At 72.0% G+C, this 56,837-nt stretch carries 52 protein-coding genes (1 of these 52 running past the window's edge); 35 read left to right on the top strand and 17 right to left on the bottom strand.

Going from position 1 to position 56,837, the window contains the following annotated elements; translation table 11 throughout:
- Positions 1–872, bottom strand: the 5' portion of a protein-coding gene (locus ACFYS8_RS04695) for a GlxA family transcriptional regulator (RefSeq protein ID WP_387635702.1). The gene continues 100 nt to the left of window position 1, outside the view; the window shows 872 of its 972 coding nt (coding positions 1–872); its start codon is at positions 870–872; its stop codon lies beyond the left edge, outside the window.
- A 179-nt stretch (positions 873–1,051) separates the two neighbouring features.
- Between ACFYS8_RS04695 and ACFYS8_RS04690 the strand changes: the two genes are divergently transcribed.
- A complete protein-coding gene (locus ACFYS8_RS04690) occupies positions 1,052–2,140 on the top strand; it encodes a serine hydrolase domain-containing protein (RefSeq protein WP_387635700.1) in 1,089 nt (362 codons plus the stop codon).
- On the top strand, positions 2,137–2,913 hold the full coding sequence (locus ACFYS8_RS04685) for a MerR family transcriptional regulator (protein ID WP_387635697.1): 777 nt from the start codon (positions 2,137–2,139) through the stop codon (positions 2,911–2,913). Before ACFYS8_RS04690 ends, ACFYS8_RS04685 begins: the two co-directional genes overlap by 4 nt.
- Before the next feature lie 67 nt (positions 2,914–2,980).
- Here the strand turns inward: ACFYS8_RS04685 and ACFYS8_RS04680 are convergent, their stop codons facing one another.
- Positions 2,981–4,021, bottom strand: coding sequence for a hypothetical protein (locus ACFYS8_RS04680; RefSeq protein WP_387635694.1), 1,041 nt, complete (start codon positions 4,019–4,021; stop codon positions 2,981–2,983).
- 136 nt (positions 4,022–4,157) lie between these two features.
- Here ACFYS8_RS04680 and ACFYS8_RS04675 point away from each other — a divergent pair, with 136 nt between their 5' ends.
- Both ACFYS8_RS04675 and ACFYS8_RS04670 read left to right on the top strand, forming a co-directional pair.
- A complete protein-coding gene (locus tag ACFYS8_RS04675) occupies positions 4,158–4,742 on the top strand; it encodes a TetR/AcrR family transcriptional regulator (RefSeq protein WP_387635691.1) in 585 nt (194 codons plus the stop codon).
- A 233-nt stretch (positions 4,743–4,975) separates the two neighbouring features.
- A complete protein-coding gene (locus ACFYS8_RS04670) occupies positions 4,976–6,217 on the top strand; it encodes a hypothetical protein (protein ID WP_387635688.1) in 1,242 nt (413 codons plus the stop codon).
- Positions 6,218–6,308: 91 nt separating this feature from the next.
- Here the strand turns inward: ACFYS8_RS04670 and ACFYS8_RS04665 are convergent, their stop codons facing one another.
- On the bottom strand, positions 6,309–8,927 hold the full coding sequence (locus ACFYS8_RS04665; protein ID WP_387635686.1) for a collagenase: 2,619 nt from the start codon (positions 8,925–8,927) through the stop codon (positions 6,309–6,311).
- A 111-nt stretch (positions 8,928–9,038) separates the two neighbouring features.
- Positions 9,039–9,968, bottom strand: coding sequence for a LysR family transcriptional regulator (locus tag ACFYS8_RS04660; protein WP_387635683.1), 930 nt, complete (start codon positions 9,966–9,968; stop codon positions 9,039–9,041).
- Between the two features lie 341 nt (positions 9,969–10,309).
- Here ACFYS8_RS04660 and ACFYS8_RS04655 point away from each other — a divergent pair, with 341 nt between their 5' ends.
- The 3 genes from ACFYS8_RS04655 to ACFYS8_RS04645 all read left to right on the top strand — a co-directional run bounded on the left by ACFYS8_RS04655 (position 10,310) and on the right by ACFYS8_RS04645 (position 13,935).
- Positions 10,310–10,603 carry a WXG100 family type VII secretion target gene (locus ACFYS8_RS04655; RefSeq protein ID WP_387635681.1) on the top strand — a complete coding sequence of 98 codons (294 nt, stop codon included), beginning with the start codon at positions 10,310–10,312 and terminating at the stop codon, positions 10,601–10,603.
- 3 nt (positions 10,604–10,606) lie between these two features.
- A complete protein-coding gene (locus ACFYS8_RS04650; protein WP_387635679.1) occupies positions 10,607–12,787 on the top strand; it encodes a hypothetical protein in 2,181 nt (726 codons plus the stop codon).
- 254 nt (positions 12,788–13,041) lie between these two features.
- Positions 13,042–13,935, top strand: coding sequence for a hypothetical protein (locus tag ACFYS8_RS04645; protein ID WP_387635677.1), 894 nt, complete (start codon positions 13,042–13,044; stop codon positions 13,933–13,935).
- Positions 13,936–14,017: 82 nt separating this feature from the next.
- Here the strand turns inward: ACFYS8_RS04645 and ACFYS8_RS04640 are convergent, their stop codons facing one another.
- From ACFYS8_RS04640 to ACFYS8_RS04625, 4 genes are all read right to left on the bottom strand, one after another.
- On the bottom strand, positions 14,018–14,530 hold the full coding sequence (locus ACFYS8_RS04640) for a GNAT family N-acetyltransferase (RefSeq protein WP_387635675.1): 513 nt from the start codon (positions 14,528–14,530) through the stop codon (positions 14,018–14,020).
- Positions 14,531–14,585: 55 nt separating this feature from the next.
- On the bottom strand, positions 14,586–15,335 hold the full coding sequence (locus ACFYS8_RS04635; protein WP_387635673.1) for a PIG-L deacetylase family protein: 750 nt from the start codon (positions 15,333–15,335) through the stop codon (positions 14,586–14,588).
- A gap of 97 nt (positions 15,336–15,432) precedes the next feature.
- Entirely contained in the window at positions 15,433–15,600 is a 168-nt protein-coding gene (locus tag ACFYS8_RS04630; RefSeq protein ID WP_387635670.1) for a hypothetical protein, read from the bottom strand.
- On the bottom strand, positions 15,597–16,193 hold the full coding sequence (locus ACFYS8_RS04625) for a TetR/AcrR family transcriptional regulator (RefSeq protein WP_387635668.1): 597 nt from the start codon (positions 16,191–16,193) through the stop codon (positions 15,597–15,599). The genes ACFYS8_RS04630 and ACFYS8_RS04625 overlap by 4 nt, the downstream gene beginning before the upstream one ends.
- Before the next feature lie 62 nt (positions 16,194–16,255).
- Between ACFYS8_RS04625 and ACFYS8_RS04620 the strand changes: the two genes are divergently transcribed.
- The 6 genes from ACFYS8_RS04620 to ACFYS8_RS04595 all read left to right on the top strand — a co-directional run bounded on the left by ACFYS8_RS04620 (position 16,256) and on the right by ACFYS8_RS04595 (position 23,157).
- Complete coding sequence (locus ACFYS8_RS04620) at positions 16,256–17,245, top strand: hypothetical protein (protein WP_387635666.1); 990 nt, start codon at positions 16,256–16,258, stop codon at positions 17,243–17,245.
- Positions 17,246–17,860: 615 nt separating this feature from the next.
- A complete protein-coding gene (locus ACFYS8_RS04615; protein WP_387635663.1) occupies positions 17,861–20,560 on the top strand; it encodes a nitrate- and nitrite sensing domain-containing protein in 2,700 nt (899 codons plus the stop codon).
- Entirely contained in the window at positions 20,557–20,994 is a 438-nt protein-coding gene (locus ACFYS8_RS04610; protein WP_387635661.1) for a roadblock/LC7 domain-containing protein, read from the top strand. Before ACFYS8_RS04615 ends, ACFYS8_RS04610 begins: the two co-directional genes overlap by 4 nt.
- Before the next feature lie 44 nt (positions 20,995–21,038).
- On the top strand, positions 21,039–21,395 hold the full coding sequence (locus tag ACFYS8_RS04605) for a DUF742 domain-containing protein (RefSeq protein ID WP_387636844.1): 357 nt from the start codon (positions 21,039–21,041) through the stop codon (positions 21,393–21,395).
- 1 nt (position 21,396) lies between these two features.
- On the top strand, positions 21,397–21,960 hold the full coding sequence (locus ACFYS8_RS04600; RefSeq protein WP_387635658.1) for an ATP/GTP-binding protein: 564 nt from the start codon (positions 21,397–21,399) through the stop codon (positions 21,958–21,960).
- A 63-nt stretch (positions 21,961–22,023) separates the two neighbouring features.
- Complete coding sequence (locus tag ACFYS8_RS04595) at positions 22,024–23,157, top strand: FAD-dependent monooxygenase (RefSeq protein WP_387635656.1); 1,134 nt, start codon at positions 22,024–22,026, stop codon at positions 23,155–23,157.
- 55 nt (positions 23,158–23,212) lie between these two features.
- Here ACFYS8_RS04595 and ACFYS8_RS04590 read toward each other — a convergent pair whose 3' ends face one another.
- Genes ACFYS8_RS04590 through ACFYS8_RS04575 form a run of 4 tightly spaced genes read right to left on the bottom strand, consistent with a single transcriptional unit; the run spans position 23,213 to position 26,435 of the window.
- A complete protein-coding gene (locus tag ACFYS8_RS04590) occupies positions 23,213–24,100 on the bottom strand; it encodes an SAM-dependent methyltransferase (RefSeq protein ID WP_387635654.1) in 888 nt (295 codons plus the stop codon).
- Between the two features lie 2 nt (positions 24,101–24,102).
- On the bottom strand, positions 24,103–24,750 hold the full coding sequence (locus ACFYS8_RS04585) for a cysteine hydrolase family protein (RefSeq protein WP_387635651.1): 648 nt from the start codon (positions 24,748–24,750) through the stop codon (positions 24,103–24,105).
- Positions 24,747–25,874 carry an isocitrate/isopropylmalate family dehydrogenase gene (locus ACFYS8_RS04580; protein ID WP_387635650.1) on the bottom strand — a complete coding sequence of 376 codons (1,128 nt, stop codon included), beginning with the start codon at positions 25,872–25,874 and terminating at the stop codon, positions 24,747–24,749. Before ACFYS8_RS04580 ends, ACFYS8_RS04585 begins: the two co-directional genes overlap by 4 nt.
- Before the next feature lie 30 nt (positions 25,875–25,904).
- A complete protein-coding gene (locus tag ACFYS8_RS04575) occupies positions 25,905–26,435 on the bottom strand; it encodes an EF-hand domain-containing protein (protein WP_387635648.1) in 531 nt (176 codons plus the stop codon).
- Between the two features lie 396 nt (positions 26,436–26,831).
- On the opposite strand from ACFYS8_RS04575, the gene ACFYS8_RS04570 reads away from it, so the two are divergent.
- A complete protein-coding gene (locus ACFYS8_RS04570) occupies positions 26,832–28,268 on the top strand; it encodes a glyceraldehyde-3-phosphate dehydrogenase (RefSeq protein ID WP_387635645.1) in 1,437 nt (478 codons plus the stop codon).
- A 74-nt stretch (positions 28,269–28,342) separates the two neighbouring features.
- Here the strand turns inward: ACFYS8_RS04570 and ACFYS8_RS04565 are convergent, their stop codons facing one another.
- Positions 28,343–28,942 carry a CGNR zinc finger domain-containing protein gene (locus ACFYS8_RS04565; protein ID WP_387635642.1) on the bottom strand — a complete coding sequence of 200 codons (600 nt, stop codon included), beginning with the start codon at positions 28,940–28,942 and terminating at the stop codon, positions 28,343–28,345.
- Positions 28,943–29,070: 128 nt separating this feature from the next.
- Between ACFYS8_RS04565 and ACFYS8_RS04560 the strand changes: the two genes are divergently transcribed.
- Complete coding sequence (locus ACFYS8_RS04560; protein WP_387635640.1) at positions 29,071–29,826, top strand: MBL fold metallo-hydrolase; 756 nt, start codon at positions 29,071–29,073, stop codon at positions 29,824–29,826.
- 7 nt (positions 29,827–29,833) lie between these two features.
- Complete coding sequence (locus tag ACFYS8_RS04555; protein ID WP_387635637.1) at positions 29,834–30,346, top strand: DinB family protein; 513 nt, start codon at positions 29,834–29,836, stop codon at positions 30,344–30,346.
- A 186-nt stretch (positions 30,347–30,532) separates the two neighbouring features.
- On the opposite strand, the gene ACFYS8_RS04550 is transcribed toward ACFYS8_RS04555, so the two are convergent.
- Genes ACFYS8_RS04550 through ACFYS8_RS04540 form a run of 3 tightly spaced genes read right to left on the bottom strand, consistent with a single transcriptional unit; the run spans position 30,533 to position 33,079 of the window.
- Positions 30,533–31,354, bottom strand: coding sequence for a WbqC family protein (locus ACFYS8_RS04550; protein WP_387635634.1), 822 nt, complete (start codon positions 31,352–31,354; stop codon positions 30,533–30,535).
- Positions 31,299–31,967: a YdcF family protein gene (locus ACFYS8_RS04545; protein WP_387635632.1), complete on the bottom strand. Its 669-nt coding sequence runs from the start codon at positions 31,965–31,967 to the stop codon at positions 31,299–31,301. The genes ACFYS8_RS04550 and ACFYS8_RS04545 overlap by 56 nt, the downstream gene beginning before the upstream one ends.
- Complete coding sequence (locus tag ACFYS8_RS04540; protein WP_387635630.1) at positions 31,964–33,079, bottom strand: hypothetical protein; 1,116 nt, start codon at positions 33,077–33,079, stop codon at positions 31,964–31,966. The genes ACFYS8_RS04545 and ACFYS8_RS04540 overlap by 4 nt, the downstream gene beginning before the upstream one ends.
- 162 nt (positions 33,080–33,241) lie before the next feature.
- Here ACFYS8_RS04540 and ACFYS8_RS04535 point away from each other — a divergent pair, with 162 nt between their 5' ends.
- The 9 genes from ACFYS8_RS04535 to ACFYS8_RS04495 all read left to right on the top strand — a co-directional run bounded on the left by ACFYS8_RS04535 (position 33,242) and on the right by ACFYS8_RS04495 (position 43,362).
- Positions 33,242–33,763, top strand: a complete 522-nt coding sequence (locus ACFYS8_RS04535) for a hypothetical protein (RefSeq protein WP_387635627.1) — start codon at positions 33,242–33,244, stop codon at positions 33,761–33,763.
- Entirely contained in the window at positions 33,760–34,251 is a 492-nt protein-coding gene (locus ACFYS8_RS04530) for an ATP-binding protein (protein WP_387635625.1), read from the top strand. The genes ACFYS8_RS04535 and ACFYS8_RS04530 overlap by 4 nt, the downstream gene beginning before the upstream one ends.
- Positions 34,252–34,478: 227 nt before the next feature.
- Entirely contained in the window at positions 34,479–34,961 is a 483-nt protein-coding gene (locus ACFYS8_RS04525; RefSeq protein ID WP_387635624.1) for an HIT family protein, read from the top strand.
- 2 nt (positions 34,962–34,963) lie between these two features.
- Entirely contained in the window at positions 34,964–35,791 is an 828-nt protein-coding gene (locus ACFYS8_RS04520; protein ID WP_387635621.1) for a phytanoyl-CoA dioxygenase family protein, read from the top strand.
- Positions 35,788–36,735: a hypothetical protein gene (locus tag ACFYS8_RS04515; protein WP_387635619.1), complete on the top strand. Its 948-nt coding sequence runs from the start codon at positions 35,788–35,790 to the stop codon at positions 36,733–36,735. Before ACFYS8_RS04520 ends, ACFYS8_RS04515 begins: the two co-directional genes overlap by 4 nt.
- Before the next feature lie 178 nt (positions 36,736–36,913).
- Positions 36,914–38,311 (top strand): D-arabinono-1,4-lactone oxidase, encoded by a 1,398-nt coding sequence (locus ACFYS8_RS04510; RefSeq protein WP_387635616.1) that lies wholly within the window; start codon positions 36,914–36,916, stop codon positions 38,309–38,311.
- Between the two features lie 53 nt (positions 38,312–38,364).
- The gene (gene ligA, locus ACFYS8_RS04505; RefSeq protein WP_387635613.1) at positions 38,365–40,461 is read left to right on the top strand and encodes an NAD-dependent DNA ligase LigA; all 2,097 of its coding nucleotides are present in this window, start codon (positions 38,365–38,367) and stop codon (positions 40,459–40,461) included.
- Between the two features lie 434 nt (positions 40,462–40,895).
- Positions 40,896–41,117 carry a hypothetical protein gene (locus tag ACFYS8_RS04500; protein WP_387635611.1) on the top strand — a complete coding sequence of 74 codons (222 nt, stop codon included), beginning with the start codon at positions 40,896–40,898 and terminating at the stop codon, positions 41,115–41,117.
- A gap of 94 nt (positions 41,118–41,211) precedes the next feature.
- The gene (locus ACFYS8_RS04495; RefSeq protein ID WP_387636841.1) at positions 41,212–43,362 is read left to right on the top strand and encodes a DEAD/DEAH box helicase; all 2,151 of its coding nucleotides are present in this window, start codon (positions 41,212–41,214) and stop codon (positions 43,360–43,362) included.
- Positions 43,363–43,365: 3 nt separating this feature from the next.
- On the opposite strand, the gene ACFYS8_RS04490 is transcribed toward ACFYS8_RS04495, so the two are convergent.
- Complete coding sequence (locus ACFYS8_RS04490) at positions 43,366–44,373, bottom strand: NADP-dependent oxidoreductase (protein ID WP_387635608.1); 1,008 nt, start codon at positions 44,371–44,373, stop codon at positions 43,366–43,368.
- A gap of 185 nt (positions 44,374–44,558) precedes the next feature.
- Here ACFYS8_RS04490 and ACFYS8_RS04485 point away from each other — a divergent pair, with 185 nt between their 5' ends.
- The 10 genes from ACFYS8_RS04485 to ACFYS8_RS04440 form a co-directional block, all read left to right on the top strand.
- Entirely contained in the window at positions 44,559–45,077 is a 519-nt protein-coding gene (locus ACFYS8_RS04485) for a sigma-70 family RNA polymerase sigma factor (protein ID WP_387635605.1), read from the top strand.
- Positions 45,074–45,799: a hypothetical protein gene (locus tag ACFYS8_RS04480; RefSeq protein WP_387635603.1), complete on the top strand. Its 726-nt coding sequence runs from the start codon at positions 45,074–45,076 to the stop codon at positions 45,797–45,799. The genes ACFYS8_RS04485 and ACFYS8_RS04480 overlap by 4 nt, the downstream gene beginning before the upstream one ends.
- Positions 45,800–45,904: 105 nt before the next feature.
- Positions 45,905–46,597: a hypothetical protein gene (locus tag ACFYS8_RS04475; protein WP_387635600.1), complete on the top strand. Its 693-nt coding sequence runs from the start codon at positions 45,905–45,907 to the stop codon at positions 46,595–46,597.
- Positions 46,598–46,614: 17 nt separating this feature from the next.
- Positions 46,615–47,508 carry a LysR family transcriptional regulator gene (locus ACFYS8_RS04470; RefSeq protein ID WP_387635597.1) on the top strand — a complete coding sequence of 298 codons (894 nt, stop codon included), beginning with the start codon at positions 46,615–46,617 and terminating at the stop codon, positions 47,506–47,508.
- A gap of 246 nt (positions 47,509–47,754) precedes the next feature.
- Positions 47,755–48,318, top strand: a complete 564-nt coding sequence (locus ACFYS8_RS04465; protein WP_387635595.1) for a GNAT family N-acetyltransferase — start codon at positions 47,755–47,757, stop codon at positions 48,316–48,318.
- 52 nt (positions 48,319–48,370) lie between these two features.
- On the top strand, positions 48,371–50,521 hold the full coding sequence (locus tag ACFYS8_RS04460; protein WP_387635592.1) for a PQQ-binding-like beta-propeller repeat protein: 2,151 nt from the start codon (positions 48,371–48,373) through the stop codon (positions 50,519–50,521).
- 95 nt (positions 50,522–50,616) lie between these two features.
- On the top strand, positions 50,617–53,409 hold the full coding sequence (locus tag ACFYS8_RS04455) for a BTAD domain-containing putative transcriptional regulator (protein WP_387635590.1): 2,793 nt from the start codon (positions 50,617–50,619) through the stop codon (positions 53,407–53,409).
- 243 nt (positions 53,410–53,652) lie between these two features.
- Positions 53,653–54,216, top strand: coding sequence for a WXG100 family type VII secretion target (locus ACFYS8_RS04450; RefSeq protein WP_387635587.1), 564 nt, complete (start codon positions 53,653–53,655; stop codon positions 54,214–54,216).
- 80 nt (positions 54,217–54,296) lie between these two features.
- Positions 54,297–56,255 carry a hypothetical protein gene (locus ACFYS8_RS04445; protein ID WP_387635584.1) on the top strand — a complete coding sequence of 653 codons (1,959 nt, stop codon included), beginning with the start codon at positions 54,297–54,299 and terminating at the stop codon, positions 56,253–56,255.
- A 53-nt stretch (positions 56,256–56,308) separates the two neighbouring features.
- Positions 56,309–56,837 (top strand): hypothetical protein (locus ACFYS8_RS04440; RefSeq protein ID WP_387635582.1); only part of this gene is annotated, 529 nt, incomplete at its 3' end.

Genomic DNA, 56,837 nt, shown 5'->3' with positions numbered 1-56,837 from the left:
GCGCGGCGCATGGCCTCCGGGTTGCGGTAGCCGCTGAGGCGGGCGACCTGTTCGATGCCGTCGTCGCTGTCCTCCAGCCGGCGGCGGGCCACCTCCAGCCGCACGCCGTCCACGTAGCGGCCGGGGGTGGTGCCGGTCTCGGCGGCGAACACCCGGGCGAACTGGCGCGGCGACAGCGCGGCGCGGCGGGCCAGGGCCTCGACGGACAGGTCGGCGTCCGGGTGCTCGGTGATCCAGCGCTGCACGTCGCGCAGCGGCTGCCGGACGGCGAGTTGGGCGGCCAGCTGGGTGGAGAACTGCGCCTGGCCGCCCGGCCGTCGCAGGAACATCACCAGGTGCCGGGCGATGCCGAGGGCGAGTTCGCGCCCGACGTCCTCCTCGACCAGGGCGAGCGCCAGATCGATGCCCGCCGTCACCCCGGCGGAGGTGACCACCCGCCCGTCCCGGACGTGGATCGGGTCCGGCTCGACGGTGACGTCCGGGAACCGGCGGGCCAGTTCCGCGCTGTGCGACCAGTGCGTGGTGGCCCGGCGCCCGGACAGCAGCCCCGCCTCGGCGAGCAGGAACGCGCCCGTGCAGACCGACGCGATCCGCTCCGCCCCGTCGGCCAACTCCGCGATCCGGGCGACGAGTTCGGGCGCGGGCCGACGGGTGCCCGGGCCGCCCGGGACGATCAGGGTGTGCGGGGCGGCCGCATGCGCGAGGTCCTCGTCGGGCAGCAGACACAGCCCGCTGCCCGTCCGCACCGGAAGCCCGCCGGGCGAGGCGGTGCGGATCCGGTAGCCGGCCGCCGAGAGTACTTCCAGCGGGCCGGTGACATCGAGGCTCTGCACCCCGTCGAAGAGCACGAAGAGCACGCTGCGATCGGCCATGTCCCCACCCTCGCAAGTGCTTGCGGCGACAGCAATGACGGATACCCCACCTTTTCTGCCATGCCCGTTGTGGCTGTGAGCCGGGTCACGGTTGAGGTTGACCTCGGGTCAGGGTGGAGGCTCGTCGCATCGGCAGGGGGCGCCGACCTGGGTGCCACGAAGCGAAGGAGTCAACCAGTATGTCCAGCAACGGTTTTGTCGATCGTCCGGAGTTTCGGCGGACGATCGAGGAGCTGGTCGAGGCCGGCTTCCTCGGGATCCAGCTCCGGGTGAACGACGAGCGGGGCGAGTGGGTCGGCAGCGCCGGCGTCCGCGAGTTGGGGCGGAGTGCCGCGCCGCTGGTCGACGGGCACTTCCGGATCGGCAGCAGCACCAAGAGCTTCGTCGCGACGCTGGCGCTGATGCTGGTGGCCGAGGGCCGGCTCGGCCTGGACGACCCGGCCGCCCGCCACCTGTCCGGGTTCGGACTCGACCGGCGGATCACGGTGCGGATGCTGCTGCAGCACACCAGCGGGATCTTCAACCACACCGGCGAGCGCTACGAGGACGGGACGATCGTGCTCGGCGTCCCCTGGCAGGGCAAGGAGTGGGTGGACGGCCGCTTCCGGACGTACCCGCCGGAGGAGTTGGTGCGGCTGTCGCTGTCAAAGCCGTTGCGGTTCACGCCCGGTGAGGGGTGGAGTTACTCCAACACCAACTACGTGCTGGCCCGCCTGGTGATCGAGAAGGTCACCGGCCGCACCTTCGCGGAGGAGTTGCGGCGGCTGATCCTGGGTCCGCTGGGCATGACCGGCACCATCGCGCCGGGCAGTTCGCCGGAGCTCCCCGAGCCGCGCAACCACAGCTACTACCGCTACGCGGACGCAGGGCAGGAGCGGACCGTCGACGTCACCCGGCAGAACCCGTCCTGGGTCGGCGCCGGTGGCGACATGATCTCGACCACCCGGGACCTGCACGCGTACTTCTCCGCGCTGATGGGCGGCCGGCTCCTGCCGGCCGGGCTGCTGGCCGAGATGCGCGCGCCGGAGGCGACCGTCGGCTACGGGCTGGGGGTGTTCGCGCAGCAGACGGAGAGCGGCACCGTCTTCCACCACAACGGCGCCACCATGGGCTCGGCGGCGCTGATGTACGGCACGGCCGACGGCAGCACCACCCTCACCGCCGGACTGACCTGGGTGGACGACGCCGACCTCACGATCGCGCCGGCCTTCCAGGCCGCCCAACAGCGGCTCGTGGAACGGGTGTTCTGCGGCACACTGGGCCGATGACGAGCGGAGTGACGATCGGGCAGGCGGCGGCGTTCGTCGGCATCACGGTCAAGACGGTGCGGCACTATCACAAGCTCGGCCTGGTCGCGGAGCCGGAACGGGACAGCTCCGGCTACCGACGGTACGGGTCAGGGGAGTTGCTGCAATTGGTGCAGGTGCGGACGCTGGCCGCCGCAGGCGTGCCGCTGGCCGAGATCGGGCCGATGCTGACCGCCGAGGCCGCGCAGTTCGGCGCCACGCTCGCCGACGTCGGGAGGCAACTCGCCGCGCGCATCGACGAGTTGGTCACCCGCCGTGACATGCTGCACCGGCTCGCCGACGGTGATCGCGCCCTGCTGCCCGACCGCGCCTGTTTCGTCCTGGAGTCGATGCGCGAACTCGGCCTCGACCCCGACTACGTGGCCGCGCAACGCGAAGCCCTGGTGCTGGCCCGGGCGTTGGTGCCGGAGGGCTTCGAGGGATTCCTCGCCCAGCTCGAACGCGGCCTGGACGACCCCGAGTTCGTCCGCCTCACCAAGCTCGGCTGGGAGGCCGAGGCCTGGGACGCGGACGATCCGAGGATCGAGGAACTCGCCACCGCCCTGGCCGCCCGCTACCTCGCCAACCCCGCACTGCTGGGCGACCCGGCCAGCCTGCGGGCCTGGGCGAAGGCCTCGGCCCAGTACCGGCTGATCAACCACCACCGCGAGGACCGGGCGCCGGTCGCGGCCCGGCTGACCGCACTCACCGAGGCCAAACTCCGCGCGGCGGGCGTGCCCATGCCGCAGCGGTGAACCGCGAAGCGGTGGCGCGTCAGGACGGGTCGAGGCAGAACGGGTGGCCTCGGGATTGGTGGGTCCGTCAGGAGCGTTCGCGTTGGCGGTTGCGGCCGTAGGCGGCGAGGGCGTGGAAGGCGGCCTTCGGCTCCCAGGGCAGGCCGGGGTGGGTGGTGGACGGGCGGCCGGGCGGGAGCGGGCGGACGATGCCGAACGAGGCGCGGTCGAAGTCCCGGTCGGGGTCGTCGGAGCCGGGCAGGTGGTAGTGGGCGAAGGTCTGCACGAAGGCGGCGTCCAGGCCGGAGTCCGCGAAGACGGCGAGCAGGTCGAGCAGGTAGTCGGCCTGCTCCTGTTCGTCGCGGGCGAGGGGCTCGGCGAAGCGGTCGGCGCGGCCGTCCGCGTCGAAGAGCACGGCGCGGTCGCCGCGGGCGCCGAGCGCGGCGGCGCCGGTGAAGCTGCCGCAGCCGAACTCGGTGACGGCGGCGGGCCGGCCCTGGCCGGTGAGGGCGCGCAGGCCGGGGGCGAGCAACTCGGCGTTGGTGGCGTCGCGGTAGCCCGCATCGGTGGCGACCACGTCGAACGGGGCCCAGTCGATGCCCTCGAACGGCAGCGAGGCGTAGCCGATCCGCCCGCCGAAGCGCGACCGGGCTGCTGCCAGGACGCGGGCCAGGAAGGCGTTCAGCGCGCGGTGCAGTTCGGGCAGCAGGGCGCGGAACCGGGCCTGGTCGGCGAGCACGCCGGCGCGGGAGAGGAAGTCGTCGCCGGGCAGGAAGCCGTCCGTGAACAGGGAGATCTCGGAGCCGGTGAGCAGCACCACCTCGGCGCCGGCGGCCCGCAGCTTCTCGGCGCGGCCGGCGCAGTCGACCAGCAGGTCGAACAGTTGCGGCTGGGTGAGCCCGTTGGTGAACGGCGAGAACCAGACCTCCAGTCCGGCGTCGGCGGCGAACCGGGCGGCAAGCTCCAGCCGGTCCGGTTCGGCGCCGGTGATGCGCACCGCGTCGCAGCGCAACTCCTCACGGATCACCAGCATTTCGCGGCGCACGGTGTCGGGGTCGAAGGGCTCCCGGGTGGTGGTTCCGGTGGTGCTGCGGAAGCCGGTGTCGTAGGTGATGCCGAAAACGCGCACGGCGAAGCCGTCCTCTCCTCGCGAGGTAGGGTACGGCTCGTACCTTACGGGGAATTGGGTACGGCCGGTCCCTTGTTTCGGCAAGGACATAGCATTCGGACGGAGACCCGAAGCAGGCACTGAGTGGAGGTGGCAGGTGACAGCGACCAGGCGACGCGGCGCCGAACTCGAGGACGCCATCCTCACCGCCGCCGGCGAACTCCTGCTCGAACAGGGCGTGGCCGGACTCACCATGGACGAAGTCGCCCGCCGGGCCGGCACCAACAAGAACGCCCTGTACCGGCGTTGGCCCCACCGCACCGCACTCGGCATCGCCGCCTACCGCCGCCTCGCCGCCGCCGAAACCCGCCCGCCCGACACCGGCAGCCTCCGCGACGACGCCCTCGACCTGCTGCGCCGCGCCAACCGCACCTGGTCCTCCCCCTACGGCGAGATCCTGCGCGGCCTGCTCGCCGCCGCCGGCGGCGCACCCGAACTCCTCGCCCAACTCCGCGACCCCGACCGCCCCGACCCGCTCGACGAGGCATGGCTGACCGTCCTCGCCAACGCCACCACCCGCGGCGAGGCCCCCGCCACCGCCGTGCACCCCCGCGTCGCCGCCACCCCCATGGCCCTGCTGCGCACCGAATACCTGCTGCGCGGCGTACCGGCCGTCCCCGACGAGGTCCTGGTGGAGATCGTCGACGAGGTCTTCCTCCCGCTGGTCCGGGGCCGGGCCTGAACGCTCCTGCCGGAAGGTGGGCGGAAGTCCGTTTCGCGGTGGGCGAGTTGGATGGCGCGACAGAGCAGGGCGGCGGCCCCGGCCGGTGCGCGGTGATGGGGCCTGCTCGAACGGGAGCGGGGTGCGGGCCGGTTGTGGATGAGGGGCGGAGGGCAGAGCTGAACGTCTCTGCCTGGCAGGCGAGTGGGAAAACCGTTCGCGGTGGGCGAGTTGGGTGGGCATCCTCGGACGCTGTGACGGATGAGAGCGACGAACCGGCGCAGTACGCGCCGGCCGACACCCTGCTCGGCCTGCTCGAACGCGGGCGGGGCGCGGGGTGGTTGAGAGCGAAGGACGACTGGGAAGCCGGGGCTGCGGCCCTGCTGGATTGCCTGCGGCGGGACACTCGGTACGACTCCAGTGACGACCGGCACGACTACCATGCCCAGCTCGTAGGGGAGTTGGCGCTGCCGATCGACCTGCTGCGACAGCAGGTCGAAGGAGCGGACCAGGGCGCCTGCGAGCGTGCCTACGAGATTCTCGCCGCCCTCGCGCTGACCGGATCGGTCGCGGCGCGGGAGGTGCTGCGCCGGTACGTGCGGCAGGGCGAGTGCTGGCAGGACGTGCTGGACACCCTCGCCGACCGCTGGCCGGTGCCGTGGTGGGACGACCTCGCCGAGGACGCGGTGCGCCGTCTCGGTGGGGACGAGCCCGACTACCCCTCCTCCGAACCCTGGTCGCGATGGCGGGAGTTGCTGCCAGACCGGCCGCGTCGGCGGTCCGTGCGGCATGTGCAGTCGCTCGCCCCGAGCAACGCCCGGCTGCTCGCGCTGCTCGCCGACGGCGGGAGCTTCACGTCCGAGCGAGCGGCGGCCGTCGGCACGCTGGCCGGTCGGCCGCCCGTGCCGGAAATCCTGCCGCTGGTACCGGAGTTGTTCACCGCGGAGCCCGCCTTCTTGGGAGATCGGGCGCTGCCGCGGCTGGGCCGTGTGGTGGATCGCCTCGGCACGGCCGCGGTCGAGGACGCCCGCGCGTGGGCCCGGTCGCCCCGCCCCTGGCTGGCCGGGCTCGGCCTGGGGGTCCTCGCCCGGCACGGCGACGCGCGTGATCTCCCGTTGCTGCTGGCGGAGTTGGAGCGGCAGTGGGCGGCCGGTGAGTGGTGTGGCTCGCACTGGGTTGCCGACGGTCTGGCCCGGTTCGGTCCGGCCGCCGCCGAGGCCGCGCCTGTGCTGCACCGGTTCTGGGCGCACACCCCGCACTCGTACGAACGCCCCTCGTACCTACGGGCGTTGGCGGCCATCCGGCCCGGCGAGGTGGATGCGGAACTGACCGAGTCGCTGTGGGACTGCGAGGAGGGCGCGCGCCTGTTCGCCGTCGAGCACGCGCCCGACGGGCCCGAACTGCGCGGCCGCCTCGCAGAGTTGAGCGCGAGCTCGGTGGAGTCCCCGGACCTGCGGGCGGCTGCGGCGCGAAGGCTGGCGCGCGGATACCACTGACGCGCGGAGACCGCTGGCGGGCGGAAACCGCTGACGGGCAGTCGCGGCGTGGGTGGCCGTGACTGCCCGTCGTTGGGTGGGGGATTTGGGGTCAGAACTGCGTGGCGACGGTGACGTTGGTGAAGTCGGTCGCCGCGTACAGGCTCAGGTAGCGGTAGCCGGCCGAGGGGTTGGTGACGGTGATGGTCTGGCTGGTGCTGTTCGGGGTGGTGGAGGAGGCGGTGTACGCGCTGGGGGAGGCCCAGGTGGCGTCGTTGTAGTACAGGTACGCGGTGCCGGTGCCGCCGGTGGTGGTGATCTTCAGGGTGCTGGTGCCGGCGGGCAGGTAGACGTACAGGTAGTCGACGCTGCCGGCGGTGCGGGTGCGGCCGGTGCGCTGGCAGTTCTGGCCCATCGCGTCGGTGCGCTGGTCGGTGCAGGTCGGCAGGGTGGTGCCGCCGCCGCTGCCGGTGGTGACGGTGACACTGGCCGGGGTCGAGGTGGAGCGGCCGGTGGAGTCGGTGACGGTCAGCGCGACGGTGTAGGTGCCGGCCTTGGCGTAGGTGTGCGAGGGGTTGCGCTCGTCGGAGGAGCTGCCGTCACCGAAGGTCCAGTGCCAGGAGGTCAGCTGCGCGGGCGAGTTGGTGACCACCGAGCGGTCCGTGAGGGTGACCGTCGCGCCGTTCACCGACTGGTTGAACAGCGCGGTCGGGCCGGTGGCGAAGCACGCGCCGGCGGCGCACTGGGTCAGCCAGGCGTCGAAGTCGGCGTCGTAGGAGGTGCCGAGGCCGTTGTAGACCGCGTAGCCGCCCTGGTAGTCACCGGTGCGGAAGTGGCCGAGCATGTTGGTGACGTCCGCCGGGTGCTTCTCCATCATGTAGCGCACGGCGAGGTAGCCCCACGGGTAGACCCGGGTGGAGTCGGAGTTGTAGTAGGTGTTCTGGAAGATCGTGCTGAGCTTGTAGGTGTGCTTGGCGGCCTCGGTCATCGCCTGGGTGTCGGTCACACCCCGGTAGCCGTACGACTCGTACTCGGCGACGCCTTCGATCCACCAGATGTCCGGGACGGACGTCTCGGTGGTGAAGTTGCCCTTCATGTCGTAGATGTTGTCGAGGTAGTGGGTGTACTCGTGGTTGAGGTTCCACACGTTGCCCGCGAAGTCGTCGTTCCACGACTTCTGGTACATGATCGACACCGGCTTGTTGGCCGGGTCGGTGGGATCCATGATGGTGACGCCGCCGTTGTCGGTGGAGTTGTTCCAGATCGCCCACGAGTAGGTCTGGTAGTCGGCCGCGCTGGCGAACACCGGCAGGTCCAGGGTGGAGCCGTACTGGCCCGGGATCGGGCCGTTGTCCTTGACCAGGTTGTGGAAGTACGCGTCCTCGCCGCGCAGGCTCTCGCACACGGGCTGGAGCTGGGCGACCGTCAGCGCCTGGGCGCGCAGCGTCTTGTTGTCGCAGACCAGGACGTTCGGCAGGACGGCGTTGATCAGCTTGTTCGGCAGGTCGCAGATGCCGAAGGTCGAACACTGGGCGGAGTTGAACTTGTTGGACTGGAACGCCGCGTGCACGTACAGCGGGCCGCCCGGGCCGGCGATCGGCGTCGAGTCGAGGATCTGCTTGATCAGCGGCCGGGTCGCGGTCTCGACGGTGGTGCTGTCGCCGGACATCCGGGCCAGGTCGTTGCCCGCGTTGACGTCCAGGAAGGAGTTGCCGGTGCCCAGCAGGTCCTTGTGGTTCAGGGTGAAGTTGCCGAGCGTGGTGACCAGGCTGGTGTCGGCGTTCAGCGCGTTGACGAAGTCGGTGTTCCAGTTGGCGCGCCACAGCGGGGCGAACAGCACCGCGTTCACCGCGTTGACCATCTTCGGGTACGCGTTGTAGCTGTTGTTGTAGCCGTTCAGCACCTGCTTGTACGTGTTCAGGTAGTTCGCCTGCACGTTGGCGCTGTCGGTGAGCACCAGCACGTCGTACAGCACGATGCCGTTGGCGTCCGAGACGTCCTTCCAGTGCTGCCCGGAGAGGAACGCGTCCAGGCCCGCCTTGGTGGCGGCGGTCAGCGTCGAGTCGTAGTTGCCGACCGCGTCCGAGTTGTACGACTGGACGTAGTAGCCGGCCCGCAGGAACTGCACCAGCTGGAGGATGTTGGCGCTGTTGGTGCCGTCGTACGTCGCCGCCAGGTCCTTGAAGGCGTTCGCGACGGTCAGCATGTTGGCCTGCTTGAAGATCGCGCCCGCGTCGCTGCCCGTCACGTTGTACAGCGTGCCGATGCAGCTGGTGGGCGATCCCTTGACGAACGCCACCAGGTCCGCGCCGGAGCGGCTGCCGAAGTCGGCGGGCGCGCAGGTCTGCGCGGCGAGGCCGGCCGGCTGGTTCTGCTTCTCGCCCTTCTTCACCGGGCGGGGCGTGGTCTGTACGGTGGTGCCGGCCGGCTGACCCATCACCACCTGTCCGAGCAGCGCCGGGGGCAGCGGGGCCGAGACCGGGGCGTGGGTCTCCGGGGCCGCCTCGACGATCGGGCCGAGCGGCTTGGGGGCGGCGTTGCGGTCGCTCTTGGCAGCGGATGCGGCAGGGGCGGCGGCCTTCGACTGTCCGCCGGTCGCCGCGAAGGCCGGGGCGGGCAGCAGGGTGGCCGCCGTGGCACAACCGGCCAGCAGGCCGGCCGCCAGTGCGGGAAGGGATATGCGCACTGCTTCTCCTGTGGGGGATGGGGAGCTGAGGTGGGGTGCATGCATCGTGGCATCGGGGCGGGGGCCAGAACAATGTCACAGGTCATATGACATTGCACTGCGGCGGCATAACACCGGAGGGTTGTTCTTGGGTGTTGACCTTCCCCCTGGGAGTCGTCAGGTGCGGGGCGGGCGGAAGGTCCGGCTCGCCCAACTGTGCAAGTGCGGTGCCCCGGCGGCGAGTTCGCGGTACGCGGCGGTGGCCGCCCCGAACAGGGTGTCGACGAGCGCCGGACCGAGGGCGGCCCGGCGCCACAGCAGCACGTACCGCAGCCACAACGGCGCGCCGAGCAGCGGCTTGATCAGAACCCCCGCAGCGGGCGGCGTACTGGCGGGGACCAGGGTCGCACCCAGCCCCGCCGCCACCAGATCCTGTATCTCCCGCTGCCCGTACGCCAGTTGGCTGACCGTCATGGGCTTCGCCGTTGCCGATTCGCAGGCCGCCCGGACGAACACCGGCCACGCGGTGCCGTCGGCGGCGGGCAGCAGCCAGGTCTCGCCGGCCAGATCCGTGAGGGCCGGCTCGGCGTGGTGCCGGAGCGGGTGGGCGGCCGGCAGGGCGACGAACACCGGCTCGGTGGCGAGAACGCGCGCGGCGAGCGTCGGCGTGGGGCGCAGGCCGGAGTCGGGATGGTCGAGGGCCAGCGCGAGATCGAACGGCTCGTCGGGCCCGGCGGTGAGCGAGAACCGTATCTCCGGCCGGAGTTGCCGCGTCCGGGCCAGCGTCCCCGGCAGCAGCGCCGGACAGCCCGCGGCCACCCGCAACTCGCGGTGCGGCCGTTCACCGTTGGCGGCGACGGCGTCCCCCAGCCGGTCCACCCGGGCCAGCACCTCGCGGGCGGCGGCGAGGACCTCCGCCCCGAAAGTGGTCGGCACCACGCCGGCCGCCGTCCGCTCGAACACCACCGCCCCCAAGTGCCGCTCGATCCGCCGCAGTTGCGTACTCGTCGCCGGCTGCGAAGCGCCGATTGCCGCAGCCGCCCGCCCGACACTGCCGGTATCCGCGATCGCGCAAAGCACCCGCAGATGCCGCAGCTCCAGGTCCATGGCCCGGCCTTCCCGTGCGAGTGGATCAGTACTATTTCACACACAACATGTCAGATGGTGCCGCTCACCTTCGCTTCTCGTCCGTGCCACGTCAAGCCCCGGACCGGTTCGCGCCCTGGAGCACTGTGTTCGCCTTTGGTGACTACTTGTCGATCCCTTGACCAAAAATTGGTAAGATGCTGACCGAGTTGTCGCGGGGGAGATCGGAAAGGCGACTCGCAGTAGTGCACAGCAGCAATGCGCATGGGGGAAACATGGGGGAATCCACAGCCGCCGCCCGGACCGGAACCACCGGAACCGGCGGCGCACGCCCTTCGGACCTTCCGGCGGGCATACTCAGGGTGTCCCCGGACGAGATGCGCTCCTGGGCCGCGTCCGTCCAGGAGATAGGGACGTCCTTCCGCGCGGCGGGCTCGACCGTGGACGGGGAGACCGCTGACGCGTACGTGACGCTGTCGGGCTGGCTCAGCGGCCCGGCTCTGCGGGAGCGCTCGATCCGCTGGGACGACCAGGAGAGCACCCTCGGCAACGTGCTCGCCGACGTCGCCGACCGGCTGCGGCGCACCGCCGACAACTACAGCGCCGCCGAGACCGCCGTGCAGAACCACGTCGCCGCCGCGCGCGGGGGGTGGTGACGGATGCTCACCTTCGAGGCCGTGACGGAGGCCAGGCTCGACCGGGTGACCGCGGCGGCCGAGGCGTGGGGCGCGCTGCGCAACCGCTACCTCGGACTGCACGACCAGTTGGTGCAGCAGGTGGTGAACCGGATGGCGGCCGGCTGGGAGGGCAGCGCCGCCACCCAGGCGAAGGCCCGGGTGGGCAAGGCCGCCGACCAGCTGAACGCCGCGGCCGAGGAGGCGGCGGACCTCGCCAAGCTGCTGAACGACGCGGCGGGCGAGTTCCGCGACGCGCAGAACCGGCTGCGGCAGCTGGTCGAGGAGGAGGCCCCCGCCGAGCAGCTGCGGATCACGTCCAGCGGCGAGGTCGTCGACGTGCATCCCGAGCCCGACGGGGCGCAGCAGCCGGGCGGTTTCCTGGGCGGCCTGATGCCGGCCCGTCAGCAGGCCGTCCTGCTGATGACCGCGAAGATCAACGCCGTGCTGGCGCAGGCCACCCAGGCCGACCAGGCCACCGCCTGGGCGCTCGCGCAGGACCCCAACGGGGCGCGGGACCACGGCTTCAACGCCGACGGGTTCAACGACCTCGACCAGGCCCGGGCCGCCGAACGCGACCTCGCGGAGGCACTCGACCTGGCCCGCAAGGGCGGGAGCCTGTCACCGGTCGAACTCGCCAGGCTCAACGCCCTGTTGGAGGCCCGCAAGGGCGACCAGGCGTTCGCGGAGGCGTTCGCCACCGGCCTGGGCGCGCGCGGCACCATGGAGTTCTGGCGGAGCGTCAACGACCCCGCCCAGTACGGCGATCCGTTCGCCGGTGCACTGGGCGTCCAGCCGCCCGGGCGGGCGGAGACGATGGCGAAGCTCCAGGCATCTCTGGGCGAGACCCTAGGCACGGCCAGCCAGAGCCACAGTCAGGCGATGGGCGACTGGAAGAAGGAGATGATCGGACTCGGCCCCGAACCGATGGCGGGCGGCGGCCGCGCCCCGTACGGGTTCCAGCTGATGGGCAGCCTGATGCGCACCGGCGAGTACGACAGCGGTTTCCTCAACGAGTTCGGCAGCGCGCTGGTCGACACCGAGCGGAGCGCGGGCAAGGGCGCCACCCTCGCGTACGGGTGGGATTTCGGCGGCGGTGCGAACTGGGACCACCTCGCCGAGCGCCCCGTCACCGCCGACCCGATGGCGGCATTCGCCGTCGCCCTCGGCAACAACCCGGACGCGGCGACCGCCTTCCTCGACCCCGGCCCGGGCGGCACCAACGACCACCTTAACTACCTCCTCAAGGACCGCCAGTGGCCCCTCGACGGGGACAGGGGGATGTTCCACGCGACCGCCGGCCCGCTCGGGCCCGCCCTCGAAGCGGCCGCCACCGGCGACCCGGCCGGCCAGGCCGACGGCGACCGCCGGCACAACGACGCTCAGGCCCGGGTGGCCCAGGCGACCCTGGTGGCCCTCGATCCCAAGCCCGGCGAGGAGGAGCTGCCCGGCGGCCTCGAAGGCCCGATCGCCAACGTGCTCGCGGACTACGTGGACGACACCCACGCGGCGTTCGGCGGCGTCGACGACAAGCAGCCCGGCGGCGCGACGAACGGGTCCGTGTACACGACGCCGGACGGCTCCTCGCACATCGCGGTCAACCAGGGAACCCTGATCCGGGTGATGCGCGGCGCGGCGGAGGACCCCGACGCGTACGCCGTGATGCACACCGCGGAGACCCGCAAGGTGTCGGAGGTGCTGCAGGACATCCCGCCGGGCGCGAGCGAGACCCAGCAGCGCGACCAGATCCAGCAGAGCGCCGCAGCCCTGTCGGTGTACGACGCGATCCGGGACGACATCCGGTACGACAAGCGCGACGACGACAACGGCGACGTCGAGTGGAACGCCAAGGTGGTGCAGAGCGTCGTGGCGGTGGCCGACATTCCGGCCGGGCCGGCCAAGAACGTCATCGACCCGCTGACGGACACCTGGTTGACCTCGGTCGTGAACGACAGCAAGGAGGCGACCAACAACAAGGCGCTGGCTGACGTGGGCCGACACGACCTGGAAGCGAAGGGCCAGCTCAAGCTCCAGATCGGCGAGTGGGCCAAACAGCGTGGTGACAATGAAGACGGCTCGCACGTCAACGTGCTGCAGCGCGAGGCCGAGAACACCCGTGGCACTTCCTACAACTCGGCCATCGAAGCACTGAGGGGCCACTCGTGACGCCGGATCAGTTCAGCGCTCCGGTCCCGCCGCTGCCCGCTGCCCCGCCGATGCCCGCTGCCCCGCCGGCGCCTGCTGCCCCGCCGATGTCGCCCCGCCGGCCGGTGGTACGGCGGGCGGGGCGGAACCGGCGGCGGTGGGCTTGGCTCGGGGCGGCGCTGCTCGTGGTGGGGGCGCCCACCGGGTGGTACTTCGGCGGCGGGTACGACCGGTGGCAGGACGGGCGTTCGCTTCAGGGGCTGTGCGGGGGAGCGGTGGACACCGCCGAAGTGAAGGACCTGCTCGACGGGGCAGGACGGTTGCGCGGCGTCGAGGTGTCTCCGGCCGGGTCGCTCGCCACCTGCGGGCTGGTGGAACCGGGCCGGTACGGGCTGCTCTCGGTCGGCGTCGCCTGGGACGTGTCGGGGGCAAACAGTGCCCTCTCCAGTCTCGGGCGCACCCGCGTGGTCCGGTCCGAAGGCGTGCCGGTGGTGCCGGTGGGCGCGGGGTGGGACGGGGTGATGTCGGCCCGCGCGGACGGCCGGGCAGACCTGGTGCTGGCCCTGGCCTGCACCGGGAAGCAGGCCGACCGGCAACTGATCGTCAGCCTGACCGCCGACCCGACACGGGATCTTGACGGTCCGGAGGGCGCTTTCACCTCTGCCGAGCAACGTTCCAGGCTGGGCCGGATCGGCGCCCGGACCGCGCAGCGGGCCAACGACATCTGGGGCTGCGGCGCAACGCTCGGCGAGAAGATCGAGCAGGTGCCGGGCCGGTCGGACATCGTGACCGCCCAGCCGGGGAAGGCGAACGGCACCTGCGTCGGAGTCGCCGGACAGGTTCGCGAGAGCCCGGCCGACGGCGCCGCACCGATCGAGGACTGTGCTGTCCTGATGCCCGACGACCCCAAGACCGTGGGCCTGAGGCTGTCCGCCTACTACCCTCCCTTCGCCTACGAGGCCGGGCGCGGAGTCGGTCTGGACCAGGGGGCGATCGAGCCGGGGACCGACGGAAACCTCAGCTGGGCGACCGCGAAGTGCCCCGGCGGCACGGCCGTCTACCTGGCGAACCGCCTCGAACCGATGACCGCCTCGGCACGGGACGCTTTCGCCGCGTTCACCCGGCACTCCGCCGAACGCCACGGCTGCTCGGCACCGGCCCTGCCCTGACGCCCCGCCACCCGGAGGCCCGGCCCCCGCCGCACCACGCGGCGAGCCGGGCCTCCGGCGTGCGGGGCCGGGGGAGGAATGGTCAGGCGGGGGCTTCTGCGGTCGTGCTGAAGGAGATCCAGGTGTCCGGCGGCAGGTCCGGGCGGCCGGGGACGGGGCGGTGCCGTTCGGTCCAGTCGGGGCCGGCGATGTGCGTGGCGACGCGGCGCCAGAAATGGGCGGCGGTGGGGTTGGTGTCCTGGAAGGCGACTTCCCAGAGGCCCGGGTGGTTGGTGATGACTTTTTGGACGGCGCGGAGGCCGATGCCCGATCGCCTGGCGCCGCGGGCCACGAAGAAGGTGTTGAGGACGCGGGTGGGGGCGGTCAGGCCGCGGACGAAGGCGAAAGCGGCTGGGGTGTGGTCGGCGGTCGTGACGAGGTAGGGGGCCCAGTCGGGGTCGGCGAGGGCCTGGTGGAGGCGGTCGTCGCGGAAGGTGCCGTCGGGGTTGGGCAGTTGGCCGTTGAACTCCGACATGTCGTGGCTGAACATCAGCCAGAGGCGTTCCAGGGTGGGGCGGTCGGCGGTGGTGGCGAGGCGGACGGTCAGGTCTGACACGGGACTCCTTCGACGGACGGGTGCCGCATGTCGACTGTCTAGCAGGCGAGGTCGATCAACTTCCAACGGATGCGGCGAGGTTGGGCAGCGGGTGCGGCTGGTACCACTCGGTCTGCATCAGCCGGGCGCGGACGGACGGCGTCGCGGCGGCGAGGCGGCCGGGGAGGGCGCCGCGGGTGACCTCCGACTGGTGGGCGAAGACGGCGGCGAGTTTGCGCGGGAGCCACGCGGTGACGTCGAGGGCCTCGACGGTGGCGTCCGGGACGCTGTACGCGGTGCGGCCGGGACGCAACAACAGGGCGCCCAACTCCCTTGCGGCGCTGTGCGGATGGGTGGCGAGCAGGAGTCGTCGGACCGGCCAGGGGTCGCACAGTCCGGGGTGGAGGCCGGGGAGGGCGGCCGCGTGGACGGCGAGGACGGTGAGGCGGTGGGTGTGCCGGTGGTCCGGGTGGCCCGTCAGGCCGCCGTACCCGTCGTGGGTGACGACCCACTCGGGACGGAACTCCCGCAGTTGGGCCACCAGTTGGGCCACTGCCTGATCGAGTGGGGCGTCGAGCAGTCGGGCCTGCCCGGGCGCGGAGTCCGGGACCTTCGCGTCCGCGTAGCCCAGAAGCCTGGGCGGCCCCGCACCCAACTCGTCCAGCGCACACGCCAGTTCGGGAATCCGGTGGGTCCCCTCCGCCCATGTCGCGGTGACCACCGCCGTCCGGGCCCCGGCCTCCGCGTGGCGGGCGAGCAGGCCGCCGGCGGAGAGGGATTCGTCGTCCGGGTGTGCGAACACGCCGAGCACGCTGGGGAGTTCCAATTCGCCGTACCGCCTTCGCCCGGGAGGGAGTTCCGTTCCCCGCAGGGTGTCCGGCCCGTCTGGCGGCGAAACCGCCCGATCGGGGGAGCGGGTGGGGCTACTGAATGGCCCAGCGGGTCGGATGGGCAGGGTCGTTGGGGCGGGTGAAGACGTTGAGTTCGCCGTCGCGGCCGAGGCGGACTGCGGTGGTGGTGCTGCGGTGGGCGGACAGTTCGGGGAAGAGCGTCTCGGCGCCGAGCGGGTGCGGGGGAGTGGTTCGCGTCACGAGGGGGCCCAGGGGTGCTGCGGGCAGCGGCACAGCGCGTCGAACGCGGTGGTGACGGCTGCCGCGAGGTCGGTGGCGATGGTGTGCGGCGGGTGGCCGGCCAGGAGGCGGTGGCGGAGTTCGCGGTGGGTGGCGCGGTGGGCGCCGATGAGGGCGCCGGCCAGGAGGAAGGCGGTGGGGGACGGGGGGAGGGCGGCCGCGAGGGCGGTTTCGGCGCGGTCGGCGATCTCGCGTTCGCGGGCGCGGAGCGCGGGGCTGGCCTCGATGGTGCGGTGGAAGGTGGCGGAGCCGGGGGTGAGGTCGGCACGGCCGATGGCGGTGCGCAGGTCGTCGCGGAGGGCGGCGACGGGGCAGGTGCCGGGCGGGCGTTCGCGGACGACGGTGGCCAGCTGCTGTTCGACCTCGTGCTGCCGGTCGAAGAACAGGTCTTCCTTGGTGGCGAAGTAGTTGAAGACCGTGTTGGTGGAGACGCCCACGTGCCGGGCGATCTCGGCGACGGTGACCTGGTCGAAGCCGCGTTCGAGGAACAGCGGAAGCGCGGCGTCCGCGATGGCGGTCCGGGTCTGCTGCTTCTTGGTCTCACGAAGGCCCATGCACCCCATGCTAGGGTCACTGAAAAATTGGTGTCACACCAAAAATATCGCCAGGGGGTCAAATGGACGACAGGCGGCGGCAGTTCAGGTTCGGCATCTACCCGGGGGCGCTGCTCGGTGACGGGCAGGGGATCGTGCACCCGGTCAGCCCGGACGACCCGCGGCAGGTGGCCGAGGCGCTCGACGAACTGCAGGGGGAGGAGGGCGAGTTCCTGGTCCGGGTGTACCGGTCCTTCGCGACCACCGTCAGCGCACCGGGCCAGACCCCGGACAGCTGGGAGGCGTACCTGGGCGGGCAGCGGGCGCGGAAGGTCGATCTGGTGCTGCAGTTCCGCGAGCCGACCGGCAGCCGGGACGGGTGGGAACGGTTCGTGCGCGGGCAGGTGCGCGAACTGGGGGCGCGGCTCGGCTCGGTGCAGATCTGCGAGGAGCCGAACGCGGACCTGCCGGTGCTGGACGGCAGCGTTCCGGGGGTGCGGGAGGCGCTGGTGGCGGGCGTGGTCGCGGCGAAGGAGGAGGTGCGCGAGCTCGGCCTGTCCGCCGAGGTCGGCTTCAACGCGGTGCCGTCGTTCGGCCCGGCCGCGCCGTTCTGGGACGCGCTCGGCGAACTCGCCGACCGGCGCTTCCTGGACGCGCTCGACTACGTGGGGCTGGACTTCTTCCCGGACGTGTTCCGCCCCGTCCCGGCGGAGCGGCTGGCGGACGGGGTGGGCTGGGTGCTGAACGGTTTCCGGCACACCGATCTGCCCAAGGCGGGCATCCCGGCCACGGTGCCGATCCGGATCTGCGAGAACGGCTGGCCCACCGGGCCGGGGCGGTCGGAGCAGGCGCAGGCCCGGGCGCTGGAGACGGTGGTGCGGGCGGTGGCCGGGCAGGCGGCGGCGCTGAACATCGACGGGTACACGCTGTTCGCGCTGCGGGACGCCGACAGTCGCGGCGAGAGCCTGTTCCACGGTTTCGGCCTGCTGCGCGACGACCACACCCGCAAGCCCGCGTTCGAGACCTACCGCCGGCTGATCGCCGAACTCGGACCCGCGCTGCGAGCCGGCTGATCGCCGAACTCGGACCGGCGATAGGAGGCGCCGGCACCCGACAAGCCGGTAGGTGAGGCCGTGTCAAGATCCCGACAACGAGTACCGGAATCAATCGTTCTGGGCGATTCTCGGACCCTTCGGGGCGATTCCGACCGTTCAGATGCGGTTTCCGACAACTTCCGACAGAGTCCATGTTTCGAGTGGTCAAGGGAGCGCTAGACTCCGGAACGGCTCGGCCGGCGACCCTGACGGATGGTTCGCCGGGCCGGTCCGGCGCCGGGTGGGGCTTCAGTTCCGGTGCTGGGGCGGGCAGTTCGTGCGAGCCGGAGCGGGCCGATGGTGAATGGCCGCCGTGCGGTGGGGCGTTGGCCCCTGAGCGGTTCATCGTGCCTGGTCGAAGCGGGTGTTGGGACACCATGGGCGGTGCCGCGCGGGCGCGGGACCGCCTCGGCTTTTTGGGTCGTTATACGGTGATACTAAGATCCATCCGTCAGAGTCCTCATCAGATTCGACCAGTTCTGAACGACTGGCCTCGTCTCCTAGGAGAATGTCCTGCGCACGCGCGCGTCTCGGCGGATCAAGGGCCGGCTGTCGCTCCGAGCGACCCTGCTCGTGCTGGCCATCGTCCCTGCAGTGGCACTGGCCGCTCTGTGGGCGGTCACCAGCGGACAGCTCCTGTACTCCTTCCAGCGACTGGCAGCCCAGGGCATGCTCGCGGAGAAGGCCGGCCAGCCGTCCAACATCGTGTACTACAACCTGCAAGAGGAACGGCGCCTGAGCGCCGAGGTCCTCGCCGGGCACACCGGGGTCACCGACGCGCTGCGCACCCAGCGCGGCAAGACCGACGAGGCCGTCAACACCTTCCAGAAGCTGTCCGGCATCGACGCCGGCAGCGCGCCGCAGGAAGTCCGCGACGCCGTCCGGGAGGCCCGCGCCGCGATCAACCAGCTGCCCGCGCAGCGCGCCCTGGTGGACAGCGGCAGCGACCAGCAGCAGGCCACGGTGTACAGCTACTACACCGACCTGATCGCGGTCGACCTGCGACTGTTCGGCGCCCTCAGCCACGTCGACGAAGGCCGGATCACCACCGTCTCCGCGCCGCTCGTCGACCTGTTCTGGGGCAAGGAGATGATCTCCCGCACCGACGCGCTGCTCGCCCGCGGCTGGCCGACCGGCTCGCTGAGCGTCGAGGACTACCAGCAGGTCCGGCAGGCCATCTCCGAGCAGAGCTTCCAGTTCGGCACCAAGGTCGCGCCCAACCTGGAGGCCGACCAGGCCGCCATGTGGCAGCAGATCACCAACAGCCCCGGCTGGCTCGCCAAGGGCCGCGCCGAGCAGGACCTGCTGAAGCCCGTCGGCCCCGACCGCAACGGCCGGATCCCGCTCAACACCGACAAGGACACCTGGCGCCAGTCCATCGACGCCGTCAACCCGGAACTCGTCGGGCTGATGGAGTACCGCACCGCGGCCATCGTCGAGACGGCCAAGGGCATCACCATCAACCTGGCGATCCGTCTGGGCCTCACCACCCTGGCGGGCCTGGTCGCCCTCGTCGCGGTCGCCTTCACCAGCTGGCGCCTCACCCGCACGCTGCGCCGCCGGATCGGCGGACTCCAGAAGCAGGCCGAGGACCTCGAGAACGCCCTGCCCGAGGTGGTGGAGCGGCTCGGCAACGGCGAGCAGATCGACGTCGAGGAACACGCCCGCGCGATCGAACGCGACCCGTGGTCCCGCACCGAGGACGAACTCGCCAAGCTCGGCGAGGCGTTCAACCTGGCCCGCACCAGCGCCCTGCAAGCCGCCGTCGGCCAGGCCGAACAGCACCGCGCCTACGAGCGGCTGCTGCAGCGCATCGCCCGCCGCACCCAGCTGCTGATCGGTCAGCAGCTGAAGAAGCTCGACGAGTTGGAACGCAAGCACGAGGACCCCGAGATCCTCGACGGCCTGTTCGACCTCGACCACCTCACCGCGCGCCTGCGCCGCTACGAGGAGAACCTGGTCATCATGGCCGGCGGCACCCCGCACCGGCGCTGGCGCAAGCCCGTCCCGCTGCTGGACGTGATGCGCGCCGCCCAGGGCGAGGTGCAGGACTACCGACGGGTCGTCATCGACCTCGACGGCAGCCCCTGGGTGTCCGAACGCGCCGTCGGCGCCGTCGCCCACGTGCTCGCCGAACTGATCGAGAACGCGCTCAGCTTCTCCCGCCCGCCGAACCCGGTCGAGGTCCGGGCCGGCCGGGTCAGCCGCGGCGTCGCGATCGAGATCGAGGACCGCGGCCTCGGCATGGACGACGAGCAGATCGACGAAGCCAACCTGCTGATGACCCGTCCGCCCAAGGCCGACGTGCTGGCCCGCGGCGACGACATCCGCCTCGGCTTCTACGTCATCGCCCGGCTCGCCGACCAGAACGGCCTGCGGATCGAGTTCCGCCAGTCCGCGTTCGGCGGCACCCGCGTCGTGGTGCTCGTCCCCGACGAGCTGATCGTCCCCGCGCCGGACGCCCGCCCGAGGCTGGTCGCCGCGCCGCAGCCCGGCGGCCTGCCCACCCGGTCCCGCGGCCAGGCGCTGGCCGCCGCGACCTCGCTCGCGCAGACGCCCGACCAGGAGAACGCGCTGCTGGAGCTGCACGCGGCTCCCGAGGAGTCGTCGTACCCGCCGGCCGGCGACCGGTACACGCCGCCGGCCGCGCCCTACCAGCAGCAGGCCGACGCGCCCTACCCGCCGATCGAGACCGCGTACACGCCGATCACGTCGATCGACGCGCCGTACCCGCCGACCGAGGCGCCGTACGCCGCCGCCGACCCGTTCCCGCAGCACGAGCTGTACGGCGGGCCGGACGAGGACCGCGCCCCGGCCGCCCACGCGCACCCCTTCCCCGCCGAACTGCCGCCCGCGCCGGCCACGCCCGCCCCGTACGGGGTGCCCGCGCAGTACCGGCCCGCCCCGGCGCCGCCGGCCCCGGCCGTACCCGCCCCTGCTGTGCCCACCCCGGCTGCGCCCGCCCCGTACGTGCCGCTCACGCCGGCACTGCCGGGCGCCGAGCCGCCGCTGCCGCGCCGCGTCCGCCAGGCCAGCCTGGTCGACGAGCTGCGGATCGACCCGGCCACCGCGCCGGCCGCCCCCGCTCCGCCGCGCTGGGACGAGAACCCGCTGTTCCGACCGGCCCCCCGACGGGCCGGGGCGGCGGTCGGAGCGTTCCAGCGGCGGTCCAGAGAGGCGCGGGCCGAAGCCGCCAAGTCGAACGCGGACACCACACCGCAGCCCGACGGCCGGCCCGAGCCCGGCGACACCTGGAACACCCCGACCATCCCGATGAGAGAAGACCGGTCATGACGCGCACAACCTCCACCCACCAGGACCTCGACTGGCTGCTGGACGGCCTGGTGGACTCGGTGGCCGGGACGAGGCTCGCCGTCCTGCTCTCCGACGACGGTCTGGTGGTCAGCCACTCCCGCACCATCGAACGCCCTGACGCCGAACGCCTCGCCGCCATCGCCACCGGCCAGCAGAGCCTGGCCCGCGGCGTCGGCCAGCTGTTCACCGGCGGCACCGTCCACCAGGTGATCGTCGAACTCGCCGACCTGTGGCTGTTCGTGATCGCCGCCGGCCAGGGCACCCACCTCGCCGTCGTCGCGTCCCAGGACGTCGACGCCGAGGTCATGTCGCTGGCCATGCACAACCTGGTCCAGCAGGTCGGCCAGAAGCTCAGTACCCCGCAGCGCGGCGACTTCGACGCGTTCGCCGCCCGGGGCGGGCAGCGCGGGTGAGCCCCTACTGGGACGACGACGAGCACGACGACGGCGCGGACAGCATGGTCCGCCCGTACACCATCACCAGCGGCCGCACCGCGCCCGAGCGTGACGACTTCACCCTCATCACCCTGCTCACCGCCGTGACCGAGCCGGTCGACGCCCACGGGGCGCCGGTCCGGCCGGGCCGGCTGCAGCCCGAGCACCGGCTGATCCTCAACCGGTGCCGGACCCCCGCCGCCGTCGCCGAGGTCGCCGCCGACCTCGACCTGCCGGTGTCCGTGACCAAGATCCTGCTCGGCGACCTCGTCGAACAGGGCCTCCTGACCGCCCGGGCCCCGATTTCGGTGGCCCGGGCCTCGGGCGGCGCAGACCGCGGCCTGCTCGCCGCCGTACGTGAGGGACTGAGGAGACTGTGAGATGACGACCACCCAGGCGGGAGCCGCCGCGGTCAAGATCCTGGTCGCCGGCGGCTTCGGCGTCGGCAAGACCACCCTGGTCGGCGCCGTGAGCGAAGTCGCTCCGCTGCGCACCGAGGAGTACCTCACCACCGCCAGCGTCGGCGTGGACGACCTGGCCGGCGTCGACCAGAAGACCACCACCACCGTCGCCCTGGACTTCGGCCGGATCACCGTCAGCCCCGAGCTGGTGGTGTACCTGTTCGGCACGCCCGGCCAGGAACGTTTCTGGTTCATGTGGAACGACCTGGTCAACGGCGCGCTCGGCGGTGTGGTCATCGCCGACACCCGCCGGCTGGAGAGCAGCTTCGCCTCGATCGACTTCTTCGAGAGCCGGGGCATCCCGTTCGTGGTCTCGATCAACTGCTTCCACGGCGTCAACACCCGCTCCGACGAGGAGATCCGGGCCGCGCTCGACCTCGACCCGCACGTCCCGATGCTGGTCGGCGACGTCCGCGAGCGGAACTTCGGCCGGGACGTGCTGCTCTCCCTGGTCGACCACCTGATGGCGCTGCCCGTCGGCTGAGACCTTCCTTTCCGGGCCCCAGCGCCCACTCCCGCCCAACCCCCGAACCCACTGGAGATGACCATGGCTACACCCCTGCGTGTCCTCGTCCACGGCGGCGGCATCGGCGGACTCACACTCGCTGTCGCACTCGCCCGCCGCGGCCACAGCGTCGAGGTCGCCGAGCTCCGCGAGCAGTTCGACGCGCTCGGCGTCGGCATCATCCAGCCCTCCAACGCCCTGCATGTGATGCGCGAGATCGGCATCCTGGACGACTGCCTGGCGGTCGGCTTCGAATGGGAGGTGCTGACCATCTGCGACCCGGCCGGCCGGCCCGTCGCGAAGATCCCGCAGCCGCGGATGGACGAGGCCCCCGCCAACAACGGCATACCCCGCCCCGCGCTCGCCCAGGTGCTCGGCCGGGCCGCCACCGAGGCCGGCGCCCGCGTCCACTTCGGCACCACCATCACCGAACTCGCCGACGACGGCGCGGGCGTGGACGTCACACTGTCCGACGGCAGCACCGGCCGCTACGACCTGGTGGTCGGCTTCGACGGCATCGGCTCCCCGCTGCGCACCCGCCTGTACGGCGACCGCTTCCGCCCCGAGTACACCGGCTTCGCCAACTGGCGGGTCACCCTGCCCCGGCGGGCCGACCTGCAGGGCGTGCTGATGAGCACCGGCAACCTGGCCGCGAAGGCGCTGCTCACCCCGATCACCGACGAGCTGATGTACCTGGGCTCGGTGTTCGCCGAGGCCGAGGACTTCCGCCCCGACCCGGAGCGCGCCCACGAGCAGCTCACCGAGCGGCTGGCCGACTTCTCCGGCCCGGTCGCCGAGGCGCTGGCGCAGATCACCGACCCGTCCACCGTCGTCTACTCGCGGATCTCCCAGGTCACCGTGGACGCGCCCTGGCACGTCGGCCGGGTGGTGCTGGCCGGCGACGCCGCGCACGCCTCCACCCCGCACCTGGCGCAGGGCGCCGCGATGGCCGTCGAGGACGCCCTGGTGCTCGCCCAGGAGCTGGACGCCACCGAGGACGTGGCCGCCGCCCTCCAGGCCTGGGAGGACCGCCGCCGCCCGCGGGCGATGTTCGTCCAGTCGCTGTCCCGGGCCATCCTCAAGCAGGAGACCGGTACGCCCACCACGCCGGAGGAGGACGAGCTCCTCAAGATCGGCATCCCCGGCGCCGCGCACGTGCTGGTCAAGCCGTACTGATATCCCACGGGCACGGGGCGGGGCCGGGCAGCGACTGCCCGGCCCCGTTCGTTCGTCAACGCCCCTTGACGCAGGTGATCCAGCGGTTGGCGGCCAGCGCGTCGTTCTGCTCCCGGCGCGGCGCCCGGGCCAGCCCCGCCGCGTGGTCGAACGGGGTGCGGACGGTGGTCGCCCAGCCGAGCGCGTGCAGGTGCGCCGCGGTGTCCGGGCGGGGCCCGGGTGCGAACAGCGACAGCAGATCGAGGCCGATCCTGGTTCGGGCGGCCTCGTACACCGGGCTGGAGCGCACCTTGGCCGCCTCCAGACCGAGCTTGACCTCGTACGCCAGCGTGGAGCCCGGCGCGCTGAGCTCGTCCAGCGTGCCCGCGACCCGCAGCTCGGCCTCGGCGGGCAGGTACAGGAACAGCCCTTCGGCGAGCCAGGCGACCGGCAGCCGCGGATCCAGCCCCGCGTCCGTCAGCGCCTGCGGCCACGGGCCGCGCAGGTCGACCGGCACGGTGCGGCGGCAGGCCGACGGGACGGCCTCCAGCTCGTCCAGCACCCGCTGCTTGAAGGCCAGCACCTCCGGCCGGTCCAGCTCCCACACGGTGGTGCCGGGCGGCCAGGGCAGGCGGTGCGCGCGCGAGTCCAGGCCCGCGCCGAGCAGCACCACCTGGCGCACCCCGGCCCGGGCGGCCGTCATCAGGTGGGCGTCCAGCACCCGGGTGCGCAGCGCGAAGTAGCTCGCCAGCCGGCCCCACAGCGGGTCGCCCGGGGCGATCTCGTCCGGGTGCCGCGGCCAGTCGGCGCAGCCCGGGTCGGCGCGGACGAAGTGTTCGGCGAACTGGTCGACGGCCAGCGCGTCGGGCCGGCGGGCCTCCAGCGCGCGGGCGTGCGCGACCAGCAGTGCGGTGCGGCCGACGCCGGCGGTGACGCCGGGGTCGTCCAGAACGGTGGCGCTCATGGTCACGACTGCCCTGCCCGGGCGGTAGCGGTGGCCAACTCCGGCAGGACGAAGGGGCGTTCGTCCGCGAGGTCGGTGATCCGGGCGCCGTACACCTTGGCCATGAAATCCAGGATGTCCTGGTCGGCGAGGTGCAGCGAGGCGGTGCAGTCGCGGAGCACGGTGAGGTGGAAGCCGCGCTGGAAGGCGGTGCGGGCCGTGGAGTCGACGCACACGTCGGTGAACACGCCCGCCAGCACCAGGTGCTGGATGCCACGGGAGCGCAGGTACGGCTCGAACGCGGGGTCGAGGAAGGCGTCGAAGCAGGCGAGCTTGGTGAACACCGCCTCGTCGGGCCGGGGCAGGGCGGCGTGGAACTCGGCGCCCCAGCTGCCCTCCAGGCACTTGGGGCGCTTGCCGAGCGCCGCGTCGCGCCGCTGCCAGGCCGGACCCTGGTGGGCTTCGTCGCCGAGGAAGCGGACGAACAGCACCTCGACGCCGAGCGCGCGGGCCCGGTCGACGGCGGTGGCGGTGCGCTCGGCGACCCGGGCCAGGCGGGCCGGATCCCCGGGGAAGCGGGCGGCGGCGACCTCGCCGGCGCAGAAGTCGTTCTGTACGTCGACGACCACCAGGGCCGTCGGTGTGGCGGTGGTTGTGGCGGTGGTACTCACCGGGCGCCCGCCCGATCGGTGCCCGAGGAGGCGGCGACGCGTGCCGAGCCGGACCTGGCGGCGGGCACGAAGGGCTTTAACGCCACCCGGAGCTCGCCCAGCACCGCGTCCACCACCTCGGTGGTGCCGGCGGTGCCGCCGAGGTCGGGCGTGCGGGCCCCGCGGGCCTGGGCGGCGGCCAGCGCCGCCTCGACGGCGGCCTCGGCGCCCGGACAGTCCGCGTGGCGTTCGGCGATTCGGGCGGCGGCCCGGACGGTGGCGACGGGGTTGACCACGTCGAGGCCGGCCAGCGCGTCGGCCGAGCCGTGCACCGTCTGGTACTCGGTGAGGCCGTTCAGCTCCGGGTGGAGGTTCACGTTCTCGGTGCAACGATTCTCCTGCCGCTCCGAGCCGTACCGGTCGAGCAGCACTACGTGCATGATGTCGGCCCATTCGTTGCCCGCGACCAGCACGGTGCGGTCCTCCGGGCCGTTGGTGATCAGATTGCGGTTGACCGTGTCGGGCTGGAACAGCGTGATCTCGATGCCGAGTTCGGCGGACAGGTCGGCCGCCCAGTCGTCCAGCGCGCCGTCCAGCAGGTGGAACTTGTAGGCCATCTGCACCCGCGCGGGCCCCTCCGGCCACAGGTCGTGGGCCCGGCGGACCGCGTAGCGCACCACCTGTTCGGTGACGGCGCGGCTGAACTCCATGGTGCGCACCACCTTGCCGGGGGTGTGCTGGTTCTCGCCGGTGTAGAAGCCCTGGGCCTGGTCGCGGACCAGCAGCAGCCGGGCGCCGGCCGCGTCCAGCGGCTCGACCTTGACGGCGGCGAGGCGCTGGCGCACCAAGTACAGCGACTGGGCGTTGATCGCGGTGCGGAACACGGCCCGGACGCCGGCCGCCGCCTGCTCGCGGCAGAACTGCTCGTAGTGCGCGGCGTCCTGCGCGGTGATCCGGGTGATCTCGGCGGTGTCGGCGTACTCGGCACGCAGCGAGAGGTACGAGTGGTAGAGCCGCGGTGACCGCACCAACTCGGCCTCCACACCGTGCAGTCGGGTGATCCGGCGGAGCACCCGTTCGAAAACGGAGGCGAGGTCCGGGCCGGTGCCGTGGCCGACGGCCAGGGCGATGAGCGGTGCGGTCAAAACGGGCTCCTTCAAAAACGGAGGAAGAGGTCAGAGCGGATTCGGGACCAGGCGGTCGCCGGCGATGCCGACCTTTTCGGGCGAGTAGTAGTCGCGGATGCCCTGGGCCCATACCCGGACCGTGATCCGGTCGGTGGCATCCGGGCCGAAGGCGTCGAACAGGGCCTCGATATTGGGCTTGTCGAAGCCGATCGCGGTCATCAGGGCGAGGAAGCGGGGCCGTTCGATCAGGCCGTCGCCGTTCGGGTCACCGAGCGCGGCCAGCGCGTCGGCGAACACGGCGGCGGTGGCGCCGAACAACTCCGGATTGAGGACGAAGCCGCGGAACTCGGTGGGGGTGATCAGGCCGTTGCCGTCGATGTCCAGCGTCTTGGCCATCACCTCCCAGTAGTTGCTGATGCTGTCGGCCAGCGCCTGCCGGTCGGCCTCCGACGAGTCGCCGGCGACGGCCAGGACGCGCTCGGTCATCAGGTCGAAGTCCTCGGCGTCGAGCACCCCGTTGTCGTTGGCGTCGAACAGGGTGAACACCAGCGCGGCCCGCTGGTAGGCCAGGTGTGGCATGGACGGCCGTCCCTTCCTCACGGCGGCCCGGCCTCGGACGGCCGGACCTGCACCCCCGCATCGGGCGGCCGCCCGGCCGGGGCTCCCACTCTCCTCCATCCACAGGTGCCAAGTGGCCGAAAATGACGAGACATCACCCCCCGGGGTGATGAATTCGACGTGGGTGAGCTTGGTCACGCCCCGTCGGGCCCGAAATGGAGCTGACATGGCGTCAGATTCGGTACCGAGCTGCACCGGAGCGGTCGAAGAGTGTCGCGGGTGTGGTCGCGATCACGTCCGCAGCGGCCCTTCGCGGCGTACCACCGCTGGTCAGCGGGGGGACCGCCCCCCGCCCACGGGCCGGCCGAAGCTAGCATGGGGGCGCCTAGCTCTGGCTCTACCCTCGAAAGTTGAATTGTGACTGTCAACGACGACGTGTTCACGGACTGGAAGAACCGCGAGGAGCTCGCGGAGTCGATGATCCCGATCATCGGGAGGCTGCACCGCGAGCGGGACGTCACCGTCCTGCTGCACAGCCGCTCCCTGGTGAACAAGTCGGTGGTCAGCATCCTGAAGACCCACCGCTTCGCCCGTCAGATAGCGGGCGAGGAGCTCTCGATCACCGAGACCTTCCCGTTCCTTCAGGCGCTCACCGCCCTCGACCTCGGCCCGTCCCAGATCGACCTGGGCCTGCTGGCCGCCGCGTACCGTGCGGACGACCGCGGCCTGAGCGTCGAGGAGTTCACCGCCGAGGCCGTGGCCGGCGCCACCGGCGAGAACAAGCTGGAGCGCCAGGCGCCCCGCGACGTGGTCCTGTACGGCTTCGGCCGGATCGGCCGCCTGCTGGCCCGCCTGCTGGTCGAGAAGGCCGGCGGCCTGCGACTGCGCGCCATCGTGGTCCGCAGCGGCGGTGCCGACGACCTGGTCAAGCGCGCCTCGCTGCTGCGGCGCGACTCGATCCACGGCCAGTTCCAGGGCACCATCACCGTGGACGAGGCGACCAACACCATCGTCGCCAACGGCAACGCGATCCAGGTGATCTACTCGAACGACCCCAGCGAGGTGGACTACACCGCCTACGGGATCGACGACGCGATCCTGATCGACAACACCGGCCGCTGGCGCGACCGCGAGGGCCTGTCCAAGCACCTGCGCCCCGGCATCGCCAAGGTCGTGCTGACCGCCCCCGGCAAGGGCGACGTCCCGAACATCGTGCACGGTGTCAACCACGACACCATCAAGCCGGACGAGCAGATCATCTCCTGCGCGTCCTGCACCACCAACGCGATCGTCCCGCCGCTGAAGGCGATGGAGGACGAGTACGGCGTGCTCCGCGGCCACGTGGAGACCGTCCACTCGTTCACCAACGACCAGAACCTGCTGGACAACTACCACAAGGCCGACCGTCGCGGCCGTTCCGCGCCGCTCAACATGGTCATCACCGAGACCGGTGCCGCCTCCGCCGTCGCGAAGGCCCTGCCGGACCTCAAGGCGAAGATCACCGGCAGCTCGATCCGCGTTCCCGTGCCGGACGTCTCGATCGCCATCCTCAACCTGCAGCTGGCCCGCGAGACCACCCGCGAGGACGTTCTCGACCACCTGCGCGAGGTGTCGCTGACCTCCCCGCTGAAGCGGCAGATCGACTTCATCGACTCGCCCGACGCGGTCTCCAGCGACTTCATCGGCTCCCGCCACGCCTCCATCGTGGACGCGGGCGCGACCAAGGTCGAGGGCGACAACGCGATCCTCTACCTGTGGTACGACAACGAGTTCGGCTACTCCTGCCAGGTCGTCCGGGTCGTCCAGCACGTCTCCGGCGTCGAGTACCCGACCTTCCCCCGGTCGGCCGTCTGACGCACGCGCTCCGGTAGTTCCGCGGACCCCGTTCGGCCTTCGTGGCCGGGCGGGGTTCGTTTTTTGTCCGTCCGTCAACTCTTGCTCGTGGCGCGCTTCTTGGCGTAGGCGCGGGCGGCGCGGACGCGGTCGCCGCAGCGGGTCGAGCACCAGTGCCGGGAGGCGTGGGTGCGGACGTAGAACCTGCTGCACGGGGTGCCGCCGCAGGCCGCCAGCCGGTCGGCGTCCGGGCCGGTGAGCAACTCGGCGGCGTCGGCGGCGAGTTGGGCCATCGCGTGGTCGGCGATCCGGTCGGCCGGGTGCGGGAGGGCACGGTGCAGTCCCCGTTCGGGGTCCCAGTGCAGCAGTGGGGTGGACGGGGTGGTGGTGAGGGCGGCGTTGACTGTGGTGAGTGCTTTTGCCGGCGCCGGCTGCCCCGTGGTGCGGGCTTCGATCAACTCCCTTACCGCTGCGCGTAGTTCATGCAGTCGGTCGGTGCAGAACCGGTATATCCGGCCGCCGGTCGGGGCGAGCTCGTGGTCGATCAGCCAGGCGGTGGCCGCCTCCGGTGAGCCGAGCAGGTCGAGCGGGCCGGCAGGCAGGCTGAGCAGCGAGTTGGCGAAGTCCAGCGCCGGGTACTGCTCGGCGCCCGGGGCGGGGGAGTTGGTGTCGGTGCGCTGGCTCATGACCCTCATCGTAGAGGCCTTCCCCGCAGGTGAGGAGTGCTCTCGCCGTCCATTCTCACGGAAAAGCTTGCGGGTTGCCGTGATGGCCCGTTAGATTCCTCTCACGGTAAACCGCTTTCTCTCCCGTGAGGTGTGTCATGGCTGCTGTCCCCGCCGTCCAGGTCTTCGGAGGCCCCACCGCGCTCATCGAGTACGGCGGCCTGCGCCTGCTCACCGACCCCACCTTCGACGCCCCCGGCGAATACCCGCTCCCGCGCGGCGGCGCCCTGGTCAAGACCCACCCCGGCACCGCCGACCCCGCCACCCTCGGCCCGATCGACGCCGTCCTGCTCTCCCACGACGAACACCCCGACAACCTCGACCACAGCGGTCGCAAGTTCCTCGACGGCGTCCCCCTCACCCTCACCACCCGCGGCGGCGCGGAGCGCCTCGGCGGCACCGCGAAGGGCCTCGCCCCTTGGCAGAGCGTCGAGTTGACCGGCCGTGACAGCCTTCCCGTGACCATCGCCGCCGTCCCCGCCCAGCACGGCCCCGACGGCTGCGAGCCAGTCACCGGCGAGGTCATCGGCTTCGTCCTCACCGGCCCCGGCCTGCCCGTCGTCTACGTCTCCGGCGACAACGCCTCCCTCGACGTCGTCGAACGGATCGCCCAGCGCTACGCCCCCGTCGACACCGCCGTCCTCTTCGCCGGCGCGGCCCGCACCGGCCTGTTCGACAACGCCCTCCTCACCCTCGACAGCACCCACGCCGCCGAAGCCGCCCGCCTCCTGGGCGCCCGCCGCGTCGTCCCCGTCCACTTCGACAGCTGGGCCCACTTCACGGAGGGCCGCGAACCGCTCGTGGCCGCCTTCGCCACCGCGGGACTGGCCGAGGTCCTCGACCTCTCGCGATAGTCGGCCGATGAACACCATCGAACGTCTGCTGCCGCCCCTGAACGCCGACGAGCGCACCACGCTCGAAAGCTGGCTCGAGTTCCACCGCGTGACACTCGTCATGAAATGCGAGGGCCTGAACGACGAGCAGGCGGCCGCCACATCAGTGCCACCGTCCAACTTCACCCTGATCGGACTCGTCCAGCACATGGCAGAGGTGGAACGGAACTGGTTCCGCCGAGTCCTCGCCGGAGAACAGGCCCCGCCCATCTACGACCCGGAGGCCGACCCCGACGGCCCCGACGGCGGCTTCGACCTCGCCGAAGGCGCCACCCTGGCCGACGCCCTCGCCACCTGGCGTGCGGAGATCGCCCGCACCCGCGAGCTCTGCGCCGCCCGCGCTCTCACGGACACCGGCCGCTTCATGGATCAGGACGTCAGCCTCCGCTGGATCTACGTCCACATGATCGAGGAGTACGCCCGCCACAACGGCCACGCCGACCTCCTCCGCGAACGCATCGACGGCACCACCGGCGTGTAACCCGGCCCGGAGGCGCCGCCCAAGTCGCCTACCGCATTGGGTACTTGGACCCGGCAGGCGAACACGGTAGGCCGGCCGCCGACGACAGCGGGCAGGCCGTCCCCGGCGGCCGGGGACCATCCCGGCTGCCGAGCGTCTTGCGAATGAGACCGGGCGAGGTGATGTTGCCCTTCGGGCTCCGGCAGGTCAGGGGCAAGAGGCGGGAACAATCCCACCTCTTCGCTCCTGATCTGCCGGTCGCCGGGCAGCCTCGGCGAGCGCTTCCGCGAAGCCAACCGTTCCTAGCGCAGCGAGCGTGTGCAGTGCTGACATTCGGCGGCTGCCGCTCCAAGGACCTCCGGAAGGTGTGAGGAACGGTTCGACCAGCACGCTGGCAGCGTTGAACGGGCCGTGATCGAGGTACCGGAGTCCGCCTGAGCCGCAGAGGTACGTGGTCGCGCCCGTGACTGTTGCGAGATCAGCGAGCCGCTGCGAACGCTCGCGGCGGGTTGGGAGCTGACTGCTGCGGATGATCCGGCCGTGCCAGCCCAGTAGGTCGAGGAGGACCCTGGTGGAGTTCTCCGCCACGAACGAGGTGCGGTCGGAGCTGGCGAACGCCGTAAGTACGCGCTCCAGGACATCATTGACGTGCCGCCAGTGACGGCTGCGCCGGTAGCAGTGGCGGATCGCCTGTGCGGTCTGGTCACGGCTGCGCTGCTGGTTGATCAGTTGGGCGTCGCGGATCAAGGTGGCGCGGCCGTTGGGGAGATGGGTGGCCAGGCTCAGCCAGTGCTGCTGGCCGGGGCGGTCGAGTGGGGCGATGCGGGCGCGGTGCTGGTAGTCGCGGCGGGCGAACTGGACGTCGTCGAGGACGATCCAGTAGTCCGCCGCGAAGATCTTGGCAAGGGTGCTGAGCCGGGGCAGGAAGTTGGGCTGGTGGATCGCGCAGACCCCGCCCGGCCGAGGGGGAGGGTCAGTTGAGGAGGCGGCTGGTGAAGCCGTCTCGGACAAGAGCTTGGTAGGCGTCATGCACGTCCCCCGGGACTTCCTGCTCGACGGCGAAGCCGAGCTTCGGATACTCGATCACCCGCTGCAGGTCCCCGACGAGCATCTCGGCGACCTTGCGTTCGTCGCCCATGCCCTTGAGGTAGTCGTCGAAGTCGATCGGCTGGGAGGCGCACACGATCTCGATCTCGGGCCAGACCTTGCGGGTGGTGGCGTACGCGCGTCGTTCCATGTACGGCATGGCGATCAGCATCAGCGTGCTCGGGCGGATGCCGGCCTCGGCCATGACCTGGCGGGAGAGGGTGATGTTCTGGCCGGTGTTGGTGGCGTTCGGCTCGATGAGGATCTCGTCGGCCGATACGCCGAGGTCGACGGCGTGCTCGCGGAAGTGGACCGCCTCGCCGCGCGGGAAGCGTTCGGGGGCGGTGGGGTTTGGACCGCCGGAGAAGACCAGAATCGGGAAGAGGCCGGCGCGGAACAACTCGGCGCTGTAGGCGGGCACGCCCAGGTCGTGGCTGCCCAGGGCGATGGCCGCGTCGCAGGGTCGGAGCTGGTGGTGCATCTGGTGGTAGTCCCAGATCAGCTGGGCAGCCTCGCGCTGGTGGTCGGTCAGGCCGGGCTTGTCGTCGTACGTCACGCGCTCTCCCTGGTCACCGTGGCCGGGGGCTGGGCAGCCCACGGAATGAGGGTCTTAATGCCTTCGATAGAGCGGAGTTGGTGGCTGAGGCTGAACTGAGCCGCCACTGCCGCCGCTTGGTCGAGGACATGGAGACCATCATCTACGGTCGCCGGATCGGAGAGCAGGATGTGCCCGTGCGCGGTGTCCAGGCGCACGCGCTGCATCGGGGTGTCGGTCGTACCGGTGGCGCGGGCGGTGTCGATGAACTGCAGGGCGCGGGTCAGGTCGCCGGAGCCGCGGTACGCCAGGGCCAGCTTCTGTTGGGCGACGGACCAGTCGTCGGGCTCGCTGAGATCCTCGAAGTCGCGACTTGCGGCGAGCATGACCCGGGCCGCGAAGTCCTGGTTGCCGTCCTTGCTGAGCGCGGTCCCGACCCAGAGCCGGGCGCGGGCGCGGTCGCGGCGCGAGAGTCGCTCGTCGAGGGCGAGGGCCTCGTAGCGGCGGGCTGCGGCGTCCAGCTTGCCGGACATCTCGGCCACGACCGCCTGCGACAGTTCGATCTGTGCGATTCGGCGCGGAACGTCGAGCTGGGTGAAGATCTGACGGGCCTTGGCGTAGGCGTGCTGCGCGGACATCGGGCCGATGAGCACGCCTTGGTCGCGGTAAAGGTCGGCCTCCAGGACGGTGCTGCGGCCGAGCAGGTACAGCCCGCGGTCGTCCAGTTCATCGACCGGCCAGCGGGTGCTCCAACGGGAGAGCAGGCTGTGGGCGAAGCCGAAGTTCTGCCGGTTGAGCGCCACGACGGAGCGTTCCAGGTCTTCGGCCCAGGTCTCGTACTCCCACAGGCGCGGCCCGGCTGCCGTGATCCGAGGCGGATGGCCCGTGGCCTGGCCGGCCTCGGAGAGAAGCACCTCGAAGCGCATGTGGACAGCTGGCTCGGCCCGAGCGAGCACCGTGTCGAGGATGGCCTGGTTGTCGGGGTAGGGCTCGGTCTTGGCGCGGTGCTTCTCCCACTTGGCGACCGTGCGAGGAGCGACGCCCAGGTGCTCGGCGAAGCCCCGAACGCTCATCCGTAAGGCGGCGCGCAGAGCAGCGGCCTCAAGCCCAGTCCAACGGTGCACCGTCGCCATGTCGTTGCCTCCCTTCGCACACATCGAAGCACCGCAGACGCAGCCGGTGGGCCAGAAGTGCAGCGAAAGTGCAACAGGTGGTCATTCCCGCGAGGACCAGTTCGGCGGCACGCTCAAGGCATCCCTAACAACCCGTTTCCCACGGTGAAGGACGGTCTGCCCATGGAACCGCTGACCGAGCACCGCTCCCTCAACAGCCCCGTCGTCTACGGGTTCCTGCACCTGGTCAAGGCACCCGCCGGACGCGACGGCGCGCTCACGGCGGCGCTCGCCGAGTACTGCGGCCAGCACGAGCTGCTGCTCGGCGCCGTGTTCGTCGAGCGTACGGCACCGGCCCAGGGCGAGCGCTCCGCCGCCTTCACCGGTCTGCTCGATGTCCTGGCCCTCCCCGACACGTACGGCGTGGTCCTGCCCGCCGCCTCGCACCTCGGCCCGCGAACCCTCGCCACCGCCCGCAGCACGGGGCTCACCGAGGCCGGCATCCGCATCCTTCTGCTCCGTCCGCGCAGCCGAGGCCGTGACCCCGTCCCGACCTTCCCACCCTTGCCCAAGCGCAGCCGCGGCGACCGTGTACGAGAGGTCAGAGCCCGGCACGAGCACAGCGACTGGCAGGCATGGCCCGATGCCGACGACCTCGAGCAGCCCACCGGCACCGCCGAGGACCAACAGCTGGAGGAGTCATGACCAACGACGACATCCTGCGAGCGGTTTGGCCGCTCACACCGTTCGACGGTGCGGTGGGCTTCGCTCGTAGGCTCGTGATCGCCACCTTGCGCCTATGGGGCTTCGAACTGGGCGACCGGGCCGATGACGTGGTCCTGCTGGTCAGTGAACTGCTCACCAACGCGTTCACCTACGGTGGTGGCCAGCCCGTCACACTCGGCCTGTACGCCAGCCGCAGCGAGCACGCCCTGACCCTCGACGTGCTCGACGGAAGCAGCAACCACCCCGAACTCCGGACCGTGGCCGACGAAGCCGAGCACGGACGCGGCCTGTTCATCGTCGATCACCTCACGGCCGGCTGCTGGACCTCGCAAGCAACCGACCACGGCAAGCGGGTCGTGGCCACACTGACTCTGGCTGCCCAGCCGAGTGCCGCGCAACCGCAGCAACTTCGCCAGCGGATCCAGGCCGCGCGGCCCCGCCCCCTCGTCTTCCGCTTCTCCACCTGAGCTGGGGTAACCCGGCGAACACCGCAGCCGGGCCGATCGACGGCACTTCTTCGACATGTTCCCCCCACAGAGGATCAGCCGCCGACCAGCCCACCATCCGGGCACCGCCCCGACGCACCGATCGCCCACGGGCCATGTCGCCATGCCCGCCTGGCACTCCGGCTCGCAGGCAGCGCCCCCAGAGAAGGGCTACTTACATCGTGTCCTTGAGCTTCGATCCCCGGTGGTTGTCCCGATACGCGGCACAAGATCTGGTCGGCAACGCGGAGTCCTCCTGCGTCTTCTGCGGCATCGGCCGCGGCGAGGCGGAGGCCCACGTCATAGCCGAGACGCCGGACACCTTGTGCTTCCTGGACCACCTCCCAGCGACCTACGGGCACGTCCTCGTCGTTCCAAAGCAGCACTTCCAGGACCTGTTCGACATCCCCGAAAAGTTGTTTCAGCACGTCATGGCGACCGCGAAGCAGGTGGCGAACGCCCTGCGGGACTCCTGCGGCGCCTCTGGTATCAACCTGGTCCACGCCACCGGCCGGGCCGCTCACCAGACCGTCTTCCACTTCCACGTCCACGTCGTGCCGCGCTACGACGGCGATTCGATCATCGTCTTCCCTCGGCTGGCCGATCCGGCTCGCAAGCACGAGGTCGCACAGCGCCTGCGTACGGCCCTCAACAACCCGCTGCCGCCCAAGGCCGAAACAGAAAGCAGCTAACCGTGACGAGTTCACCGGACGACGCCGTCGCCCAGTTCACCGAACAGGGCTTCGTGCTCCTCAAGCGGGTCGTCCCCGACCGCGTCGTCAGCATGCTGGACACGGCCGTCCGCAGGCTCACCGACGATCGCGGCCCCGACCTGACGCACAGCTCGTTCAACACGAACCCGGCCCTGATCCACGTACGCGACGCCGCGAACACTATCGCCGAGTACCACCTGCTCTTCGAGTGCGGGGCCCTGATGTCCGTCCCCCACCGAATCCTCAACGGGTCGCTCCAGGTCCTAGGCACCGAGGTGCTGCGGCGGGGGATCTACCAGGAGGCCCACGAGCCGTGGCACCGCGACTCCGGGCCCTACCTGGAGCGTCCGTACGACGAGCTCAACGGACCGCTGCACCTCAAGGCCCAGGTGTTCTTCACCGACACGCGCCCCAAGGACAGCGGCAACCTCGTGCTCATTCCCGGCTCCCACCGGTGGCCGGCCGACCACAAGGACGACGCCTACTGGAAGACGGCGAACAACGCCCTCGCCCGGGGCGCGCTTCCCGAGGGCGCCCTGAGCATCCACGCGGCACCCGGCGACGCGGTCGTCTTCGGCAACACCATGTGGCATGCGGTACTGCCCAACCGGACCCAGGAGCGACGCAGCGCCATCATCCGCTTCGGGCAGGCGTGGCTGCGCCCGTACGACCACCCCTGCGACCCCGCCACCGCAGCCGGCCACCTCTCCGCCGAGAGCCGGCGGTTGCTGGGCTACCACTCGAACACGGTCAACCCAGTGGACCTGTACAAGGACCCGACGAGCACCGAGAGCTGGAGCGCGCGATGACCAAGTCGCCGCAGGTCGTCACCGTGCTCGGGGCAACCCGGAACTTCTTCAAGGTCGGCCACTACACGCTGCGCCGACTCGCCGCCGACGCACCGCAGCTGATGCTACGCCTGGCCATTCCGGAAGCCCGGATCGCCGGACGCGCCGTGAGCGACATCGACGTGCAGCTCCGGGACTGGGAACCGGCACAACCCGCCTCGCTGGTCGAGGCGTTGGCCGGGACGGACACCCTGCTGATGGTGCCTCCGATCGACCGGCGCGTCGACATCGGCGGGATGTACCTGCGGGCTGCGCAGAAGGCCGACGTGAAGGAGATCGTCTGTCTGGGCGTCCAGTTCACCCCGGGGCAGTGCACGATGGCCGACGAAGCGGCAGCGCTGGAAGCACTCCTGGAGAAGTCCGGGATCGCGTTCGACGTCGTCCAACTGCCCATGTTCCTGGAGAACATCCTTTACCAGTGCCAGTCGATCGCCGAGGCAGGGTCGTTCACCTTCCCCGTCGACGTCGACCGCCCGTTCTCCTACATCAGCTGCGACGACGCCGCCGAGCTGTTCTGCCGCAAGATCCTCTCTCCCGACTCGGTCAACCTGAGCGGTGCCCTGATGAGCCACCACGTGCAGGCGACCTGCGCTCAGTGGGCGTCGGCCCTCAGCGAGGTCTGCGGGCGGCCGATCACGTTCGCGAGTCAGACGGATGAGCACTTCGTGGCCAGCCTGGCCAAGTACGGGATGCGCCGCGAGGCCGCAGTGCAGGTCCTCGGCCTGTGGGAGCGGATCAGTTCCGACGGGGACGCCCTGGCGACCGGGAGCGCCGAGCAGCTCCTGGGGCGGCCCACGACCGACCTGGAGACGTGGACGAAGGCCCACACCTGCTGCTTCGGCCCCGCCTTCACCTCCTGCCCCCACCCGCACCCGCCCACGCAGCACATGTTCGGCCCCGCCTGAGAAGCGGGCGCGACCGGGAAGCGGCGCGGGCCCGCGCCGCACCACCTTCGCCGCCTCCCTCCTGCGGCCACGGCCGCGGGGGTACGACGGCGAGTTCGAGCAGAGGCATCCCGGCACCGGGACACGGCGGACGCTGTCCGCCCCTCGGTGCCGACCGAGACCACTGAGGACTTCTCCTATGACTCTCACCAACTGGGGCGGCAACGTCACCATCGCCGCCCGCGACGGCTGGACGCGCATCACGTCCCTGGAACAGCTGGAGTCGATGCTGACGCGCGAGGAAGGAACAGTGCGCGTCCTCGGGTCCAGGTTCACCTACCCGGCCCAGCTGCGGTGCCCGGACGGGACTCACGGCATCCTCCTGGACCTCCCCGGTCGCGGGGCCGGTCGGCTGCGGGGCGAGCACCTCTACGTCACCGGAGACACGCTGCTCGAAGACGTGTGGCGGGCGTTCGACAGCCACGGACTGGAACCGGCTGCCTGCCCGCCCGTGATCACGAGGCAGACGGTCGCTGGCGCCCTCGCCACCGGCACCCACGCGCAGGGTCTGTCCGGCGGTACCTTCTCCGACTGCGTGGCAGCCATCGAGCTCATGGACGGCACGGGCACCCTGCACCAGCTCACCCCCAGTGACGCCGACTTCGACGCTGCCATCCTCAACCTCGGGTGCCTCGGTGTGGTCGTCGGCCTGGAACTGCGCGGCCGACCGGCAAACAAGTGGCTCTGCACTCGTTTCACCGCCGCCGAGGACAGCCTGCCCGAGCGCTACGCCGCCTGGAACCGCGAATCCGCAGCTGCCAAGAGCTGGTGGTTCACCGAGCACCAGGTCGTGCATACCTGGCTCACCCACGACGACAGCTGGACGCCCACGGACTCCGCTGCCCAAGGTCCAGCCGACCTGGACCGCATCGTGGCACGCACCCGCCGTCAGTTGATGGCCGACATCGGCGACGGCCAGGGCCCGACACCGGCCGCACAGACGCTGGAGAAGTTCCTCGGCGCGACCGACTCCACGGGGACGTTCCACGAGATCTTCAAGAACGGCATCCCGGCTCCGCAGCTGAACATGGAGATCGCCGTCCCGCTGGACGCCGTGCCCAAGGCGTACGCCGGCCTCAAGGAACTCCTGCACGTCTCCCCGTACAAGCTGCACTACCCCGTCATCCTGCGCACTACCGGCCCTGCCCGCGGCCACCTGAGTCCCGCGCGGGCAGCCCAGGCCACGTACTTCGGCTTCGTGTCCTACATGACCGCCGAGGGGTTGATCGCTGCCGCGCGCCCGCTGTTCGACGACATCCAGCGCCTGCTCTACGGGCTGGGCGGAAGGCCGCACTGGGGCAAGTACTTCACCCCGGAATTGCTGCCCGCCTCCAACGCCGACGGCTTCCCCGAGTTCTGCCGCGCCGTCCGCAGGTTCGACCCGCGCCGACGCTTCGAGAACGACACCTTTTACCGAACGCTCGGGCTCTCCCCGGCACGCCCCCGGACCGATGAACCGGCGCCATCCGGAGGCTCCGGCCTGCCGAGCGAGCGGACGGAACCCTGCCCGGTCGCACCCGCAAGGCGCCAACAGTGAATCGCCCCAGCGCTACCGCCGTACTGTCGGTGCCGGTCCCCAGAATGGGCAGCATGACGAAGCCTTCCGCAGCGGCACCCGCTGTCGACTTTGCCGACGAGGCCGCCTACCTTGAAGCCGTCGCAAAGGCGCGAAAGGCCGCCGATGCCTACTACGGCTCCGGCGAGTCGGGCTTGGACGACGAGACATACGACCGGCTGCTGCGCGGCATCACCGCCTGGGAGGACGCACACCCTGGGCAGATCGCTGCCGACTCCCCGTCCCAGCAGGTCGCGGCAGGGGTGACCACTGGAGATGTCGAGCACAACGTCCCGATGCTCAGCCTGGGTAACGTCTTCTCGGACGAGGAGCTGACGGCATGGGCCGTCTCGCTGGAGCGGCGGCTGGGCGGGGCGGCGGTGGCAGGTTGGGCGGTGGAGCCCAAGCTCGACGGTGTGGCCTTGGCCGCCCGTTACCGCGACGGCCAGTTGGTTCAACTGGTCACCCGGGGCGACGGGACGACCGGGGAGGACGTGTCCCACGCCATTGGGGACATCGCCGGTCTGCCAATGACCCTGACCGAACCCGTCACGATCGAGGTGCGGGGCGAAGTCCTCATGACAGAGGCCCAGTTCGCCGCTGCGAACGCGCTACGGACCGTGCACGGCGCCACGGCTTTCGCCAACCGTCGCAACGCCTCCTCCGGCTCGCTGCGCGCCACGGACCGGGCCTACCGGATTGGGCAGACCTTCCTGGCCTACGCCGCGCTGACCGACCCCGAGCACACCGGCGATCCCACCCTCGCCGGGCTCACCCACACCCAGCTCGTCGCTCGCCTGGCCGCCCTTGGGCTGGGGACCACGGCCGACACCCCGGTCGCCACCATGGCCTGCACGACCCTGGACCAGGTCATGGACCGGGTACGGGAGATTGGCGCCCTGCGGGAAGGGCTCGACTTCGAACTCGACGGGGCCGTGATCAAGGCCGACAGCCCCGCCGACCAGTTCCGGGCCGGGATGGGCTCCCGTACCCCGTACTGGGCCACCGCCTTCAAGTTTCCGGCTGCCCAGAAGATCACTGTGCTGCGCGCCGTGGAGTGGAGCGTGGGCCGCACCGGCGTGATCGCCCCGCGCGCCGTCCTCGACCCCGTGGACGTCGCCGGCACCACCATCACCTACGCGACCCTGCACAACCCGGCCGACATCGCCCGCCGCGGCCTGATGCTCGGAGACCACGTCGTCGTCTACCGAGCCGGCGAAGTCATCCCCCGCGTCGAAGGCGCGGTCGCCGGCCTCCGTACCGGCAGCGAGCAGTCCATCGCCTTCCCCGAACTCTGCCCGCGCTGTGGCTCCAGCATCGACCGCAGCCAGGAGCGCTGGCGCTGTGAGCGGGGACGCGCCTGCGGCCGGACAGAGGCGATCCGGTACGCCGTCGCCCGTGACGCTCTCGACATCGACGGCATCGGCGAGAAGATCATCGTTCAACTCGTCGTCCAGGGATCGATCGAGGACTTCGCCGACCTGTTCACCCTCACCCGCGACCAGTTGCTCACCCTGGACCGCATGGGAGACAAGCGCGCCGACAACCTCATGGCCGCCATCGAGGCCGCAAAGACCCAACCCCTCAATCGGGTCTTTTGCGCCCTCGGCGTCCTGGGCACCGGCCGCTCCATGTCGCTGCGCATCGCCGCGCACTTCGGCTCCATGCAGGCCATCCGAGACGCCGATTCCGTCGCCCTGGAGCAAGTCGACGGCATCGGCGGCGAGAAGGCCCCAGTGATCGTGGCGGAACTGGCTGACCTCTCAACGCTCATCGACAAGCTCGTCGCTGCAGGCGTGAACATGGACCAGCCTGGTTTCGTCCCGCCCGCTACCGCAGATGCCAAAGCCGAGTCGACCTCCCAGCGGAACGGGAGCGAGCTGCCGCTGGCCGGGAAGACCGTGGTGGTAACCGGCGCGATGACCGGGCCTCTCTCGGACTGGTCCCGCACTGAGATGACCGAATTGATCACCAGGGCAGGGGGGCGCGCGTCCTCAAGCGTCTCGGCCCGCACCCATCTCGTCGTCGCTGGAGAGAACGCCGGCAGCAAGCTCGACAAGGCCAGGGCTCTGGGCATCGAAACCATCACACCTGAGGAACTCGCTCAGCGCCTCGCGGGGCATCTGACGTGAGCGGTCGATCTATTGGCCCGAAACGGATAGGTTCCTAGCTCGTTGATCCGGACGTGACGGATCTGGTCGGAGACGCGGCGGTTGCCGCCGTCCGCGCCGGCCCGGGCGAGAATCAGGTGCTGGACCCGGACGAGCAGCAGTGCGCCCGGCATGCTCTGCTCGATCGCGGGCCCGAAGACCTTGGCCTGGCAGGGTAGTTGGGGACACGCGCCATGGCTGGCGACCTGATCGCGCTGCTCCACAGGGGCGGCTGACCGAGCAGGGAGGGCCCTCCTACCGGCTCAGTGAAGCGGTGCAGAGGCATCTGTGAACAGGAGTTGGCGGCATGCGGCTTCACACGAAAAAGTCTCGGTCATTTGCCGCCATGAGGCCTCTTGAACCGCTTGACCCGGAAGGCTCGTCCGTCAGGAAGTTACTCGCAGTCGGGAGCCCGAATGATGAGGGAAGAGCGCCTCAAGATCCTCGGCGCGGAAACAGTTGCGGCCATCCACCGCCGCGTGGCGGCCGCGCCGCCACCACCACCTGAACTGATCGCCGAACTGCGTCCGATTCTGGCCCCTGCAATGGAAGCCGTCCTGGCACGGGAGGCCGAGGCGGCACGTCGGGGGCGGGATGGCAGAGGCTTCACGCCGCCTGACACTGTCTTCGGTGGCTGACGTCCGCGCACGGTTTCCGGCCAGCTGGGGGTGACGGTTCGGGATGCCAGAATTGCCCCGGTTGGTGGGTTGGGCATGAGGAGGCGTGGGGTTCGTGGGAAGTGGGCGGCGGAGCAGGGAGGTTGTGGGGCGGGCTGAGGGGTTGCGGGGGGCTGCCGCGGGGGTGGTGGCGGCGTGGGGGGCTGCGGTGGGGGCTGTGGTGGAGGCGCATGGGCGGATTTTTTGGGGGCTGGTGCGGGGGGAGTTGGAGGGGATACCGGTTGAGCGGTTGAAGGAGGTGACGGAGGGGCGGTTGCAGACCGGGGTGCTGGCGGGGGCGGGGTACCGGACGGTTGCGCAGGTGTGTGGGGCGAGTGCGCAGGAGTTGGTGCGGATTCCCGGGATCGGGGGGTCTACGGCAAGTCAGTTGGTGGGGGCGGCGCGGCAGATTGCCGAGGCGGTGGAGCAGAGTACGGCGGTGCGGATCGATCCCGTGCGGCCGGACGGGGACAGTACGGAGTTGCTGATCGCGTTGCACCGGCTGGTGGTGGCCGGGCCGGGGGCGCGGCGGGCGGCGGACGAGGCGAGGGAGTTGGAGGCGGTGCTGGCGGGGCCGTTGGGGGCGGCCGGGCCGGCGTGCGGGTGGGTGAGGGGGCTGGTGGCCGGGGCCGGGCGGCGGGAGGAGGCGCGGCGGGCGGTCGAGTTGTTGGAGGAGAAGGTCGGGGCGGCGGAGGCCGACGGGGTGCCGCTGCGGTTCGCGCAGGCGGGGGCCGATCTGTTGCGGCCGGGGGCGGGGGAGGTGGAGGTCTGGGTCGAGTTCGAGCACCGGGCCGCGGAGTTCTACGCCGAGCTGGCGCTGTTGGTGGAGGAGGGCAGGGTCGGTGGCGTCGAGAGGGGCGCTTCCGAGGGCCATCTGCCGGACGCGCTGGCCGAGTTGGTGCGGGCGGAGCGGCTGGACGATGCCGGTTGCACGGTCTCGTTGCGTGGTTATCAGGCGTTCGGGGCGCGGTTCGCGCTGGCCCGGAAGCGGGTGATGATCGGCGACGAGATGGGTCTGGGGAAGACCGTGCAGGCGCTCGCCGTGCTGGCGCATCTGGCGGCGGCGGGGGAGCGGCACTTCCTGGTGGTGTGTCCGGCGTCCGTGCTGGTCAACTGGCAGCGGGAGACGGCGAGTCGGACGATGTTGGCCGCGTATCGGTATCACGGTCCGGAGCGGGAGGACGCCAGAGGAAAGTGGCTGGCGGAGGGGGGTGTGCTGGTGGCCACGTACGAGTCGCTGCGCACGCTGCCCGAGGATCCGGTGGCCGCGCTGGTGGTGGACGAGGCGCACTTCGTGAAGAACCCGGCCGCGCTGCGCACCCGGCTGGTGGCGGAGTGGGCGGGGCGGACGGAGCGTGTGCTGTTCCTGACGGGCACGCCGATGGAGAACCGGGTGGAGGAGTTCCGCACCCTGATCGGTCATCTTCAGCCGGAGTTGCTGGCGGAGCTGCCCACGGGGCTGGGCGTGGCGGGGTCGGTCGCGTTCCGGCGGGCCGTCGCGCCCGCGTACCTGCGGCGCAACCAGCAGGACGTGCTGACCGAACTGCCGGACGTGGTGCGGGTGGACGAGTGGGACGAGCTGTCCGGGCCGGATCGGGCCGCGTACGCCGCGGCCGTCGCGGAGGGCAACTTCATGGCGATGCGGCGGGCCGCGTACGCGGAGCCCGCGCATTCGGCGAAGTTGCGGCGGTTGCGCGAGCTGGTGGCGGAGGCGGCCGAGAGTAACCACAAGGTGGTGGTGTTCTCGTACTTCCGGGAGGTGCTGGGCACGGTCGGGGAGGCGCTGGGGGACGTGGTCGCCGGCACGATCTCCGGGGCGCTGGCCGCCGAGGCGCGGCAGGAGTTGGTGGACGAGTTCACCGCCGTGGACGGCCATGCGGTGCTGCTGTGCCAGATCCAGGCGGGCGGGCTGGGTCTGAACCTGCAGGCGGCGAACGTGGTGGTGCTGTGCGAACCGCAGCTCAAGCCGACGCTGGAGGACCAGGCGGTGGCCCGGGCCCAGCGGATGGGTCAGATCCGCCGGGTCCGGGTGCACCGGCTGCTCGCCACCGACAGCCTGGACCGCGGTCTGGTCGAACGGCTGCGCGGCAAGGCCGAGTTGTTCGACAGCTACGCGCGGCGCAGCGATCTCGCCGAGTCGGCCCCCGAGGCGGTGGACGTCTCGGACCGCGCGCTCGCGGTGAGGATCGTGGAGGACGAGCAACTGCGGCTGGCGGCAGCGGAGTAGGAGTCACAGCCGGACCAGCATCTTTCCGGTGTTGGCGCCGGTGAGCACGCCGAGGAAGGCGTCCACGGTGCGGTCGAGGCCGTCCAGCACGGTCTCCGGCGCGATCACCCGGCCGGAGGCCAGGTGCGGGCCGAGCAGGGCGTACAGCTCCTCCTGGGCGTCCATGTGGTTGCGGACCAGGAAGCCTTCGAGGCGGATGCTGCGGCCGACCAGTTCGAACAGGTTGTGCGGGGCGGCGGGCGGTTCGGTGAGGTACTGGCCGATCGCGCCGCACCAGGCGATCCGGCCGAAGTCGCGCATCGAGTTGATCGCGGCGGACAGGTGGTCGCCGCCGACGTTGTCGAGGTAGACGTCGATGCCGTCGGGGGCGGCGGCGGTCAGCAGGTCGGCGACCGGGCCGTCGTGGTAGTCGAACGCGGCGTCGAAGCCGAGCTGTTCGGTGAGGAAGGCGACCTTCGCGGGGGAGCCGGCCGAGCCGATCACCCGGCGGGCGCCGAGCAGCCGGGCCAGCTGACCGGCGGCGGTGCCGACGCCGCCGGCCGCCGCGGAGATGAACACGTCCTCGCCGTCGGCCAGGTGGGCGACCCGGGTGAGGCCGACGTACGCGGACAGGCCGGTGCCGCCGAGGACGCCCAGGTACGCGCTGAGCGGGACGCCCGGCAGATCGGGCAGCACCCGCACGTCCTCGCGGGTCACCACGGAGTGGGTGCGCCAGCCGTGGCGGTGGAGCACCGCCGTGCCGACGGGGAGCGCGGCGCTGCGGGACTCCACCACGCGCCCCACCGTCCGGCCCTCCATCGGGGCGTTCAGTTCGTTGCCGCCGTCGGCCTCCTCCATCATGCCGAGCATGTACGGGTCCACGGACAGGTAGGCGTTCTCGACCAGCGCGCTGCCCTCGGTGAGCGGCGGCAGTTCGTCGTCCACGAAGGCGAACTGATCGGCGGTGGGCAGTCCGGTCGGACGGGCGAGCAGGTGGACGGCCCGGGCGTGGCGGGTGGCGGTGCTGGACATGGTGAACGCTCCGAGAGATGAACGGGGTTGACGAGGAGAAACGCTAGGGCGGGCGGTGCGGCCGTGGCAGAGCCCGGCGTTGATGGCAGCCCGCGATCCATGAGCGGCGTTCATGCCTGGATGCCCCCCAACGAAACCCGCCCGCTGTTCGTGGTGACGGGTGAGAGGCGAGGAGAGGGGGAAACGTGGCCGAATGGGCGGATCAACTCACCGAGTTGGTGGCGACCCGGGGCGCCGAACTGCAGCGCTACGGCTTCCTGTTGACGGGAGACCGGGCAGAGGCGGCGGACCTGGTCCAGGAGGCGCTGGTGCGGGTGTTCGCGCGCCCGCGACGCGCCTGGCGGCTCGGGGAGATCGAGGGGTACGTCCGCCGCACCATGCTCAACCGCTACCTGGACCTGTACCGGCGCAGAGCGCGCTACCGCGCGCTGGTGCCGCAGCTGGCCGAGGACCCGGTCGGCCCGGACGGCAGCGAACAGCTCGCGGACCGGCTCCAACTGGTGGTCGCGCTCGGCGCGTTGTCGCCGACCCAGCGGGCCTGCGTGGTGCTCCGGTACTACGAGGACCTGCCGGTGGCGGCGGTCGCGGAGCGGCTCGGGCGCCGCGAAGGAACGGTGAAACGACACCTCAGCGACGCGCTGGAGCGGCTGGGTGTGGCACTTACGGACACTTGTCGAGAACTTGGGGAAGGTGTGAGCGCATGAACCCGGAAGACCTTCGAAGGGGCCTGCCTGAGGCGGCCGACCTGGCCGGACCGCTGCAGGTGGACACCGAACGGCTCACGCGGGCGGTCCGCCGACGCCGCAGGACGCGCTCGGCGCTGACGGCCGGGGCCGTCCTGGCGGTGGCGGGCGCCGTCTTCACCACGGTGGGGCCGACCGGGCCGGCGGGCCCGGCGGTGGCCTCGCCCGGAGCGGGCGGAGCAGGGGCGGCGTCCGCGCCGTCGACCGACACCGTGTTGGGTCAGAAGTGCGGCGAACCGCTGAAGGCCGAGGGCGTGGCACCCGACATCGCCGGGTTCTCGATGTCGGTGAGCTCCGTCGAGCGGGTGAGCAACGAGACGGGTCCGGCCATCGACGCCGCGCTCAGCGCGGAACGGGCGGTGGGCATGGGAGGCAGTCCGGGCCCGGCCCTGGAGGTGCTGTACCTCAAGGACGGCGCCGTCGTCGGCGGCGGGTTCACACTGATCGGGCGGGGCGATCCGCCGATGAAGGGGACCCTAGGGGGCCAGACGTGGCTGCTTCGGGTGGGCGAGCCGTTCGCCATGAAGCTGCGCGAGCAGAACACGCTGTGCCCGTCCGTGACCTGGCCGCAGATCTGGGCGCACCCGGGTGACTACGAGGTGGTGCTGACGCTGCCCGCGGCGGTCGATCCGAAGGAGAGCAAGGATCGGACCGTGATCGCCCGGTCGCCGCTGACCCGCTGAGGTGGGACGTCCCCCGGTCCGGCGGCCGGGGGACGTCGCGGAACCGGGTCCCGCCCGGGCGCGTCCAAGGCCTGTCCGGTTGGGGTCTGGGAGGAGTGGGCGGGGATGGCTGCGGCACGGCGGTACTGGTTCGCGTTGATGGTGTGCGGGGCGCTGCTCGCACTGTCCCTGCCGCTCTATCGAACGCCGGCTCGGTTCTGCGGGCCGGAAATCCCAGCGGTGGAAGGGGGGTTCGGGTGCGTCGCACCGTACGCGTCGCCGGAGGGGATTCTGGGCAGCTACGCGCTGGCGCATCCCGGAAGGGTCCAGCTGTACTGGCTGGCCGCGCTGGTGATCGGCAGCTGCGCGCTCGGATGGTGGTACCGGCGGGCGGGGGCGGGCCGGCGGGCCGTCGTGGGGGTGCTGGTCGCGGTGCTGCTGGCGGCGGCTACGACGGGCCTGACCTGGGCGGACTGGCACGGTTTCCGCTCGCCGTTGGCCTGGGCGGAGACACCGATGCTGATGGTGTTCAACGGGGCCACGCCGCTGCTGGTGATCGCCCCCGTGCTGCTCGCGCTGGCGGTGGCCGAGCGTAGTGCCGGGCTGTTCGCGTTCGCGGTCGGATTCGGCGCTCTGGCCTACGTCTTCGCCACCCGCGACTCCTTCGCCGTGATGCACGATCTCGGCGTTCCGGTCGATGTGTTCAGCGACCCGGCGGGAATCCGGCAGTTGCTGAACCTGGCGGTACCGGCCGCCGTGCTGCTCCTCGCGGCGGGAGCCGCGTACGGCGTCGGTGCGGTGGGTCGGCGCCGGCCCTGACGCCGTACGCTGCGGAGGTGGCAGAGGATCTTCTTCCGCAGGAGCTGCGGGTGTTGGTGGCGGTGGCCGAGAGCGGTGGGTTCACGGCGGCGGGGGAGCGGCTGGGGCTGACGCAGTCGGCGGTGTCGCACGCGGTGCGGGGGTGCGAGCGGAAGTTGGGGGCGGTGCTGTTCGAGCGGGGGCGGCGCGGGGCGGTGCCGACGGCGGCGGGGGAGCGGGTGGTGGGGCACGCCCGGCGGATTCTGCGGCTGCTGGCGGCGCTGCCCGGGGAGGCGCGGCAGGGGGAGCCCGGCGGGCCGCGCGGGCCGGTGCGGATCGTCGCGTTCCGGAGTGCGGCGGGGCGGGTGCTGCCGGCGGTGCTGGCCCGGCTGGCGGTCAGTTGCCCGGAGTTGGAGCCCGAGGTGCGGGTGGTGCGGGACTTGGGGCGGGGCACCGCGGGGGAGGTCGCCGACGGCCGGGCCGATCTGGCGCTGGCCACGATGGGTGCGGCGATTCCGCGGGGGCTGGTCGCGGTGCCGCTGTACCGGGAGGGCTACGCGCTCGCCCACCAGCAGGGGCATCCGGATCCGCGCAGTCTGCCGCTGGTCGACTGGGACGAGAACTACGGCTCGTACACGGCCGATTGGTGGCGCCGGCAGGACTGGATCCCGTCCGCGACCATCAACGTCTCCGACGACACCGTGGTGCTGTCGCTCGCCGCGCAGGGCCTCGGGATGGCGATCATGCCGATGCTCTCCCTGGACCGGCTGCCCGACGGGCTGGCCGTCACCGATCTCGGCGCGGAGCGTCCGTCCCGGGAGGTCGGCTACGTCACCACCCCCGAGCTGGCCCGGACGGCCGCCGTGCGGGCGGTGGTGCGGGAGTTGCGCGCCGCCCCACTGCCCGCGGGCGCGAGCGCGGTGCGCCGGTAGAAGGGGGGCGTCCCGCCGCCCGTAGCGGGGGCGCCCGGCCCGGGAGAGAGGTGGGCCGGGTGGGCGGCGGGACTGGAGTGACGAACCCCGCAAATGAGTCTTCCGGGGCGTGCTCACGTCCCACTAACGTCCCGCTGACGTGCAGGAACAGCCGTGGAATATGGTTGACTTGACGCGTGGTCGATGGGCGGGGGAGGGTACGCCGGGGCAGCTGCCGGGCGGCCCGGTGAGGCGACGGGGGTGGCCATGAGAGCGCTCGCCGAGGTGCGGGACGATCCGCTGACGGACGGCGACGTGGTGCTGCGCAGGCCGCTGCCCGCGGACGCCGCCCTGGTGCACCGCGGCACCCACGATCCGCTGGTGCGCGAATTCCTCCAGGCGGTGATCCCGCACCGGGACCTGGCCGCCGCCGAGCGCTGGCTGACCGAGATCCCGCCGATGCTCTGGGAGACCGGACGGGCCGCCTACTTCACCGTCGAGGAAGCCGGAGGAGCCGTCGGCTGGGCCGAGTTGGTCAACCTCGACGCGGAAGAGGACAGCGCCGAGATGACCGTCTGGCTGCTGCCCGAGCACCGCCGGCTGCGCACCGCGAAGAGCGCGATGCGGCTGGTGTGCCGGTTCGGGTTCGAGCGGCTCGGCCTGCGCCGGATCGACGCGTTCGCCGCCGCCGACAACATGCCCAGCCAGGTGACGGGCGCCGCGATCGGCTTCCGCCGGGCCGGCTACCGCCCCGCGCTGTTCCGCAGCTCACGCACCCAGCGACTGCACGACGCCGTGTACGCGACCCTCGTACCGGAAGACCTCTGCTGACCCCCGGGGACACCACCAGGCAACTCCCCGCACCTGAACCAGGAGTGACGATATGTCAGAAAGCAGCCTCCGGCTGGAGGACAGCGCGCTCGGCGAGCTGCTGATCACCGCCGACGGGTTCCGCGCCACCCGGGACGGGCAGGAGCGCACCGGACGGGTGGACGCCGCACTGATCGTCCGGGTGCTGTCCGCGCTCGGCGAGGCCCCGGCGCCGGTGCCCGGCGCCGCCGCCCCGACGGCCGGCCGCCGGCTCACCGTGGCCGGCCTGAACGGCCGTCAGGACCGGCAGTGGGCCGACGGCACCGACGCGCCGGTGCCCGCCGCCGTCGCCCCGTTCGCGACCCTGCTGGCCCAGGCGTTCGGCGAGCCCGGTGAACCCGCCGCGCTGCCCGGCGCGGTCGCCCTCGGCCACCCGGCCGCGCACGGCGCCCGCAGCGCCGCCGCCGTCGGCACCGTCGGCGGCCGGGCCGCGTACGCCCTGGTCGAGGAGGACGGCTCGTTCGGCCTGACCGCCCTCGACGACGCCGCCTCGCTCGGCGGCTCCGACTCCGACGCCGGCCTCGCCCCGTCCGCCGTCGCCCTCGGCGAGGCCGGCGGCCGCTCGCTGTTCGCCGTCGGCGGCGGCGACGGCTCGGTGCAGGTGTGGGACGCCACCACCGGCCAGGTCGTGCACGGCTCCACCGGCGGCGAAGGCGCCCAGGCCGTGGCCGCGCTGATCTGCCGGGACATCCCGGTGGCGTTCTCGGCCGGCCAGGGCGGCGACCTGCGCGCCGTGCGCGCCGACGACGGCCGCGTCCTCGGCAACCTGCCCACCGGCGGCCACGGCGCCACCGTGCTGCGCGCCGCGCACTGCGCCGGCATCGACCTGCTGGCCGCGGCCGCCGCCGACGGCACCGTGCGGGTCTGGGACGCCGGCACCGGCGAGCAGCTGCACCTGCTCGTCGGCCACCGCGGCGAGGTCCGCTCGATGGCCGTCCTCACCGTCGACGACCAGGCCGTGCTCGCCACCGGCGGCCACGACCGCACCGTCCGGGTCTGGGACCTCGCCACCGGCCAGCTGGTCGCCGAACTCGCCGGCCACACCGGCACCGTCACCGGCCTCGCCTTCACCACCCTCGACGAGCGCCCCGTACTCGCCTCCTGCGCCCTCGACGGCACCGTGCGCACCTGGGACGTGTACGACGGCCGCCCGCTGCACGGCTGGCCCGCCGGCAGCTGGCTCACCGCGCTGGCCGCCACCGACGGCGTCCTGTTCACCGGCGACGAGACCGGCCGGATCACCGCCTGGGACGCCGCCACCGGCGCCGCCCGCACCGTCGCCCCCGCCGGGCGCCCCGGCAGCCCGCTCACCGCGCTCGCCACCGGCGCCCTGGGCGGCCGCCCCGTCCTCGCCGCCGGCTTCGGCGACGGCACGCTCCTCGTCTGGGACGCCCCGACGGGCAGCCAGCTCCTCGACCTGGCGGCCGACGGCGGCCCCGTGCACACCCTCGACCTGACCGCCGACGGCCCCGACGGCCCGCTGCTGGTCTGCGGCACCACCGCCGGCGCCGTCCGCAGCCACCGCCTCGCCGACGGCACCGCCAACCCGCTGCCCGTCCCGCACGCCGGCGCCGTCACCGGACTCGCCTTCACCACCGGCGACCAGCCGCTGCTGGCCTCGGCCGGCCGCGACGGCGTAATCGCCGTCCGCGCCGCCGCCACCGGCGACGACAGCCGGCGCTTCGCCACCGGCCACGGACCGATCACCGCGCTGGCCGCCGTCGTCGCCGGCGGGCAGCCGATCCTCGCCACCGCCGGCGAGGACCTCAAGGTCCGGATGTGGCACGCCGGCAGCGGCGCCGCCGGACCGGTCTGCGAAGGCCTCACCCGGCCCGCCGAGGTGCTGTCCTTCACCGAGATCGGCGACCGCCCCACGCTGATCGCCGGCACCTCCGACGGCAACGTGCTGGTCTGGGACGTCCAGAGCGGCCAGCGCATCGCCCTGCTGACCGGCGGCGGCGCCGCCGTCCGCGCCGTGGTCGGCCGCGAGCTCGACGGCGAGGCACTGCTCGCCGCCGGAGACGCCGCCGGCACCCTGCGGCTGTGGCACCTGAGCAGCGCCACCCTGCTCAACGAAGCCGCGCTGGACGGCACTCCGCTGGCCATCGAACTCGACGAGGCGGGCCTGCGGATCGTCACCCCGGCCGGTGCGATGACCCTCTGACGGTCCGTCCGGACCGCCCTGATTGGGTGTACCGGATAACGACCCGGTAGCCTCCCTCACCGGACACGACTCGGGGGGAGTTGGGGGTTACTGCGGTGAAGTTCCGGCTGCTCGGGGCCGTTTCGGCGGATGACGCCGAAGGCGGCGAACTGCGACTCGGACCGGAGAAGCGGCGCAGCGTGCTCGCCCTGCTGCTGCTGCGCCGCAACCGGGCGGTCTCGGTCGCCCAGCTCACCGAGGCGCTGTGGATCGCCGAACCCCCCGCCAACGCCCGCACCGTGGTGCAGAGCCACATATCCCGGCTGCGCGCCCTGCTCACCGAGCAGGGCGCCACCGGCCAGGGCGTCCAACTCGCCACCGCCGGTGACGCCTACACCCTGCACCTGCCCGAAGGACGCCTGGACGTCGAGCAGTTCGACACCCTGGTGGCCGCCGCCCGGGTCGAGGCACGCTCGGTGGACGTGGTCGACGCGCTGGAGCACGCGCTCGCCCTGTGGCGCGGACCCGCCCTCACCGGCACCGTCGCCAGCCCCCCGCTGGAGGCCTGGCGGCAGACCCTGGAGGAGAACCGGCTCGCCGCCGTCGAATCCCTCGCCGACCACTACCAGCGGCTCGGCGACCCCGCCCGGGCCGCCGAACTGCTGCGCGCCGAAACGGTCGCCCACCCGCTGCGCGAATCGCTGGTCTCCGCGCTGATGCTGGCGCTGTTCAAGGCCGGACGGCAGTGCGACGCGCTCGACTGGTACCACCGCACCCGCGAATCGCTCGCCGACCGGCTCGGCGTCGACCCCGGGCGGGCGCTGAACGCCGCGTACGAACGGATCCTGCGCGGCGAACCCACCGAGCCCCCGGCTCCGGCCCCGGCCCCGGCCCCGGTTGTTCCGTCAACTCCCGTGGTAATGGCGGAAGTCGAATGGAAGGTGCCCTCGCCCGCCGGACCGCCCGCGATCGAGAACCTCCCCGCCATCGACCTGCTGCCGCGCGCCCCGCGCGGCTTCCACGGCCGCGACGCCGAACTCGCCACCCTCGCCGACGCGGTGCGCAGCGGACCGGACGGCGCGATCGCGCTGATCACCGGACCGGCCGGGGTCGGCAAGACCGCCCTCGCCCTGCACTGGGCGCACCGCAACGCCGGACGCTTCCCCGACGGCCTGCTCTTCGCCGACCTCGGCGGCTTCAGCGACCGCCCCGGCCGCGACCTCGACGAGGTGATCGCCGAACTCCTCGCCGCGCTCGGCGTCGCCCGCGAGGACCTGCCGGCCGGCACCACCGCCCGCGCCGCCCTGTACCGGCGGATCACCACCGGCCGCCGACTGCTGGTGGTGGTCGACAACGCCCGCGACACCGCCCAGGTCCGGCCGCTGCTGCCGGCCGGCGCCGACTCCGTCGCCGTCGTCACCAGCCGCCACCGGATGCTCGGCCTGGTCGCCGCCGAACTCGCCCGCCCGCTGCCGCTCGCCGTGCTCGGCCCCGAGGAGTCCACGGCGCTGCTCGCCCGGGTGCTCGGCCCGGCCCGGATCGCCGCCGAACCCGAGGCCGCCCGCGAACTCGCCCGGCTCTGCGACGGCCTGCCGCTGGCCCTGCGGATCGCCGCCGCCAAGATCGCCGCCGACCCGCGCCGCGGCCTCGCCGCGATCACCGAACAACTCCGCCACGAACAGCGCCGGCTCGGCCACCTCGCCGCCGAGGAGATCAGCGTGGCCAGCGCGCTGCGCATCTCCTACGAGCAACTCCCGCCTGTCACCGCCCAGTTGTTCCGCACCCTGGGCTTCCACCCCGGCCCGGTGATCGACGCCCACACCGCCGCCGCGCTCGGCGACCTGGACCCGTCGGCCGCCGCCGAGGCCCTCGACCAGCTGGCCGCCACCCACCTGATCACCGAGACCGACGGCGGCCGCTACACCCTGCACGACCTGGTCTGGCTGTACGCCCGCGAACTGAGCAGCCGCACCCACCCCGCCGAACAGCGCCTCGCCCGGGAACGGCTCGCCGACCAGTACCTGTACACCGGCCTGGCCGCCGCCCAGGCCGCCGAACCCGGCAGCAAGCCCTGCTGCGAACCCCCGGTGGGCAGCCACCGGCCGCGCGCCGTCGCGGAGTTCGACAGCGGCGAGGACGCGATTCGCTGGCTCGGCGCGCACCGCGAAACACTCGCCCAGGTGATCGCCACCGCCTCGCCGGAACGGGTCTGGCGACTCGTCCTCACCCAGTGGCCGCTGATCCTGCGCCGTCTGCGGGACGGCTGGGTGTCCCAGCTGGAACACGCCCTGGACGCCACCCTGGAGTGCGGCGACGCGGACGGCGAGAGCCAGGTGCGGGCCATGCTCGGCTGGGTGCTGGTCTCCAACCGGCGGCTGCCCGAGGCCGTCACCTGCCTGACCCCGGCCGCCGAACTCGCCGCCAGGGCCGGCAACCAGGTCGGCCGGGCCGTCGCACTGGTCAACCTGGCCGCCGTCCAGTCCGAACTCGGCGACACCACCACGGCCGGCAACAACCTCACCCAGGCCCTGGAGATCGCCCTCGCCATCGGCCACACCCACACCGTCACTCTCGCCCTCCAGCACCTGGCCCGCCACCTGCTGGTCACCGGCCGTCCCGCCCACGCGATCGAACAGGCACTGTTCGGGCTGGAGTTGACGGAGGATCAGATTCCGTCCTCGCGCCGGGTCCTGCTGCACACCGCCTGCGGCGAGGGGCTGTCCGCGCTCGGCCGCCACGCCGCGGCCCGCAGCCGGCTGAACGCGGCCCTCGCCGAGGCCGAGCAGATCGGCCACGACGAGGCCACCGCCGAGGTCCTCGGCGCGCTCGCCGCCGCCGAGGACGCCGCCGGACTGGCCAACGCCGCCACCGCGCACCGGCGGCGAGCGGAGCAGCTGGGGCTGTCGTGAGCCCCTGGTGGGAGCAGGAAACCGGAGCGTTAGTGAATCGCCGGAAACCGGCGCGTTAGTGAAGCGCAAGCCGAAGGCAAACGGCTACCGCAAGGATGATTCCGTGCGGTAGCCGCGGGTGCGCGGGACTGCCCGTGGCACCGCGTACGGCCCCTCGCTCGCCCGGTCGCCCCCGGCCTCCATGCAACGCCCCTTCACCGGCCCGCACCGTCGGGGAGCAGACATCGGGAGAGGGCGGGACGGATGGCCGGTGACGGCGTGAACATCGACCTGGACGAGGTCCAGGCGGCAGCCAAGACGATCGCAGCGCTGCTGGAGGAAATGCAAGGGCCGTTCGCCCAGCTGGAAGCCCACATCAACATGGTCGAGGACTCGGTGTACGGGACCGACCTGCTGGGCAAGTCGCTGACCGGCGGCGGATCTTCGGTCGGCGGCTTCAACAAGCACCAGAAGGACGTGCTGGCGGGCATCAAGCTGCTGCTCAGCAACGCCACCGCGATGGGCACCAACCTGCAGACCATGGCCGCCCGGCACCAGGCCAACGACGAGGAGCACGCCTCCGCGCTCAGCCGGATCAGCGCCGGCGACGGTACCCCGCTCGCGCCGCTCACCCCGGCCGTGGCCCCGTCCCCCACGCCCACGCCCACGCCCACGCCCACGCCTGCGCCCACGCCTGCGCCCGCGCCGGTGCCGCCGCCGGACAACGGGGGTTACCACACCCAGGACGGGCCGTCGCTGGACTACAACAAGCCCAAGCCCCCGCCGGAGCCGCACGGCCCGGGCGGCGGCGGCCGCAACCTGATCTGACCCACACCGCACACCCGCACCACGGCGGCTGATCCGGTGTCAGCCGCCGACGCACCCACCATCCGAGAGAGCTTCCCGCCATGATCGAGCTGCCGGCCGACCTCGCCGAAGTGCTCAAGACCGTGCAGAAGAACGAGAACGGCAAGGACATCTCGTTCCCCGACGGCAATGAGGACCTGATCGGCGACCTCGCCGCCGCCTGGGACAAGTGGAACCAGGTCGCGGACTCGCACATCCGCGGCATCGCCAACGCCGCCCAGCGCGCCATGTCCTGCATGTCCGGCGCCGCCGCCGACAGCTTCCAGTCGTACCTGCAGAAGTTCGCGGGCGGCGACGCCTCGCACGTCGCCACCACCGTCAAGGCCGGAGCCGACATCGCCAGCGGCCTGCACGGCGCGCACCAGGCGGTGATCGACACCAAGAACGAGATGATCCGGGAACTCGACTACGCCAAGACGTACATGGCGCAGAACCCGGCGGGCAAGCACGACGACATCGCCAACTCCGAGGGCGTCAAGCAGGCCGCCAGCCTGTACCACCAGTACGTCAGCGGCGTCAGCAACCAGGTCGACGGCATCCTGCGCAACAACGCCAACCAGATCGCCGACATGAACGGCATCGGCAAGACCTGCACGCTCAACGGCGGTGGCGGCGGCGGAGGCGGCGCGGGCGCCGGAGGCGGCTCGGGCCTCGGCATCGACAGCGCGGGCGCCGGACCGGACGGGATCGGCGGCGGCGGCGACGGTGCCGGCGGCGGTGCGGGCGGCGGTGCGGGTGACGGGGCCGGTGGCAAGGGCGGCGGCGCGGGCGGCGGGGCCGGTGGCGGCGGTGGTGGTGCGGGCGGCCACGGCGGCGCCAAGACGCCCAGCATCATGAAGCCGTTCACGCCGCCGCCCGGCCACGTGCCGGACCTGTCCAGCGGCGGACACCCGCCGACCTTCACGCCCCTCCCGGTCAGCCCGAAGGGCTCGCTCAACCTGGCCGGCCTCGGCGACCTCGGCTCCGGCGGCCCCGGCCTTGGCATCGGCCACTCCGGGCTCGGCGGCGTCGGCAGCGCCGGACTCTCCGCGTTCGGCGGCGCGGGCGGCGCCGGACTCGGCGGCGCCGGGCTCGGCGGTGGCGGCTTCGGCGGCGCCGGCGGCGCGAGCGCCTTCGGCAACGCGATGGGCGCGATGGGCCGGGCCGGCGGCGCGCTGGCCGGCGCGGGCGCCGGTGGTGCCGGCGGTGGCGGCATGCGAGGCGGCGGTGCGGCCGGTGGACGTGGTGCCGGCGCCGGTGCCCGCGGTGCCGGTGCCGCCGCCGGTGGCATGGGCGGCGCCCACGGCGGCGGCATGGGCGGCGCCGGACGGGGCGGCAAGGGCGAGAAGAAGGGCGCCAACCGCTTCCTCGGCCCCAGCCGGTTCGGACCGGAGGGCGAGGAAGAAGAGGCACTGCTGCACGACAGCGGCATCCTCGGCCAGGCCGGCGAGGTCGACCCCCGCGACCGCAACTGGCAGCGCGCCCGCCGCCGTTGGCTCGACGACGCCCGCGCCGAAGGCGTCCTCACGGCGCCCGAGCCCGAGCCCGTGGCAGCCGCCGAAGCCGCGGCGGCCCCCGCCAGCGAGCAGGCCGTCCTCAACCAGCTCGCGGGCGTGCTGCTGGGTGCCACCGTCACTGCCGACGGCGAGGCGGCGACTCCCGTCGCGGGGGAGGCGGTGACGCCGACTCAGGAGAGTGTCGCGGCCGAGGCGCGCGGGGAGTCGAAGGCGTCCGGGTCGTCCGGCTCGGCTGGGTCGTCCGGGTCGTCCAGCTCGTCCGGTGAGTCGAAGGCGGGCGGGGACGCCGAGTACCTGGATCGGGCCCGCAGCGTCGCCGCGCGGCGCGGACACGGCGAGGCCGCGGAGGCGGTGGCCACACCGGCCACCCCCGCAACTCCGGTGAGTGCGGCGGCTCCTGCGGCAGCCGCCAAGCCGACTCCGATCCGGGAGGAGGGTGGCTACCAGGTTCCCAGCCCGTTCCTGCGCGCCGCACTCACCCGCCTGGCCGCCCCCGCGGACTGACCGCCGCCGCCCCGCTACCCCCGCGCTGATCCGTACTCACTAAGGAACCCCCCATGAGCAACGACGTGCCCTGGTTCGCGATCGACCCCGGCGTCGAACCCGCGCACACCATGCGCATTCCGGAAGGTGAGCGGATCGGCGTGGAGGCGCCGACGTTCGGCGAAGCCGCGCGGGTTGGCTGGGTCGAGCCGGATGTGATGCCTGCGCAGCGTATTGAGGGGGGCGGGCCGTTTACGGAGGCGGCGCGGGTTGGCTGGGTTGAGCCGGATGTGATGCCTGCGCAGCGTATTGAGGGCGGTGGGCCGTTTACGGAGGCCGCGCGGGTTGGCTGGGTTGAGCCGGATGTGATGCCTGCGCAGCGTATTGAGGGCGGTGGGCCGTTTACGGAGGCCGCGCATGTGGGGCGGTTCGAGCCGGATGTGATGCCTGCGCAGCGGATCGAGGGGGGCGGGCCGTTTACGGAGGCCGCGCATGTGGGGCGGTTCGAGCCGGATGTGACGCCCGCGTTCCGGGTCGGGACGGCCGTTGGCGAGCCGATGGAGACCGCGCGGTTGAAGTCGTCGGAGGGTGTGCCTCTGCATG

The sequence above is a fragment of the Kitasatospora sp. NPDC004615 genome (genome assembly GCF_042873545.1).
Taxonomy (GTDB): Bacteria; Actinomycetota; Actinomycetes; order Streptomycetales; family Streptomycetaceae; genus Kitasatospora.
Note: the sequence above shows the minus strand (reverse complement) of the source record. Positions and strands in the feature narration are given on the sequence as shown.

Bases quoted from the DNA above. Each gene is read 5' to 3' on its own strand.
- ACFYS8_RS04565 (WP_387635642.1), bottom strand. From the start codon at position 28,942: ATGAGGGTCATGAGCCAGCGCACCGACACCAACTCCCCCGCCCCGGGC.
- ACFYS8_RS04575 (WP_387635648.1), bottom strand. From the start codon at position 26,435: ATGCCACACCTGGCCTACCAGCGGGCCGCGCTGGTGTTCACCCTGTTC.
- ACFYS8_RS04515 (WP_387635619.1), top strand. From the start codon at position 35,788: ATGACCAAGTCGCCGCAGGTCGTCACCGTGCTCGGGGCAACCCGGAAC.
- ACFYS8_RS04460 (WP_387635592.1), top strand. From the start codon at position 48,371: ATGTCAGAAAGCAGCCTCCGGCTGGAGGACAGCGCGCTCGGCGAGCTG.
- ACFYS8_RS04475 (WP_387635600.1), top strand. From the start codon at position 45,905: ATGGCTGCGGCACGGCGGTACTGGTTCGCGTTGATGGTGTGCGGGGCG.
- ACFYS8_RS04530 (WP_387635625.1), top strand. From the start codon at position 33,760: ATGACCAACGACGACATCCTGCGAGCGGTTTGGCCGCTCACACCGTTC.
- ligA (WP_387635613.1), top strand. From the start codon at position 38,365: ATGACGAAGCCTTCCGCAGCGGCACCCGCTGTCGACTTTGCCGACGAG.
- ACFYS8_RS04650 (WP_387635679.1), top strand. From the start codon at position 10,607: ATGCTCACCTTCGAGGCCGTGACGGAGGCCAGGCTCGACCGGGTGACC.
- ACFYS8_RS04450 (WP_387635587.1), top strand. From the start codon at position 53,653: ATGGCCGGTGACGGCGTGAACATCGACCTGGACGAGGTCCAGGCGGCA.
- ACFYS8_RS04690 (WP_387635700.1), top strand. From the start codon at position 1,052: ATGTCCAGCAACGGTTTTGTCGATCGTCCGGAGTTTCGGCGGACGATC.
- ACFYS8_RS04510 (WP_387635616.1), top strand. From the start codon at position 36,914: ATGACTCTCACCAACTGGGGCGGCAACGTCACCATCGCCGCCCGCGAC.
- ACFYS8_RS04605 (WP_387636844.1), top strand. From the start codon at position 21,039: ATGGTCCGCCCGTACACCATCACCAGCGGCCGCACCGCGCCCGAGCGT.
- ACFYS8_RS04625 (WP_387635668.1), bottom strand. From the start codon at position 16,193: ATGGGCCTTCGTGAGACCAAGAAGCAGCAGACCCGGACCGCCATCGCG.
- ACFYS8_RS04550 (WP_387635634.1), bottom strand. From the start codon at position 31,354: ATGACGCCTACCAAGCTCTTGTCCGAGACGGCTTCACCAGCCGCCTCC.
- ACFYS8_RS04560 (WP_387635640.1), top strand. From the start codon at position 29,071: ATGGCTGCTGTCCCCGCCGTCCAGGTCTTCGGAGGCCCCACCGCGCTC.
- ACFYS8_RS04535 (WP_387635627.1), top strand. From the start codon at position 33,242: ATGGAACCGCTGACCGAGCACCGCTCCCTCAACAGCCCCGTCGTCTAC.
- ACFYS8_RS04540 (WP_387635630.1), bottom strand. From the start codon at position 33,079: ATGGCGACGGTGCACCGTTGGACTGGGCTTGAGGCCGCTGCTCTGCGC.
- ACFYS8_RS04610 (WP_387635661.1), top strand. From the start codon at position 20,557: ATGACGCGCACAACCTCCACCCACCAGGACCTCGACTGGCTGCTGGAC.
- ACFYS8_RS04500 (WP_387635611.1), top strand. From the start codon at position 40,896: ATGATGAGGGAAGAGCGCCTCAAGATCCTCGGCGCGGAAACAGTTGCG.
- ACFYS8_RS04490 (WP_387635608.1), bottom strand. From the start codon at position 44,373: ATGTCCAGCACCGCCACCCGCCACGCCCGGGCCGTCCACCTGCTCGCC.
- ACFYS8_RS04685 (WP_387635697.1), top strand. From the start codon at position 2,137: ATGACGAGCGGAGTGACGATCGGGCAGGCGGCGGCGTTCGTCGGCATC.
- ACFYS8_RS04600 (WP_387635658.1), top strand. From the start codon at position 21,397: ATGACGACCACCCAGGCGGGAGCCGCCGCGGTCAAGATCCTGGTCGCC.
- ACFYS8_RS04465 (WP_387635595.1), top strand. From the start codon at position 47,755: ATGAGAGCGCTCGCCGAGGTGCGGGACGATCCGCTGACGGACGGCGAC.
- ACFYS8_RS04555 (WP_387635637.1), top strand. From the start codon at position 29,834: ATGAACACCATCGAACGTCTGCTGCCGCCCCTGAACGCCGACGAGCGC.
- ACFYS8_RS04620 (WP_387635666.1), top strand. From the start codon at position 16,256: ATGGACGACAGGCGGCGGCAGTTCAGGTTCGGCATCTACCCGGGGGCG.
- ACFYS8_RS04480 (WP_387635603.1), top strand. From the start codon at position 45,074: ATGAACCCGGAAGACCTTCGAAGGGGCCTGCCTGAGGCGGCCGACCTG.
- ACFYS8_RS04595 (WP_387635656.1), top strand. From the start codon at position 22,024: ATGGCTACACCCCTGCGTGTCCTCGTCCACGGCGGCGGCATCGGCGGA.
- ACFYS8_RS04590 (WP_387635654.1), bottom strand. From the start codon at position 24,100: ATGAGCGCCACCGTTCTGGACGACCCCGGCGTCACCGCCGGCGTCGGC.
- ACFYS8_RS04660 (WP_387635683.1), bottom strand. From the start codon at position 9,968: ATGGACCTGGAGCTGCGGCATCTGCGGGTGCTTTGCGCGATCGCGGAT.
- ACFYS8_RS04445 (WP_387635584.1), top strand. From the start codon at position 54,297: ATGATCGAGCTGCCGGCCGACCTCGCCGAAGTGCTCAAGACCGTGCAG.
- ACFYS8_RS04665 (WP_387635686.1), bottom strand. From the start codon at position 8,927: ATGCATGCACCCCACCTCAGCTCCCCATCCCCCACAGGAGAAGCAGTG.